Here is a 57,671-nt window from a genome sequence, read left to right as displayed (position 1 = left end):
GGCATGGCAAGAGGACCCCTTAAAGAAGTTACCGATCTTGTAACAAATGAGGGACATCCAGTTGGGCTGGCAAATTTGAATTGTCCTGGTCAGATTGTGATTTCAGGTACGGTGAAAGGTGTGGAGCTTGCTTCAGAGAAAGCGAAAGAAGCTGGAGCGAAGAGAGTCATCCCACTTCAAGTGAGTGGTCCGTTCCATTCTCAATTAATGAAACCTGCTGCAGACCAGTTTGTTTCAATCTTAGATTCAATCACGATTGAAGATGCGGCTATACCGGTCGTTGCGAATGTGACGGCAAAACCTGTGACTGATGGTGAAGAAATCAAGCGTTTATTGATTGAACAATTATACTCACCCGTTCAATGGGAAGATTCTGTTGAGAACCTGCTTGAATTAGGTGTGGACACGTTTATCGAAGTTGGACCCGGAAAAGTCCTTTCAGGTTTAGTGAAGAAAGTCAATAGACGGGTGAAAACGTATGCTGTTCAAGATGAAGCATCCTTAGAACAAACCATTCAAGCGTTAAAGGAGGAAGCTTAAATGAATTTAGAAGGAAAAGTTGCCCTGGTAACGGGTGCGTCCCGGGGAATAGGCAGGGAAATTGCTCTTGAGCTTGCCCGCGAAGGCTGTAATGTTGCCGTAAACTATTCAGGAAGTGAAGCGAAGGCTAACGAAGTCGTCGATGAAATTAAAGGTTTAGGCAGAGAAGCCATTGCCGTACAATGTAATGTATCGGATAGTGAGGCTGTTCAGGCCATGGTAAAGGAAACGATTGGTCAATTCGGTTCCGTGGATATTCTTGTTAACAATGCTGGAATTACGAAAGATAATTTATTGATGAGGATGAAAGAAGCAGAATGGGATGATGTCATTAACATCAATCTTAAGGGTGTATTCCTTTGCACAAAGGCCGTTACGCGCCAAATGATGAAGCAAAGAAGCGGCAGGATCATCAACATTTCTTCGATTGTGGGTGTGAGTGGAAACCCCGGACAGGCAAACTATGTGGCTGCTAAATCGGGTGTAATCGGATTAACGAAAACAACAGCAAAAGAGTTGGCACCCCGTGGAATCACAGTGAATGCGATCGCTCCGGGTTTCATTTCAACGGATATGACGGATCAGCTGCCGGAAGATGTGCGTAATGAAATGTTAAAGCAAATCCCTTTAAGCCGCTTTGGTGACCCCAAGGATATTGCGAAGGTTGTAACATTTGTTGCATCTGACTCAGCTGCTTATATGACAGGCCAAACCCTTCATATCGATGGCGGAATGGTCATGTAACGGCAAGGAAATAATAAATTATTGATCGTTTTCATGTATACTCTTTTCATTAGAGGCAAAATTCTCTATAATACTTGATGGGAGGTGACAAAAATGGCAGAAGTATTAGATCGTGTAACAAAAATTATCGTTGATCGTCTAGGTGTAGATGAATCTCAAGTAACTCTTGAAGCTTCTTTCAAAGAAGATCTAGGAGCTGACTCCCTTGATGTAGTTGAGCTGGTTATGGAACTTGAAGATGAATTCGACATGGAAATCTCTGACGATGATGCTGAAAAAATCGGCACAGTAGGTGATGCTGTGAACTACATAAAAGCAAACGCTTAATCGTTAGATTGAATAAAAAGATGGGCAAACGCCCATCTTTCATTCAAAACCATTTAAAACTTGGTAGAGGTCTCACCTCTACCAAGTTTATTTGTGTTCTAACATATGCAAGAAACTTTTGCGTAAATGATTTTTTTAGCATAAACTTGATTAGTATATAATGAGAACATATAGAGCAAGGTGGAGTGCCTTATGCGGAAGCAAAGCAGAAATAAAGGAATATCCAGATATAAAAATGATGGAAAGTTCAAAACGTTTCAAGATGAAATCGGGATTCATTTTAATGATGAAAAACTGTTAAAACAAGCTTTTACTCATTCATCCTATGTGAATGAGCATCGTCGGAAGCCTTATGAAGACAACGAACGCTTAGAATTTCTTGGAGATGCCGTCCTGGAATTAACGGTTTCTCAATTTCTTTTCAAGAAGTATCCAATGATGAGTGAAGGTGAACTTACGAAATTAAGGGCAGCCATAGTATGTGAGCCGTCCTTGGTGAAATTCTCGATCGAACTGAATTTCGGAGAGCTCATCTTACTTGGTAAAGGAGAAGAAATGACAGGTGGTCGAGAAAGACCAGCACTACTCGCAGATGTCTTTGAGGCGTTTATCGGAGCGGTATATTTGGATCAAGGGTTAGATACAGTCATTTCAATCCTTGAAAAAGTTGTCTATCCAAAGATCAATGTCGGTGCTTTTTCTCATGTGATGGATTATAAGAGCCAGCTGCAAGAACTAGTTCAGCGAGGCAGTGCAGGAATGATTGAATACAGCATTCTTGAAGAAAGCGGGCCTGCCCATAACCGTCAGTTCATTTCCCGTGTCAGCTTAAATGACGATGAATTAGGTATTGGAAAAGGCCGATCTAAGAAAGAAGCCGAACAACAAGCCGCACAGAAGGCTCTTGAGAAGCTAAAACAAAAGCTAGACGCTAAATAGGGGGAAAGAAGATGTTCCTCAAACAACTAGAAGTAATGGGGTTTAAATCTTTTGCAGAAAGAATATCCGTGGAATTTGTACCGGGTGTTACTGCTGTTGTTGGACCAAACGGCAGTGGGAAAAGCAATATTATCGACGCGATCCGCTGGGTGCTTGGCGAACAGTCTGCCAAAAGTCTTCGTGGATCGAAGATGGAAGATGTTATATTTGCCGGCAGTGATTCAAGAAAAGCCCTTAACATAGCAGAGGTTACACTCGTATTGGATAATCAAGACGGAGCACTTCCGATTGATTACAGTGAAATCAGTGTCACTAGACGAGTGTACCGTTCAGGGGATAGTGAGTATTTTCTCAATAAACAGCCTTGTCGACTGAAAGACATTATTGAATTATTTATGGATTCAGGCTTGGGGAAAGAAGCATTCTCCATCATCAGTCAGGGGAAAGTGGAAGAAATCCTTAATAGTAAGCCTGAAGAACGACGAACCATTTTCGAAGAGGCAGCTGGCGTATTGAAGTATAAATCTCGCAAAAAAAAGGCTGAAAATAAGTTATTCGAAACACAGGAAAACCTAAATCGAGTGAATGACATTCTTCATGAGCTGGAAGGGCAAGTAGAACCCCTTAAAATCCAAGCTTCGATGGCACGTGATTATTTAGAGAAAAAAGAAGAGCTGGAGAAGTTCGAGGTTGCCTTGACGGTCTATGATATTGAGGATTTACATAAGCAATGGGAAAAGCTCAGTGAAGAATTCGAAAAACATGGAAAAGAAGAACAGGCACTTTCCACGCGTATACAAAAGAAAGAAGCGATTCTAACCCAAACCCGGGATAAAATTGCAGCTCTTGATGAGTCGATTTCAAATCTTCAGGAAGTGCTCCTGGCAACAAGTGAAGAATTGGAGAAACTTGAGGGCAGGAAGCAAGTATTAGTGGAACGGAAGAAAAATTCGTCTTCCAACGAATCTCAATTAAAGCATTCGATAGAAGAAGCCAAGGAGCAAATTCAACAACTGATTTCTGAAAAAGAAAAAGCAGAAATGGAATTCAAGTCTATTGATTCAGGTGTTAAGGAACTAAAAGAACTGCTTTCAACGAAACAGAATCAATTTAAGCATTATAATGAGAATATTGAAGATGTAATAGAATCCTTCAAAAGCGATTACATTGAGAAGCTGAATCAGCAGGCGTCAGCTAAAAATGAAATTCAGTACCTTGAGCAACAACTGGAGCAGCAATCTAACCGAAGCGGCCGATTAGAAGCAGAGAATGAAAAATATGTCATCCAGCGCGATGAATTGCAATTGGGTCACAAAAAACTTTCGAAAGAGCTGCAAGCACAAAAAGAGGTAATCGATGAGCACATATTCTTCTATCGAGAGGAACAGAAAAAGCTTGAATCGGTTAAAGAAAAATATGAAAAGCAAGAAAAAACCCTTTATCAAGCTTTCCAATTTCTGCAACAAGCAAAATCACGTAAAGAAATGCTTGAGGAAATGGAAGAAGATTATACAGGTTTCTTCCAAGGCGTAAAAGAAGTCTTGAAAGAACGTGACGGTCTGTTAACAGGTGTTCAAGGAGCTGTTGCGGAACTGATTACTGTACCTAAATCATATGAAACTGCTATGGAAACTGCTCTGGCAGCCTCCATGCAGCATATCGTGGTCGACACTGAAGAAGATGGCCGAAAAGCCATTGCTTTCTTAAAGAAGAATCAATATGGCCGTGCTACTTTCTTACCGATGAACGTGATCAAAGGGAAATCGATACCTGATAGTCAAAAAAACATGCTGAAGGGTCATTCATCCTTTATTGGGGTTGGAACCGACCTCCTGAATTATGATCAGCGCTTCCAAATGGTGATCTCCAACCTGGTTGGAAATGTAATCATCACAAAAGATTTAAAGGGAGCTAATGAAATCGCGAAGCTTGTACAATATCGCTATCGTCTTGTAACACTGGATGGGGATGTTGTTAATCCCGGTGGATCCATGTCAGGTGGTGCGATGAAGCAGAAAAAAAATTCTCTTCTTTCCAGAAAAGGTGAGCTTGAAGAAATGAAAGCGAAGCTTTCTTCAATGGAAACTCAGACTGAACAGCTTCAATCTCAAGTCAAATCACTCAAAGAAGAGAGCAGTTTCAGAGAAAAGAAGCTGGAAGAAATGAGAGTGAAGGGAGAGCGTCTGAGACTCAAGGAGCAAGAACTGCTTTCCCAACTTCGTGAAAATGAATTATCCCAACAGAATCTGGATGAAAGGCTTTCCCTATACGACTTGGAGAAAAAAGACTTTACGTCGGTTAAAGAAAAGCATGATTCCAGGACGAAGGAATTAAGGGAGTCCCTCAATGAGATAGGGCAAGAGATTACAAAACTCGATCAAAAGATCAGCGAGCTTACTCTCCAGAAGAATAGTGAACGAACATCCAAGGACGCTTTATTGAACGAAATAAGTGATATTAAGGCGAATCTGGCCGCGCGAAATGAGCAACTGGTTAATAGTCGTAATCAGTTAAATCGTGTGCGGGAAACAATCGTCGAAACTAACAAGCGAAAAGATACTTTGCAGGATGATTTAGAATGGCTGCAGACAGAAATGAAGGATAACTTTTCAGGTGAGGAGCAGCTCGGGAAGAAGGCAGAAGAATGTGCCGTCCAAAAAGCTGAAACTTCTAACCTGATCTCTTTGCGTCGTGAAGAGCGTTTGAATCTTCAAAATAGGGTTGAAGATGAGGAACTTGAGTTAAAAGAATTAAAGCGTCAGCATAAAGGATTGGTTGGAGCTTTGAGGGACGAGGAAGTAAAGATCAATCGTCTTGATGTTGAACTTGAAAATAGACTTGATCATTTACGTGATGAGTATATGCTTTCATTTGAAGCGGCTAAGTCCGACTACCCATTGACGATCGAGGTTGAAGAAGCAAGAAAGAAAGTGAAACTTGTGAAATTGGCCTTAGAAGAGCTGGGGACCGTCAATCTCGGTGCCATAGATGAATATGAACGAGTAAAAGAACGGTACGAATTTTTAGTTGATCAAAAGAATGATTTAACTGAAGCGAAGGACACACTATATCTAGTCATTAATGAAATGGATACAGAAATGATCAAGCGTTTTGATCAAACCTTTACGGCCATTCAAGTGGAATTTGAAGGTGTATTTAAAGCCTTGTTTGGTGGTGGACGAGCTCAGTTAAAGCTGACAGATCCATCAGATCTTCTTCATACCGGGGTGGATATAGTGGCGCAACCACCTGGGAAGAAGCTGCAGAACCTGGGCCTCATGTCGGGCGGGGAGAGGGCCTTAACGGCCATTGCACTCCTATTTTCAATCCTGAAGATTCGGCCTGTGCCATTTTGTATATTGGATGAGGTTGAGGCAGCCCTTGATGAAGCAAATGTGCAGAGGTTCAGCCAATATTTAAAGAAATTCAGTGACGAAACGCAATTCATCGTCATCACTCATCGAAAGGGTACCATGGAGGAAGCCCACGTACTATACGGTGTAACGATGCAGGAATCCGGTGTGTCCAAATTGGTATCAGTCAGACTACAGGAAACAAAGGAACTACTTGAAACTTAAATAAGGGTGTGGAAAAGTGAGTTTTTTTAAGAAGCTTAAAGATAAATTTACACAGTCGAGTGATAATGTATCAGAAAAATTTAAAGATGGGTTAAGTAAAACAAGAAACAACTTCACATCAAAGGTGAATGACCTGGTGGCCAGATACCGCAAAGTCGATGAAGAGTTCTTTGAAGAGCTGGAAGAGATCCTGATCGGAGCGGATGTCGGCTTTGATACCGTCATGGAGCTGATTGACGAACTGAAGCTTGAAGTGAAGCGAAAGAATATTCAAGACACGGAAGGTGTCCAATCTGTCATCTCAGAGAAGCTCGTAGAAATCTACCAGGGGGATCGTGATGAAGACAGCAGTCTGAACATTCAAGACAATGAGTTAACGGTTTTATTATTCGTTGGAGTGAACGGTGTCGGAAAGACGACGACCATCGGAAAAATGGCTCATATGTTCAAGGAACAGGGTAAGAATGTCGTTCTTGCAGCAGGAGACACATTCCGTGCAGGAGCGATCGAACAGCTTGAAGTTTGGGGGGAACGTGTCGGGGTTCCGGTCATTAAACAAGCTGCGGGAAGCGATCCGGCGGCAGTTATGTTTGATGCAGTCCAATCGGCCAAAGCGAAAAAAGCAGACATATTAATATGTGACACTGCAGGAAGGTTGCAAAATAAAGTGAACCTTATGAAAGAGCTTGAAAAAGTGAAGCGAGTGATTGAAAGAGAAATTCCGGGTGCTCCTCACGAAGTATTGCTCGTTCTTGACGCAACCACAGGCCAAAATGCCATGGTACAGGCGAAGACCTTCAAAGAAGCGACAAACGTCTCAGGAATCGTCCTGACGAAGCTTGATGGTACAGCCAAAGGTGGAATCGTCCTGGCAATCAGAAACGAACTCGAAATCCCTGTTAAATTTGTAGGACTAGGCGAAAAAATGGACGACCTTCAGCCGTTTGACGCAGAAAAGTATGTATACGGCTTGTTCTCAAACCTTGTTGATAAAGAAGAAGAATAGATCTAAGGATCGATAGAGTAGCCTGATGATAGACTATAAGAAGTGGTCTTGCAGGTTACTCTTCTTTTGTTTAGGCAATCAGTTTGTTATTTTAGGTTTTCCCTATGAAAAATCCATAAGTATCCTTGACAAACACCTGTAAAGACTGTATTCTTCATATGTAAAGGTTTTTCACTTAACAAGGAGGGATATCCGTGCTGGAGAAAACAACCAGAATGAATTATCTCTACGATTTTTATCAATCTTTGTTAACTCCTAAGCAAAGAAGCTATATGTCCCTCTATTATCTGGATGATTTCTCTCTAGGGGAAATTGCTGAAGAGTATAATGTTAGTCGTCAAGCAGTGTATGATAACATTAAACGAACAGAGGCCATGATCGAGGAGTACGAAGAAAAGCTTTTATTATTTAAAAAATTTCAAGAACGCAACGAGATTCTTGATCAACTCAGACAAAAAATAGAAGAACCATCAATCGATTCTTCTCATTGTTTAAAACTCATTGATGATCTTGAAATATTGGATTAGGAGGCGGCATGAATGGCATTTGAAGGATTAGCCGACCGACTGCAAGGTACAATACAAAAAATCCGTGGTAAAGGAAAGATTTCAGAAGCGGATGTTAAAGAAATGATGCGTGAAGTTCGTCTTGCTCTTCTAGAAGCAGACGTTAATTTTAAAGTGGTGAAGCAATTCGTCAAGAAAGTGAGTGAACGGGCTGTCGGACAGGAAGTCATGAAAAGTCTTACACCTGGACAACAAGTCATTAAAGTTGTTCAAGAAGAGCTTACAAACTTGATGGGTGGCGAACAAAGTCAGATTGCCGTCGCTAAACGTCCCCCGACTGTCATTATGATGGTCGGTTTACAAGGTGCAGGTAAAACGACGACCACTGGTAAGCTTGCGAATCTGCTTCGAAAGAAACATAACCGCAAACCCCTATTAGTGGCTGCCGATATTTATCGTCCCGCTGCGATCAAGCAGTTAGAAACCATCGGGAAGCAATTAAGTCTTCCGGTCTTTTCAATGGGTGATCAGGTCAGTCCGGTGGAAATTGCGAAAAAAGCCATCGAAAAGGCAAAAGATGAACATCACGACTATGTTCTGATTGATACAGCAGGTCGACTTCACATTGATGAAACCCTGATGGGAGAGTTGAAAGAAATCAAAGAACTCTCAAATCCAGATGAAATTTTCCTCGTTGTGGATGCCATGACCGGTCAAGATGCGGTCAATGTCGCTCAAAGCTTCAATGATGCCCTTGGTATATCCGGTGTTGTTCTGACAAAACTTGATGGTGATACTCGAGGCGGGGCGGCATTATCCATCCGTTCAGTCACTGAAAAACCAATTAAATTTGTTGGGATGGGTGAAAAGATGGATGCTTTGGAAGCATTCCATCCTGAACGTATGGCGTCGAGGATTCTCGGTATGGGAGATGTATTATCCCTTATCGAAAAGGCTCAGGCCAATGTGGATGAAGAGAAGGCCAAAGAACTGGAACAAAAAATGCGCACCATGTCTTTCACATTTGATGATTTCCTTGAGCAATTAGGTCAAGTAAGGCAAATGGGTCCACTTGATGAGTTACTCAAAATGATGCCGGGGGCAAACAAAATGAAGGGTCTGGATAAGCTTCAAGTCGATGAGAAGCAGATCAGCCATGTAGAGGCGATCATTCAATCTATGACTGGTGATGAGAAAGTTCATCCGGAAACCATTAATGCTTCCCGTCGTAAACGGATTGCCAAAGGAAGTGGAACATCCATTCAAGAGGTGAACCGGCTTCTGAAACAATTCGAGGATATGAAGAAAATGATGAAACAGATGAGCGGCATGCAAGGAAAAGGCAAGAAAAAAGGAATGAAATTCCCATTTATGTAAGCAATTCGTTCTAATTTTCATAAGAAAAATAGAACTGTTAAGAAAAAACACTTTACAAACAAAATACACATTTGATATTATACTAACTTGTGTGAAACTATTCGGAGGTGCTTTAATTATGGCAGTAAAAATCAGATTAAAACGTATGGGAGCAAAAAAGTCTCCTTTCTATCGTATCGTAGTTGCAGATTCTCGTTCACCACGTGATGGACGTCAAATCGAAACAGTTGGAACGTACAACCCGGTTGCTAAACCAGCTGAAGTGAAAATCGATGAAGAGTTAGCTCTTAAATGGTTATCTAATGGTGCTAAACCATCTGACACAGTTCGTAACCTATTCTCAAAACAAGGCATTATGGAAAAATTCCACAATGCTAAAAACAGCAAGTAATCGATTAGATGGATGAAAGATCTTATTCTAACGATTGTGAAACCCTTAGTTGACCATCCTGACGCGGTCCACATCGATTTGGATGAAGGAACGAACGGCATAACGTATAAGTTATCTGTTCATCCCGAGGACATGGGGAAGGTTATTGGGAAACAAGGGAGAGTAGCTAAATCGATTCGAACTGTGGTATACGCTGCAGCAGGATCTTCACAACAGAAGAAAATCTTTTTAGAGATAGTGGAGTAAGGTAGCTTTCATCAGCTGCCTTCTCATGAGGCATTAGACCTTCAACACTTGCTCTTTTAGAACCAGGGGACTGACCCACAAGGTTACTATATAGCCTTAAGACGTCAGTCCCCTTTTTCATAGGGGTAGACTGTTTTATCTGAAGAAAGACCTGCACAATCCAACACTCCCCCAAGAGGACACCCTGAGGATTCAATACGACAGAGTGGGGTGAATAGAAGGAGGAGGAAGAGCTTTGAATGTGATACATACGATTACGATTAAACAGGTGCTGACAGAAAATAGTAAGGATTTGTTGATGAAACGGTATGAAAATCAAAAGTTTCATTTAGCCAAGGAATGTGACCAGTTACAGTTTGAAATGAAAAAGATTGAACGAGGGAAGAAATACCCGTCACATAAATTAAGTCAGCATTTTGAAAGAGAATTGAATGAACGGGCTGAAAAGATCAAGCTCTTGGAATTCCAAATCGAACAGTTAAATATCTTGCCTATCGGGAGCGAACTCAAGGAAAGGGAAGTCCAAGGTATGATGGACATTCAAGTTGGTGACAATTGGGAAGAGGAAACACTTTCGAAGACGATTGTAATAGAAGATGGTATTGTGAAAGAAATTCGTTAATGCAAGAGGTGAAAGCTATGGAAAAGTGGTTTAAAGTAGGGAAGATCGTCAACACCCACGGAGTTAAAGGAGAGGTAAAGATCGTTTCGACTACCGATTTCCCGGAAGAACGCTATCAAAAGGGGAACACACTTTATCTGTTTCAAGGTCAAAGTAGTGAACCGATCAGTCTCGTGATCAAATCTCATAGAAATCATAAGAGCTTCGATTTACTGACCTTTGAGGGATATGAAAATATTAATGAAGTTGAGAAATTTAAAGAAGGCATCCTGAAGGTTCAAGAAGACCAATTACAGGACCTTGAAGAAGGAGAATACTATTTCCATGAAATCGTCGGCTGTAAAGTCGTTACGACTGATGGGGAAGAACTGGGTACGATTAAAGAGATTCTGAGCCCCGGAGCGAATGACGTTTGGGTAGTGAAGGGTCAACGGGGAAAAGAACACCTAATCCCTTACATTGAGGATATTGTGAAAACCGTCGATATTGATAAGCAGCTCATCACGATTGAACCGATGGAAGGCTTATTATCATGATGAGAATCGATGTCCTATCTCTTTTCCCATCCATGTTTGAAGGAATCTTTGGTGAATCGATACTCAAGAAAGCCCATGAAAAAGAAGCTGTAAGCTATAATGTGATTAACTTCAGGGAATACGCAGACAATAAGCATAATCAAGTCGATGATTATCCGTATGGTGGAGGGGCAGGAATGGTTTTGAAGCCCCAGCCTATCTTCGATGCCGTCGACGCATTGAAGAGTGAACATCAATCAAAGCCGAGGGTCATCCTCATGTGTCCCCAAGGAGAACCTTATACTCAACAAAAGGCTGAGGAACTGGCGAAGGAAGATCATCTCGTATTTATATGTGGGCACTATGAGGGCTACGATGAGCGAATCAGGGAGCATGTTGTTACCGATGAAATCTCGATAGGAGACTATGTTTTAACTGGTGGAGAGCTTGGTGCCATGGTGGTCATAGATAGCGTAGTACGCCTGCTTCCTGGCGTGCTTGGGAATGTGGATTCTCCCATTCTGGATTCCTTCTCGTCAGGACTCCTTGAACATCCCCATTATACCCGTCCGTCCGACTTTAGGGGGATGAAGGTACCAGAGGAGCTCATCTCAGGGAATCATCGTCTGATAGATGAATGGAGAGAGAAAGAGAGTCTGAGAAGAACCTTTGAAAGAAGACCCGATCTATTAGAAAGCTATACGCTCACAGATCGACAAAAAGCATGGATAGAGGAATGGAGAAAGTCTAAATAGGCTATTGCATCCTGCCGGTCTGTGTGATATTATATTCTTTGTGGCTTGAGGGGTTATCTCCTGTTGCCATTGATCCCGATGTTCCGCTGCAATCTATCGCTTTTGTAAGAGCATCTGTTGGAAGGAGTTGAAAAAGATGCACAAATTAATCGAAGATATTACGAAAGAACAACTTCGCTCTGATCTACCATCTTTCCGTCCTGGTGATACAGTACGTGTACACGTTAACATCGTTGAGGGTACTCGTGAACGTATTCAGGTATACGAAGGAGTAGTAATCAAACGCCGCGGTGGCGGTATCAGCGAAACATTTACAGTTCGTAAAATTTCTTACGGTGTAGGTGTTGAACGTACTTTCCCAGTACACACACCAAAAATCGCTAAATTAGAAGTTATTCGTCGCGGTAAAGTCCGTCGTGCGAAACTTTATTACCTGCGTAACCTGCGTGGTAAAGCGGCACGTATTAAAGAAATTCGATAAGAACGTAAGAAAAGGAGCTTGGAGACAAGCTCCTTTTCCTTATTCTTTCAACTGCTTTTAGTGGACAATAAAAGTAAACGTCCGGCAGAATGCCTGAATTTTTAATGAACCCACCTTTTTTTAATGAGAAATACAAGAATTTCTAGTAGAATAGAAAAAGATAGAAAAATACATTGGGTGGTGGAGACGTGGTTAAAGAGAAAAATGAGTGGTGGGAGTGGATGAAGGCCCTGTTGATCGCAGTAGGTTTAGCTGCAATTATCAGATTCTTTTTATTTGCACCCATTGTTGTCGATGGATTATCAATGATGCCTACTTTACATAATGGAGATCGAATGATTGTAAGTAAATTAGGGGAGCCGGAGCGATTTGATATCGTCGTTTTCCATGCACCTGAACAAAAGGATTATATCAAACGCGTCATCGGGCTTCCAGGGGATAAAGTTGAGTATAAAAATGATACTTTATATATAAATGGAAAAGCGTATACTGAACCATATTTACAGGAATATAAAGATCAATTAAATGAAGGTGTATTAACAGAGGATTTCACTCTAAATGACATCATTGAAAAAGGGACAGTTCCTGAAGGGGAAATCTTTGTGATGGGTGACAATCGCCGTTTCAGCAAGGATAGCCGTCACATCGGTACAGTTCCATTAGAAGAAGTGATTGGCGACACAAAAGTGATCTATTGGCCTGTTAAAGATATAGGTTTCGTGAAATAATAGAAAAAAGTTGTTTGGAGGTGGTCATATGACAATACAATGGTTTCCAGGGCATATGGCTAAAGCTCGTAGACAAGTTACTGAGAAGTTAAAACTTGTAGACATTGTGATTGAATTAGTAGATGCGAGAATCCCGTTATCGTCAAGAAATCCAATGATTGAAGAAATTATTGGACAGAAGCCGCGTCTTGTTTTGTTAAACAAAGCAGATATGGCTGATACCAATAGAACGAACCAGTGGATTTCTTATTTTGAAGAGCAAGGAATAACAGCCCTTGCCGTAAATGCACAGGCTGGCAAAGGACTTCAAGTCATTGTTCAAGCGGCTAAAGAAATATTAAAAGAAAAGTTCGACCGTATGAAATCAAGGGGAATGAGACCTCGTGCCATAAGAGCCATGATTGTCGGTATTCCTAACGTAGGAAAATCTACTTTAATCAACCGGCTCGCTAAAAAAAATATAGCGAAAACAGGAAATACACCTGGAGTCACAAAAGCCCAGCAATGGATCAAAGTAGGGAAAGAGCTTGAACTACTCGACACCCCGGGTATTTTATGGCCTAAGTTTGAAGATCCTAAAGTGGGATATAAGCTTGCGTTGACCGGTGCCATTAAAGATACCATCCTGAATCTGCAGGATATCGCCGTTTATGGTTTGCGCTTTCTTGAAGAGCACTATCCAGAGCGATTAGAAGAACGCTACGGCCTTGAAGAAATACCTGAAGAAGTAGTGGATAGCTTCGATAAAATTGGAGCTAAAAGAGGTTGTCTGATGGCAGGTGGAGAAGTGAATTATGACAAGACTTCTGAAATTATCGTCCGTGACATCCGAAATGTACAATTAGGCCCCATGACGTTTGATATCATTGGAGAGACTGAGGACGAAAGCGAATAAAAGAAGAGGCTGTAAAAAGAGGGAAACTCTTTTACGCAGCCTCTTTATTTATGTAAGGTACGTCCGATATATAGGAGGGACAATGTGACAACAGTACATATGACCATAAAAGAAATAAAAGAAATCATCAAATCCGTTCCGGCTCAAGATCCAATCCTTGAAGATTTGAAGAAGGACGAAAGAATAGGTGTTCAAATACTATTACAACAGATTGAACGTGAGCGCATGAAACAAGAAATGGAAAAAAAAGAATTTGAAGTACTTACTCAATACGAAAGAGAACTTCGCCAAGAAGGATTCACACTTATTGCAGGGATCGACGAAGTAGGGAGAGGTCCTTTAGCAGGTCCTGTGGTAGCGGCTGCTGTCATTCTGCCTCATGACTTCTATTTGGCGGGATTAAATGATAGCAAGAAGATAACAGAAGCAAGAAGAGAAGATTTCTATGAATACATCAAGGAACACGCAACTTCTATTGGAGTAGGGATGGTGCATGCGGATGAAATCGATTCAATAAATATTTATGAGGCTACGAAGAAGGCAATGAATGAAGCGATTGTCAGCCTGCATGTACAGCCTGAGTATTTACTGATCGATGCGATGAAAATTCAATCACCATTTCCCAGTCAGTCGATCATTAAAGGGGACGCCAAAAGTATATCCATTGCAGCAGCGTCCATTATTGCCAAGGTAACACGTGACCGACTGATGAAGGACTATGCCCGTAGCTATCCTGGGTACGCGTTTGAGAAGAATGCAGGATATGGAACAAAGGATCATTTACTTGGATTAGAGAAATTTGGCGTTACGCCCATACATCGAAAGAGCTTTGCACCGGTGAAGGAGAAGCTATAGCCTGGAATCCGGGTGAACTGCACTTACTAATGGTATAACAACCTAAAAAGGGTATGATTCACATTGAACGAATTCGTTATGGAGCTGATGAAAAAGAGCATTCCCATAAAAAAAGAACTGTTGTTATTCGCTGAAAAGCATCTGAATGGGAAAGATTCACCCGAAAATGTGAAGGCTCTGATAGAAATGGCTAAGAGGAACATGCCCCTTTCTGGCAGGTCTCATTGAGACGGAAGCTTCAACAGGAAGTTTTGTATCTTTGTTAAACCAGCTTGCTTCAAAGTTAAGCGGAACGGGAAGGGATAATTCCTTTGCCAATCTAATATACTTCAAAGTCACCAAACGGCATGAGCACGCATTAGAATCGTAAATTATATTTTTTAAGAATAATAATTTTAGGGATAATCCCTTTAAAAACAATGGAACATATGGAGTAATACTACTATTCTAAGTTCAGAATTTTAAAATTAATATAATATTTTTAGCATAATGGTAGACAGATATACTGTCATTTTATACAATGAAAGCGCAGTCTATTTTTTGAAGAGTTTGATAGGAGGATGAAAAATGAATATCCATGAATATCAAGGTAAAGAAATCCTCAGAAATTACGGGGTATCCGTACCAAATGGTAAAGTGGCATTTACAGCTGAAGAGGCAGTAGAAGCGGCGAAGACATTAGATTCCAGCGTGTATGTAGTGAAAGCCCAAATCCATGCAGGTGGTCGAGGTAAAGCTGGCGGAGTTAAAATCGCTAAAAGCCTGGACGAAGTGCGTACATATGCAGATGAGTTAATCGGTAAAACTTTAGTAACTCACCAAACAGGTCCTGAAGGTAAGGAAGTAAAGCGCTTACTTATTGAAGAAGGCTGTGATATTAAGAAAGAATACTACGTAGGTCTGGTACTCGACCGCGCGACTTCCCAAGTTGTCCTGATGGCTTCTGAAGAAGGCGGAACAGAAATCGAAGAAGTAGCAGAAAAAACACCGGAAAAAATCTTTAAAGAGTATATTGATCCAGTTGTTGGATTAACAGGTTTCCAAGCGAGACGTATTGCATTCAATATCAATATTCCTCAAAACCTTGTTGGAAAAGCAGCTAAGTTCATGATGGGTCTATACAACGTGTACGTTCAAAAGGATGCTTCTATTGTTGAAATCAATCCTTTAGTTGTAACAGGTGATGGTGACGTAATGGCATTGGATGCGAAGTTCAACTTTGATTCAAATGCATTATATCGTCAAAAAGATGTGGTTGAATTACGCGATCTTGAAGAAGAAGATGCAAAAGAAATCGAAGCTTCTAAATATGACTTAAGCTATATTTCCCTGGACGGAAATATCGGTTGCATGGTAAATGGCGCTGGTCTTGCCATGGCAACGATGGACATCGTGAAGCATTACGGCGGAGATCCCGCTAACTTCCTTGATGTTGGGGGCGGTGCCACAGCGGAAAAGGTAACAGAAGCATTTAAAATCATTCTTTCTGATGAAAACGTTAAAGGTATTTTCGTCAATATCTTCGGTGGAATCATGAAATGTGATGTTATTGCAACAGGTGTTGTAGAAGCAGCTAAGCAAATCGGTCTTCAAGTTCCACTTGTGGTTCGTCTTGAAGGTACAAATGTTGACTTAGGGAAAGAAATCCTTAATAAATCTGGATTGAATATCATTGCAGCTGAATCTATGGCGGACGGCGCACAAAAAATCGTTGAGCAAGTAGGCTGAGAAAGGCGGGGGACTAATGAGCGTATTTATTAATAAAGATACCAAGGTTGTTGTACAAGGGATTACAGGATCAACAGCTCTTTTCCATACGAAGCAAATGCTTGAATACGGTACACAAATCGTGGCAGGTGTAACACCTGGAAAAGGCGGAACTGAGGTTGAAGGCGTACCAGTTTTCAATACAGTTGAAGAAGCAAAGAAAGCGACTGGCGTAAATGCATCCGTCATTTATGTTCCTGCTCCGTTTGCAGCAGATGCAATCATGGAAGCGGTAGATGCCGAGCTTGATTTGGCAATCTGTATTACTGAACATATCCCGGTATTGGATATGGTGAAGGTCAAGCGTTATATGGAAGGCAAGAAAACTCGCCTTGTAGGACCGAACTGTCCAGGAGTCATCACTCCTGAAGAGTGTAAAATCGGGATCATGCCTGGTTACATCCATACGAAAGGTCATGTAGGGGTTGTTTCACGTTCTGGTACACTTACGTATGAAGCGGTTCACCAGCTTTCACAAGCGGGAATCGGTCAATCAACGGCAGTCGGTATCGGGGGAGACCCTGTGAACGGAACAGACTTTATCGATGTATTGAAAGCATTCAATGAAGATGAAGACACGTATGCCGTCATCATGATTGGTGAAATCGGCGGTACTGCAGAAGAAGAAGCTGCTGAATGGGTCAAAGCCAACATGACGAAGCCTGTAGTAGGATTCATTGGAGGGCGTACAGCACCTCCAGGGAAGCGTATGGGCCATGCCGGTGCGATTATTTCAGGTGGTAAAGGTACAGCTGATGAGAAGATTCGCGTTATGAATGAATGCGGAATTCAAGTTGCCCCTACACCTTCAGACATGGGTGAAACATTAATTAAGGTTCTGAAAGAAGAAGGAATCTTGGATAAATGTAAAACTCATTAATCATTTATTGAGACTGATGGCATTCAAGCTATCAGTCTCAGTTTTATCTTCTCTATTAACAATATTCAGGAGGTAATAAATGAAAGAACGTCGTCATATTCTATTTCATATTCATCATTGTCGGGGAATTGGACTGAAAGGAACAAAAAGATTACTAGAATCGCTCGAGAAATTACACACTATCTTTGATTTATCCCCTTCCGTGCTTCAACGGTTAACCTTTTCTACCACAACCAATTCAGAACTCTTCTATAAAGATCTTCATTCATTTGATTCAGAACGATATAAAAAGCTTTATGCAGAAAACGAGATTGATTGGATCACAATTGAGGACGAAGATTATCCTTCTTTACTGCGAAACGTATATGATCCCCCATTTCTTCTATTTTTAAAAGGAAACAGGAATCTCCTTCATGCCCCAAGGAAACTGGCCATTATTGGCTCGAGGAAGTCCACCCCTTATACTGAAAGAGTTCTTCATGATTTGATTCCACAGCTGGTTAAGAAAGAGATACTCATTGTAAGTGGATTGGCACAAGGTGCAGATACGGTCGCACATAAAGAAACGATCCAATCTGGCGGGAATACGATAGGTGTCCTTGGTGGAGGGTTCAATCATATTTATCCAAAGCAAAATGAAGGCTTGGCCCATCGTATGATGAACCATCATCTTTTACTTTCTGAATATCCCCCTTATATTAAACCTGAAAAATGGCAATTCCCGTTCAGAAATAGAATTATCAGTGGTCTTTCCCAGGCAGTACTTGTAACCGAGGCCATGAAGAAGAGCGGTACATTCATTACAGCTGATTATGCCTTAAGTGAAGGAAGAGAAGTCTTCTGTATACCAGGCTCCATCTATGAGCCATTAGCTGAAGGGACAAACAGCTTAATTCAAGAGGGAGCAAAAATGGTCTTATCAATAGAAGATATATTTTCAGAACTGGGAGTATAAAGTCAGAACATATGATATAGAATCTTTTAATAAAGTAGGATTTCCCCTGTGAATGTTGAATAATTACAAGTAATTTATACAAAATGGTTGCAATTATTGTGAAACTGTTATACATTTTGCAACAGGTATCTAAAACTATATATAAGAGTAAGAAATCGTTAAAAGTAGTAATTCTCTACACTGAAATGAATTCTATACCTATGTGAATGTTAGTGTAAACGTTTCCGTTTCGCTGGTTTATTTATCATTCCAAGGTGCTATAAACAGTGATTATTTTCCTCTTTAAGGAGGCTTATTGGATGGCAGATTATTTAGTAATAGTGGAATCGCCGGCTAAGGCGAAAACAATTGAACGTTATTTAGGAAAGAAATATAAGGTCAGGGCATCAATGGGACACGTCAGAGACTTACCGAAAAGTCAAATGGGCGTGGATGTTGAAAATGAATTTGAACCGAAATATATAACGATACGTGGTAAAGGCCCTGTATTAAAAGAACTGAAAACCGCAGCAAAAAAAGTGAAGAAAATCTTCCTTGCGGCTGACCCCGACAGAGAAGGGGAAGCCATTGCATGGCATCTGGCTCACAGCCTTGATATGGACACGACTTCCGAGTGCCGGGTTGTATTCAATGAAATCACGAAGGATGCAATTAAAGAATCATTTAAGCATCCACGAGCAATTAATATGGATTTAGTCGATGCACAGCAGGCACGAAGAATTTTAGATCGATTAGTGGGGTATAACATCAGCCCTCTCCTTTGGAAAAAGGTTAAAAAAGGTCTAAGTGCAGGAAGAGTACAATCCGTCGCTGTACGATTGATCATTGACCGTGAAAATGAAATCAAGAGCTTCACCCCAGAAGAGTACTGGTCGATAGAAGCTGAATTCACCAAAGGAAACGATACATTCCAGGCATCCTTTTACGGTATGGACGGTAAGAAGGTTGAACTGAAGACAGAAGAAGATGTGAAAGAAGTACTTGGTAAAGTAAAAGGGAAGTCCTTTGAAATTAACAAAGTAACAAAAAAGGAAAGAAAACGGAATCCTGCTCCTCCATTTACAACTTCTTCTCTGCAGCAGGAAGCAGCAAGGAAATTAAACTTCCGTGCAAAGAAAACGATGATGCTCGCCCAGCAATTATATGAAGGAATTGAGATGGGTAAAGAAGGTACCGTTGGTTTTATTACTTATATGAGAACAGACTCCACACGTATTTCTGAAGTGGCTCAAAAAGAAGCGAACGAATACATCGTTAATAAATATGGAAATGATTTTGTTAAGCAGACTGAGCGTAAAGAGAAAAAACAACAAAAGTCTCAAGATGCCCATGAAGCCATTCGTCCAACCAGTACTTTGAGGGACCCGGCTTCTGTGAAAGAATATCTTTCAAGAGATCAATACCGACTTTATAAATTGATCTGGGAACGATTCGTGGCAAGCGAAATGTCCCCGGCAATCATGGATACGATGAGCGTTGATATTGTAAATGGTTCAGTAATGTTTAGAGCAACCGGCTCTAAAGTGAAGTTCCCGGGCTTTATGAAAGTCTACGTTGAAGGATCCGATGATCAGAAAGAAGAAAAAGACAATCTCCTTCCAGCTTTGGAAGAAAACGATAAAGTTAAAAGTGAAAGCATTGATCCCAATCAGCATTTCACTCAACCACCACCAAGGTATACAGAAGCAAGGCTGGTTAAAACGCTGGAAGAACTGGGTATTGGCCGTCCTTCCACCTATGCCCCCACCCTGGATACGATTCAACGAAGAGGCTATGTAACACTTGATAATAAGCGTTTCATTCCAACTGAGCTGGGTGAAATCGTCTTGGAATTAGTGAGAGAGTTCTTCCCGGAGATCATTGATGTCGAGTTTACGGCAAACATGGAACGCAGTCTTGATGATATTGAAGACGGCAATGTAAAATGGGAAAGTATCATCGATCGTTTTTATAAGGATTTTGAAAAGCATTTGGAAAAAGCGGAAAATGAGATGGAAAAAATCGAAATCCGCGATGAACCTGCCGGTGAAGATTGTGAAGAATGTGGACATCAAATGGTATTCAAAATGGGGCGATACGGTAAATTCATGGCATGTAGTAACTTTCCTGATTGTAGAAATACAAAGCCGATCGTCAAGGAAATCGGTGTGAAATGTCCTAAATGTGAAAAAGGGAATATCATCGAACGAAAAAGCAAGAAAAAGCGTATTTTCTACGGTTGTGATCAGTATCCTGAATGTGACTTCTTGTCTTGGGATAAACCGATTGAAAGAAAGTGTCCGAAGTGTTCAGAATTACTAGTAGAGAAAAAGCTTAAAAAAGGTAATCAAATTCAATGTACGAATTGTGATTACAAAGAAGAACCGCAAAAGTAGTATAAGTATTCTGTTCATCTGGGATTGAAAGCCTGCGTTATCAGTAAATGTTAACAAAGCCAATAAAAAAACGATTGATTGTTGAACAATGAACTTATACAATGTAACGAGGGACTGTCCCAACAGGTGATTTCTCTATTACCTAATGGGTCAGCCCTTTTCTGTTTGCATTAATCATTTGTAATGAACTATACCAATTCTTAATATGCTTTTCTCTTTTTTCTCATTGTCCTTTGGTGTACAATGCAGAATGGATAAGTTAAAGGGACGATTCACAGGGGGTCTATATAGATGCTAGTAAATGTCATCGGAGCAGGGTTAGCGGGAAGTGAAGCTGCTTGGCAGATTGCCAAGAGGGGAATAAAGGTAAACCTTTATGAAATGAGACCGGTCCGCCAGACACCTGCCCATCATACAGATAAATTTGCAGAGCTTGTGTGCAGCAACTCACTTAGAGCAAATACATTAACCAATGCCGTTGGGGTATTGAAAGAAGAAATGCGTCAATTAGATTCGGTCATTATGTCAGCAGCTGATGCTTGTTCAGTTCCGGCGGGAGGAGCTTTAGCAGTCGATCGCCATGAATTTGCGGGTCATGTTACTGAGAAAGTGAAAAATCACCCGAATGTCACAGTATTCAATGAAGAAGTCACGGATCTTCCTGAAGGAATTACGATTGTAGCCACAGGACCGCTTACAAGTGAGAATCTTTCTGAAAAAATAAGAAAAGTAACGGGTGAAGAGCATTTATATTTCTATGATGCAGCTGCTCCCATCATTGAGAAGGACTCCATTGATATGGACAAAGTGTATTTGAAATCCCGATATGACAAAGGGGAAGCGGCATATTTAAATTGTCCAATGACAGAGAGTGAGTTCAATCGTTTTTATGAAGCTCTTATTTCAGCTGAAACAGTGCCTTTGAAAGAGTTTGAAAAAGAAATTTTCTTTGAAGGCTGCATGCCGATAGAAGTAATGGCTTCCCGGGGTAAGAAAACCATGTTATTCGGTCCTCTAAAGCCAGTGGGATTAGAAGACCCTAAAACAGGTAAACGACCCTATGCTGTTGTTCAGTTAAGACAAGATGATGCAGCAGGAACACTCTATAATATCGTAGGTTTCCAAACACATTTAAAGTGGGGACCGCAAAAAGAAGTACTCCAATTAATTCCGGGGCTTGAGAATGCAGATATTGTCCGTTATGGGGTCATGCACAGAAATACCTTCATCAACTCTCCCAATGTTCTAAAAGATACCTATCAACTAAAAGATCATGAGAACCTGTTTTTTGCTGGTCAAATGACAGGGGTGGAAGGTTATGTGGAATCCGCTGCCAGCGGGTTGATTGCCGGAATCAATGCTGCGAAAATGGCCATGGGTGAATCACCCCTGGTATTTCCGCATGAAACGGCGATTGGAAGCATGGCAAGGTATATAACCACTGCCAACAAGAACAACTTCCAGCCGATGAATGCTAATTTCGGTCTATTCCCTGACTTACCCAAAAAGGTAAAAGGCAAGAAAGAGCGAAATGAACAACACGCAAATCGGGCCTTGGAAACAATTCAGAACTTTGTGAAAAAAGTGTAAAATTCATTGCAAGGGCTGCTCGGTTGTGTTACTATTTAGTAGCCCTTGTGAGGTGTTAAAAATGAAAAATCAATTATATGAACAATTACAATCCTTTACTGAATATATACAAATGGAAAAGCATTATTCTGCTCACACTTTTGAACAATATCGTCATGATATTGAAGAGTTCTACGTATTTATGAAAGAACAAGGTTTAAGTTCATTAAAAGATGTCGAGTATTCTGATGCGAGACTTTTTTTAACCAAGCTGCATGAACATGGTTTAATGAGGTCCTCCATTTCAAGGAAGGTCTCCAGTTTAAGAAGTTTTTACCGCTATTTAAATCGGGAAAAACAGCTGACCGTTAACCCATTTTCTTTCGTGAATCTTCCTAAAAAAGAACAACGGTTGCCTAAATTTTTTTATGAAGAAGAAATACAAGCATTGTTGGAAGCTTGCGGTGGAGACACACTTTTAGACATCCGCAACCGAGCCATCTTCGAACTTTTATATGCAACAGGTATTCGCGTAAGTGAATGCACAAATATGCAACTGAAGGACGTAGATTTTGGGCTTTCTACAATCCTTGTGAAAGGTAAGGGTAACAAAGAAAGATATGTACCATTTGGCAGCTTTGCTCATGATGCTTTAGAACAATACATAACACAATCCCGACCCATGTTAATGAAGAATCAGACGCATACACATTTATTGGTCAATCATCGTGGCGGAGCATTAACCCAAAGAGGGATACGCCTTATCTTGAATAAGATTATCGAGAGGGCTTCCTTGACCGGAAAGATACACCCCCATATGCTAAGGCACACATTTGCAACTCATTTACTTAATAATGGTGCCGATCTAAGAACGGTTCAGGAACTTCTTGGACACTCTCAGTTATCATCGACTCAAGTATATACTCATGTTTCAAAGGACCAGTTGAGAAAAACGTATTTAGCACATCATCCACGTGCTTAGAAGAGTTGGAGGTCAGGATATGGAACAATTCCACGCAACCACTATTTTTGCAGTGCAACATAGAGGCAAATGTGCGATGTCTGGTGACGGACAGGTTACATTTGGCAATACAGTTGTGATGAAGCACACAGCAAAAAAAGTACGAAAGCTTTTTAATGGTAAAGTATTGGCAGGTTTTGCCGGATCTGTTGCCGATGCATTCACACTATCAGAAATGTTCGAAGGCAAACTCCAGGAATTTAACGGGAATCTTCCGAGAGCCGCAGTTGAGCTGGCTAAAGAGTGGAGAAGCGACAAGGTGTTAAGAAAGCTTGAAGCGATGTTGATTGTAATGGATGAAAATCACTTGCTTTTAATCTCTGGAACAGGTGAAGTGATTGAGCCGGATGATGGCATTTTAGCCATTGGATCAGGTGGGAATTATGCATTATCTGCTGGAAGAGCGTTAAAGCAATACGCAGGAGACCATTTATCTGCAAGGGAAATCGCTCAGTCTTCCTTACAGATCGCTGCAGATATATGTGTATATACAAATAACCAAATTATTGTTGAAGAGCTTTAAACATGGGGCATTAGTTTTTAATTTAATATTCTTTCACACTATATGGAAAGTAAGGAGTGTGCCATTTAATGAAGAGTACTGATCACTTAACTCCAAGGCAAATTGTTGAACGTCTGGATCAATATATTGTAGGACAAAAAGATGCAAAGAGAGCGGTCGCTGTTGCCTTACGAAACCGTTATCGTCGCAGCCTTCTTTCGGATGTATTAAAGGATGAAGTGATTCCAAAGAACATTTTAATGATGGGACCAACAGGTGTCGGAAAGACAGAGATTGCCAGAAGAATCGCGAAGCTTGTAAGAGCGCCTTTTGTAAAAGTGGAGGCTACAAAGTTTACTGAAGTAGGCTATGTTGGACGTGATGTGGAATCAATGGTAAGAGATTTAGTCGAAACGTCTGTCCGTCTTGTGAAAGAGGAGAAGATGGTAGGAGTTCGTGAAAGAGCTGCTGAAAACGCCAATCGACGCTTAGTCGAAATGGTTGTGCCATCAAAGAAAAAGTCATCTTCTTACAAAAACCCATTCGAAATGATTTTTGGTGGCAGTCAGACTCAGGGCACTTCGGAAGAAGAGGAAGAAAAGCAAGAAGAGAGTTCCCTTCAAGAGCAAAGACGAAGAATGGAAAAGAGGCTTCAAAATGGTGAGCTTGAAGAAGAGTACATCACCATTGAAGTGGAAGAGCAGCAGCCTTCCATGTTCGATATGCTCCAAGGCTCCGGTATGGAACAAATGGGTATGAACATGCAGGATGCCATGAGTAACTTCATGCCGAAGAAAAAGAAAAAACGAAAATTAAAGGTGAAAGAAGCGAGAGTCGTTCTTACAAATGAGGAAGCTCAAAAGCTCATTGATATGGACGAAGTGACCCAGGAAGCAATCGTGCGTGCAGAGCAATCAGGAATCATTTTTATCGATGAGATTGATAAAATTGCAAGCAAGGGCTCCGGTCAATCTTCGGCCGATGTTTCAAGAGAAGGGGTGCAGCGTGACATCCTTCCTGTTGTAGAAGGATCTACGGTGGTCACGAAGCATGGTTCCGTGAAAACAGATCACGTGCTTTTCATTGCCGCAGGTGCCTTTCACATGAGTAAACCATCGGATCTAATTCCGGAATTACAAGGCCGTTTTCCAATCAGAGTGGAACTACAGAAGCTTTCTACAGAAGACTTTGTACGTATACTTGTTGAACCTGATAACGCAATTATCAAACAATACATTGCTTTAATGGAAACAGAAGGTATACAAATTGAATTTTCTGACGATGCTATTCGTAGATTAGCTGAAATTGCATATGACGTAAATCAGAACACCGATAATATTGGAGCGAGAAGACTTCATACGATTATGGAAAAACTTCTCGAGGACTTGTCTTTTGAAGCTCCGGACATTACATTGGAAACGGTTAAAATCACACCTCAGTATGTAGACGATAAGTTAGGCGCAATATCCAAGGATAAGGATCTGAGTCAGTTTATTCTATAAGTTTTCACCTTCACTCTATTGGGTAAAGATAGATGAATTATTCACAATACTAAAATTAAATAATAGATACACTTAAGTTGTAGTAGGAGGAAATGAAATGAATTTATTAGGTAAAACAAGAACCATCAATGCTATGCTGCAAAAAGCAGCTGGTAAACCAGTTAACTTCAAAGAAATGTCAGAAACACTCAGCAAGGTCATTGAAGCAAATGTATTCGTTGTAAGTCGTCGAGGGAAATTACTTGGATACGCTATTAATCAGCAAATTGAAAACGAGCGCATGAAACAAATGCTTGCTGACCGTCAATTCCCTGAGGAGTATACTCAGAACCTGTTTAATGTTCAGGAAACATCTCCAAACCTGGATGTAAACAGTGAATATACTGCATTTCCTGTTGAAAACAGAGAATTCTTCAAAAATGGTTTAACAACTATCGTTCCCATTATCGGTGGGGGAGAAAGACTGGGTACATTAATTCTTGCTCGCCTGGAAGCAAGTTTCGAAGATGATGATCTCATCCTGGCTGAATATGGTGCAACAGTAGTCGGTATGGAAATTCTTCGCGAAAAAGCTGAAGAAATTGAAGTCGAAGCTAGAAGTAAAGCTGTCGTGCAAATGGCGATCAGTTCATTATCATACAGTGAGCTTGAAGCGATCGAGCATATCTTTGAAGAGTTAAATGGTAATGAAGGTCTTCTGGTTGCTTCCAAAATTGCAGATAGAGTGGGAATTACTCGTTCAGTAATCGTTAATGCCCTTCGTAAATTAGAAAGTGCCGGTGTCATTGAGTCTCGTTCCCTGGGAATGAAAGGTACCTACATTAAAGTCTTAAACAATAAGTTCTTAGTTGAGTTAGATAAGCTTCGTACAAATTAATCAATACAATGACAATGAATAAGCTGTTCCCTGATAATTGGGGAACAGCTTTTTTATTTGTCTTCCCTTATGCTTGTCGCCTCTGGGCGAAGCCCCTCCGCTTTTGTTTCATCCAGCTCCGGGGCTTAGAGGCTCGAGGTCATAAGCAAAGGAAACCAAAAAGGATAGAGCGCCTTTCCGGTTCCCTTTGCTTATGCTTGTCACCTCTAGGCGAAGCCCCTCCGCTTTTGTGGTACGAATGGACGGAAATATCAGATTGTTTAGTGAAAATAAGTCGAATGGACTATCGGTAATTATCCATTAGGTATTGTCATAAATGACATGAATAGTACAATAAAGTTACAGCAATGTTACGACTATTTTCGACAAAAGTACTTATAGAATAGTAAGAATGGATAATATGATTACTTTCACCTCTCTTTGCAGGTGTTATTTTCATGTACATTGAAAATGAACCAAACGGGTATGTAACATATATGTAATGAAACTAGAAAAAAAGCCTTTTAATTGTAAAAATATCCTTGGGAATTTAAGGGTTAAATATAGATTGAAAGTCACAAATTCTTTGAATATCGACCTCATTCATGAAAATTTACGGAATATTCATAGACACTAATCTTGCTAAACATTACAATAAATACTGTTGCATGCTAAATTTGTAAAAAATAGTAGTATCTTGTCAAAAAAACGGATAGAGGTGCCTAAAGTGAAAATATTTTCCAACACTTTCACAACTCTAGAAAGAGGACTTAATTACGCCTCATTAAATCAAAAAGTAATCTCTCAAAATATCGCAAATGTCGATACGCCAAATTATAAAGCAAAAAAAGTAGAATTTAAAACAATGTTAGATCAATCAATTCAACAACTGGATGCGAAAAGAACCGATCACCGGCATTTTTTATTTCATTCAAGCAGTCAACATCCAGCAGTTAAAACCAAGACAGCTTATCAATATAATCACAATGGAAATGGTGTGGATTTAGACCAGGAAATGTCAGAAATGGCTTCGAATCAAATCTATTTTAACGCCTTGACAGATCGGATAAATGGTAAGTTCAACAGTCTTCAGACGGTTGTAAGGGGAGGTAAATGATAATGGCGATATTTACTAGTATGAATACAACCGCTTCTGCCCTGACGGCTCAACGTTTAAGAATGGATGTCATTTCATCGAATATGGCGAATGTGGACACAACAAGAGGGAAAATGGTCAATGGGGAATGGCAGCCTTATAAGAGAAAATCTGTTGTAATGGCATCTAAGGAAAATCAATTTTCATCATTTTTAAACAATGCAATGAACACAAGAGACAAAAACAGTGTTGGCATCGGGGTAAAGGTTTCCAGAATCGAAGAAGATGATGAGACACCATTTAAAATGGTGTTCGATCCTGAACATCCGGATGCGAATGACGAGGGGTATGTGCAACTCCCCAACGTAGATCCATTAAGAGAAATGGTTGACCTTATATCGGCTACCCGTTCATATGAAGCAAACGTAACCGTATTTAATGCGAATAAAGCGATGTTAATGAAATCATTGGAAATCGGTAAATAGGGAAGAAGGTTCAGTTCTATGGCAATACATAATATTAATTCGATTAATTCTGGAGTTATAAGTCCGTCAATTGAAAAAAAATATATAACACCTTCAGAAGGTGCAGAGAATTTCAGTCAATTACTGAAAAATTCCATTGAAGAAGTGAATTCCATGCAAGTTCAATCAGATCAAATGACAGAGAAGCTTGTACGGGGTGAAAATGTTGATCTTCATCAAATGATGATCGCTTCACAAAAGGCCAGTATTACGCTCCAAACGACCATGGAAGTGCGAAACAAAGTAGTAGAAGCGTACCAAGAAATAATGAGGATGCCAATGTAGTAGGCTCATGGAGTCATGTACCGGAGGATTGTAATGAATGAATCGTTAAAGAAATATACAGAACAAATAACGTCTTTTTGGGCAAGGAAAACAAAAAAACAGAAGATAAGTATGAGTGTGATCTTCCTGATTATGGTCATTCTGATCAGTGTTGTAAGCTTCTTTGCAACAAGAACTTCGCTTGTGCCCCTTTACAGTAATCTATCACCATCAGAAACCGGGAACATTAAAGAAAATCTTGACGGTAGAGGGATACCATCGCAAATTTCCGATGGTGGATCAACCATCATGGTCCCTAAAGAACAAGTAGATACATTAAAGGTTGAGTTAGCGGCAGAAGGTATCCCTAACTCGGGCAGTATTGATTACTCCTTCTTCAGTCAAAATGCTGGATTTGGGATGACGGATAATGAATTTAATGTGTTAAAGCTGGATGCAATGCAAACAGAACTGGCTCAGCTCATGAAAGGGATCGAAGGAGTACAAGATGCAAAAGTCATGATTAACCTTCCTGAGAAGCAGGTTTTCTTGAATGATGATGTTCAGCAAGCTTCAGCGTCCATTGTATTAAATACAAATCCAGGTTTTACATTTGATCAAAAGCAGATTAAGTCCCTTTACCATCTGGTTTCGAAAAGTGTTCCTGATCTTCCTACTGAGAATATCGTCATCATGAATCAATTTTTTGAGTATTTCGATTTGGAATCCCAAAATAATTCCATGGGCGGAGGGAACTTTGCTCAACAGATGGATATTAAGAAAGAAATTGAACGTGACATACAACGTCAAGTTCAGAATATGCTCGGCACATTGATTGGATTTAACAAGGTGGTTGTATCCGTTACAACTGATATAGACTTTACCCAGGAAAATCGGGAAGAAAACCTTGTAATACCAGTGGATGAAGAAAATATGGAAGGAATTGCCGTGAGTGCACAGCGTATAACTGAAACTTTTTCTGGAGAGGGAGCAGGTCCTGAAGGGGTACCTTCAGCAGAAGATACAGATGATACACTAGATTCGAGTTCCTACCAAGAAGGAACTGAATCAAATGGTGATTATGAGCGAATGGAAGAAACGATCAACAATGAAGTCAATCGTATCCGTAAAGAAGTGGTAGAAAGCCCATACAAAATACGGGACCTTGGGATTCAGGTTATGGTGGAACCTCCAAATCCTGAAGAGGTAAATTCCCTTCCTCAAGATAGGGTGGATGATATCCGCCAAGTATTATCGACCATTGTACGAACGTCTATTGACAAGGAAGCTACCCCTGAATTAACAGACGAAGCAATAAAAGACAAAGTGATCGTCTCGGTTCAACCGTTTAATGGAAAAGTCAACTTGGTCTCTGAAGAGAAACCTGTTCTTCCTTGGTGGACTTATGCAGTCGGAGGGATACTTCTTGTTGTCATTCTACTATTAGTATTTTTCTTAATTCGTTCCAGAAAGAAAGAAATGATAGAAGAAAGGGCTTACGAAGAAAAAAGGGAGCCTGTCCATATCCCTGATATTGAGCCTAAAGAAGAAACAGAAGGATCCATTCGCCGGAAACAGCTTGAAAAGATGGCTAGAGAAAAGCCTGAAGAATTCGCAAAATTATTACGTACCTGGTTAGCAGAGGATTAGGAGGGGTGAACATGGTTAGAAGAGAGAAAGAATTAACGGGAAAACAAAAAGCAGCCATCCTCCTGATCTCTCTTGGTCCTGATGTATCCGCGTCAGTGTACAAGCATTTGTCAGAAGAAGATATCGAAAAATTAACGTTAGAGATTTCCGGAGTTAAAAAGGTAGAGAATGAAGCGAAAGAGGATATTCTAGAGGAGTTTCACAATATTGCCATTGCTCAAGATTATATCTCTCAAGGCGGGATTGGCTATGCCAAGACAGTACTAGAAAAAGCACTCGGACCGGAACAAGCATTAGCCATCATAAATCGATTAACGTCATCTTTACAGGTAAAGCCTTTTGACTTTGCAAGGAGGGCAGATGCTGCTCAAATTCTCAACTTTATTCAAAATGAACACCCACAAACCATTGCATTGATTCTATCTTATCTTGAACCCCAGCAAGCAGGCCAAATTCTGTCAGAACTTCCTCAAGACGTTCAAGCGGATATTGCAAGGAGAATCGCTATTATGGATGGTACATCACCAGAAGTGATAAGTGAGGTGGAAGCCATCCTTGAAAGAAAGCTTTCAGCAACTGTTACCCAGGATTATACGCAAACGGGTGGAGTGGAAGCAGTGGTGGAAGTGCTGAATGGGGTAGACCGTTCTACAGAGAAAACCATCCTGGATGCATTAGAAATTCAAGATCCGGAATTAGCAGAAGAAATCAAGAAGAGAATGTTTGTGTTCGAAGATATTGTTACCCTTGATGGACGTTCCATTCAACGTGTCATTCGTGATTGTGATAACGAGGACCTTCTCCTTGCCCTTAAAGTATCCAGCGACGAAGTCAAGGAAGTCGTATATAGAAACATGTCTAATCGAATGGTGGAGACCCTTAAAGAAGAAATGGAATTCATGGGGCCGGTTCGTTTGCGCGATGTAGAAGAAGCACAGTCTCGGATTGTAGCTGTGATAAGGCGATTAGAGGACTCAGGTGAGATCATCATAGCCCGCGGTGGAGGAGACGATATCATTGTCTAGAATCATCAAATCTTCCATTGCTCAAACCATTCATGAGAGTGAAAAAGTGATATCCCTTAAAAGAGTTAAGCCGCCAGGGGAGTTCAAGCAGCATGATCCGAATGACTTTGAACTGAACACAGCGATCCGGGCAGACCACCTTTTAAAGGAAGCGAAAGAAAAAGCGGCCCGAATAATCGAAGAAGCGAAACAGATGACTCTTCAAGCTCAGAGTCAAATTGAACGTGAGAGAGAAAAGTGGGTTATCGAGCGCGAGCAACTTATGCAAGAAGCCTATAATGCCGGATTTCTTCTAGGTGAAGAAGAGGGAAGAAACAAAGGATATCAAGAATATCAGCAGCGTTTAATGGAAGCAAACGAAATGACCGAGCGAAATAAACAACAATATCTTGACTATATTCACAATGCAGAAAAGGTCATTGTTAGTCTGGGGATAACATGTGCTGAGAAGATTATGAATCGCAAGCTTAAGGATGAACCCGATCATTTCCTTTCGATCGTCAAACAGGGCTTAAAGGAAGTAAGAGATTTACCCCACATTCAAATTCATGTTCATCCGTCTAAGCATAGACTTTTGGCTGAAAACAAGAACGATCTTGAAGTCATGTTCCCCATGAATGTTCAGTGTTTCATTTATGCAAATGATGACCTTAAAACAGAGGAATGTTATATAGAAACCAATCAGGGACGTGTCATTGTGAGTGTGGATTCCCAATTAAAAGAATTAAAACAGAAGCTTCTTCATCTTCTGGAAGGTGATGTTGAATGAAAGCCGCAGATCTGATTGACCATATCCCCCGGATACCAACTTTCAAAAAGTTTGGAAAGGTGAAACGTGTTGTAGGGTTAATGATAGAATCTCAAGGACCTGAAAGTTCTGTCGGTGAAGTATGCCATATTCATATTTTTTCCCGAGGCAAGCAGAAAGTGATTTTAGCAGAAGTGGTAGGGTTTAATGATGATTTGGTGATCCTCATGCCATATACCAATATGCAGGATATCTCTCCCGGCAGTTTGGTTGAAGGATCGTCAAAGCCGTTGGAAATCAAAATTGGACCATCTTTAATAGGAAAGGTGATTGATTCCCTTGGACATCCACTCGATGGAAGTGACCTGCCCAGTGGATTGTGCAAAACGTTTACAGAACAAGACCCTCCCAACCCTCTGTCGAGACCGCCCATTGACGAGAAAATGGAGGTTGGTGTAAAAGCCATCGACAGTATGCTGACTGTAGGTAAAGGTCAAAGGGTAGGTATATTCGCTGGGAGTGGGGTAGGTAAAAGTACCTTGCTTGGAATGATAGCCCGAAACACAAAAGCGGACTTGAATGTGATTGCTTTAATCGGTGAACGGGGAAGAGAGGTCAGGGAGTTTATTGAAAGGGATTTAGGAGAAGAAGGGTTAAAGCGAACCATTGTTGTGGCAGCCACTTCAGACCAACCCGCCCTAATGAGGATCAAAGGAGCCTTTACGGCAACAGCCATTGCGGAATATTTCCGTGATAAAGGATTAAACGTCATGCTCATGATGGATTCGGCCACGCGAGTAGCAATGGCACAGAGGGAAATCGGTTTGGCGGTAGGGGAACCTCCGACCACAAAAGGGTACACCCCTTCTGTTTTCGCGATTTTACCGAAACTCTTAGAGAGAACAGGAACCAATGTGTTTGGAAGCATTACGGCATTCTACACCGTATTGGTAGATGGCGATGACTTAAATGAACCTATATCGGACACGGTCAGGGGAATTCTTGATGGCCATATCGTGCTTGACCGCCAAATTGCAAATAGAGGCCAATATCCTGCCATCAATATTTTAAAAAGTGTTAGCCGGTTAATGAATCATCTATCATCTAATGAACATTTACACGCGGCCACTAGAATAAGAGAGTTATTGAGTACTTATATGAATTCCGAGGACTTAATCCAAATTGGTGCTTATAAAAAGGGTACTTCCCGTGAGGTTGATGAAGCCATCCAATACTATCCGGGCATCATTTCCTTCTTGAAGCAGGGCGTATACGAAAAGGTTTCCCTTCCTGCAAGTGTTGATGAGCTTGTAAAGCTATCGGAAAAAGGTGGATGAATTTGAATTATCAATATAGGTTCGAGCGGATTTTAACATTAAAGGAAAAAGAAAAAGATGAAGTACAAGAAATGTACAGGGGCTCCATTGAAAAATTTGAAAAAGTTGCCGGGAAGCTTTATGAATTTCTGAAAAAGAAAGAGGAGCTTGAACAGCTACAAGAAACCAAATTGCAAAATGGCTTATCTGTACAGGATATCCGTCATCATCAACAGTTCATTACCAATCTAGAGAAGACCATTTCGTATCACCAGGACCTGGTGATACAAGCTAGAAACCGAATGAACTGGTACGAAGAGAAACTTGTGGACATGAATGTAGAAGTAAAGAAATACGAAAAGATGAAAGAAAAAGATCTCCATCGCTTCTTACAAAGCATTCAACAAGTGGAAAATAAACAATTAGACGAAGTGTCAGTCGTTCAATATATGAAACGGGGAGTGAGGTGATTTCATGGCAAAGGTAATCGAAGAGGAAAATAAAGAGAAGTCAGGACGATTTCAAAGGGTAGTGTTTATCATCTTCATTCCTCTCTTATTTGCTATAACCTTCGCTCTTGTAATCATGACAGTAGCAGGAATAAATGTATTTGAAAAAGCACAATCTTTAAGTTCGGATATTCCATTTTTAGCTAAAGTCCTTCCGGTAAACGAAACACAGGATGCAGACCACATACAAGAGCGAATGATCTCACTTCAAGCTTTAACAGAAGATCAAGAGGCGAAAATTGTCCAGCTTCAAAGTGAAGCGGATAAAAAAGACAGTGAAAACGAACAACTACAAGCAACCATTCAGCAGCAAAAAGAAGAGCTTGAAGAGTTACGGCAGATAGGTGAAGAAAACAAGCGTGCCTTTAAAGAGGTGGTCAGTACATATGAATCCATGTCTGCAAAGAGTGCAGCTCCTGTTCTGATGAACATGAATGATGATGAGGCGATGAAGATTCTATCAAGTATCAAACCGGATACTCTAGCCGATATTTTAGAAAAAATGCCTCCGGAAGATGCTGCAAGATACACGGAGCTGCTCTCTACGGAGGAAAGTTAGCTAAAGCATGAGAGGAGGTGAAAAAGTGGAAATCGGAATAGGAACACAAGCTCCTCCCTCACCCACGGGGATGAGAAAGGAATCAACTCTTTCAAAGAAAGAAATCGACGGGTTTTCAAAACTTTTAGGATTTGTCTCGACTCATAGGGTTGAAAGGGTAGAAGTCAAACAGCCGGATTCCCTATCTCTTCTTCTCAGCTTACAAGGCATCTTACGTGCTACAGGACTGGATGAAATTGGGCTATCAAGCGGACAGTTGGAAGGATTATCCCGATTAAAGGAGCTTGACTATAACCAAATCGCGGAAATAGTAGGTGTGGATATAGAAACAATCAAAACACTATTTTCTGAACAATTCTCATTTCCAGAGGCAAACCCATCCTTGCATCCATCCGATGATACTGAAGAGGATCTTCATGAAATCTTGCTCTCAACGATGCAGATGCTCCATTCCGCATTGAAAAATAAGGTGAGCGGTTTAAATGGAAACGGGACATTAGAAAAAGTCACCAGACTTGTCAAGGTGATTGAACTTCTGGCGGCAAACCGCGACTTACTTGTGGTGGAAGCATCAAAAGCGTCGGAGCTTAAAGACATGATGAAGATGGTTCAAACGGGAGTAGAAGGATCAATAGCCAAAGAGTTTAAATACGAGAAGGATTGGTCCAGGCTGATAAAAAAAGCTTCTCAACGCCAAGAACCTGTGGAAACACTAAATAAACCGTCATCCACAGAAGGTCCCGCAGTAGAAAAGAAAAGCATTCAACCGATTCAGGGAAACCATCTACACTTTGTCCATCCGAAAACAGAATCATTTTCCATGAAACATGCATTTACATCACAAAACCTTCAAGTGGAGAACATTGAAACCTTACAGGCGTTAACGGATGCTGAGGGGCAAAAATCGCAAATATTGTCTGAACTTAAAGACATGATTAAGTTCGTTCAAACGGGAGTAGATGAATCGATAGCCAGAGAGTTTAATTACGTGAAGGATTGGTCCCGGCTGATGAAGGAAGCCTTTAAACGCCAAGAACCTGTGGAAACACTCGAAAAGCACTCATCTACAGAAGGTATCACAGGAGAAAAGAAAGGTATTCAACCGATTCAGGGAAACCATCTACACTTTGTACTTCCGAAAACAGAATTCGTTTCCATGAGTCTCTCATCAGGAAATCGCTCCGTTCAATATGAACAATTTGTAAAAGAATTCCATAATATCCTAAGTAAATCTAAAATGCTGTCACAGCCGAACATGAGTAAGCTGTTAATCAAGCTGTATCCAGAGCAATTGGGCTCATTAAGGATTGAACTTTTACAACAAAACGGAGTGATGACTGCGAAAATATTAGCTTCAACGGCAACCGCGAAAGAAATGCTGGATTCTCAAATTCAAGGATTGAAGCATGCTTTCACATCACAGAACCTTCAAGTGGAGAAGATTGAAATCTCGCAGGCGTTAGCAGATGCTGAGCGACAATCCAAAGGGCAGTCACAACATCATTCCTCGCAACAGCAAAAACAACATCAACCCGACCAGGGAGGAAGCGGGGAAGAAGAAAGAACTCAATCCTTTAAGGATTATCTCGTAAATACCGAAATATAGGTGATCATATGACGAAAATCGATCCGAGCTTATTATACTCCACCGTTCAAACGAAACAGCGTGAAGGTGGAAAGGATATTCTGGGAAAAGATGACTTCCTGAAAATCCTGATGACTCAATTACAAAATCAAGACCCGTTAAATCCGATGCAGGATAAAGATTTTATCGCACAAATGGCTACTTTTTCATCTTTAGAGCAAATGACGAACTTGACGCAAACAATGGAGAAATTTGTGGATAACCAAAGCCAAACACAATTGATCTCTTACAATCAGTTTGTTGGTAAACAAGTGACATGGCATAAAATCATAGAGTCCGAAGAGGGTGATGCACCTGATATACAAGAAGGACAGGGATTTGTAAAAGGAGTCCGCTATAAAGGTGACTCTGTTGAATTCATCATGGAGGACGGCACGATCCTGACTCCCGGAAATATTTCGCAAGTGAATACGACGGATACCACTGAAGCTTCTCTCGTAAATGCATCATTACTGATTGGAAAGAACGTAACATGGAACAGCGAAGATGGAGAGATGAGCGGAATCGTTCAATCCGTTTCAACGAAAGATTCAAAAATATGGTTTCATACAGGAGCAGGGGACAAAATTTCAAGTGATAAATTAATAAAAATTGAATCTTAGGGAGTGGTTGTATGGAGAAGACATTCGTTCATCGTTCACTGCAACCAATTACACCAAATTTTAAAACGAAACCTATTACTAAACCTTCCATCGCATCATCTTTTGCTGCCCAATTAGATAAAGCCATTCAAGACGTACCCCCAATACACATCAGTAAGCATGCAAAGGTAAGGATGGAACAACGGGGAATCTCTATTACTCCACATACATGGGAGAAGATAGGGGAGAAAGTGGATGAAGCGAAAACTAAAGGTGTTCAAGATTCACTGGTGATTTTAAAAGATGCAGCACTCATTGTAAGCGCAAAAAATAAAACAGTGATAACAGCATTAGACCGTGAGGAAGCAAGTTCTCAAATTTTTACAAATATTAATGGAACCATACTAATAGACTCATAGGCTGGACCAAATAGGAAGCCTGTAGCTGTGGAATGATCGAAGCAGCTAACACGAAAGGGGAAAAAACAATGCTACGTTCAATGTATTCAGGTATCAGTGGAATGAAAAACTTTCAAACAAAGCTGGATGTAATCGGAAATAATATTGCGAATGTTAATACGTATGGATATAAGAAAGGTAGAGTTACATTTCAAGATATTGTTAGTCAACAGATTTCTGGCGCTAGTGCGGCAACTGCAAATAAAGGAGGAATTAATCCTAAACAAGTTGGATTAGGAGCACAATTGTCATCTATTGATACAATTCATACACAAGGAAGCTTACAAACAACTGGTAGACCATTAGATTTATCACTGTCTGGTGATGGATTTTTTATGGTTCAAGAAGGAACAACCAACCTTTTCACACGTGCAGGAAATATGTACCTAGATAATGAAGGTACACTAGTAAATTCAAACGGACTTAAATTACAAGGGAAACAGGCAGATGCTGATAACAATGCACTTACAGCTGATATCGGAGAAATGAAAATCCCAACAGATGCTCAAAGTTTTAGTATTGGTAGCGATGGAAGAGTTTCATATATAAATAATGAGGGAGATTTAAAACTTGCAGGACAAATTATGATTGCAAAATTTCCTAATCCTGGTGGCCTCCAAAAAGTGGGAGATAACTTATTTCAAGAAACGAATAATTCTGGCTATATAGATCCTAATAATGATGGTACTTTTGCGCCACCTCAACTTAATGAGCCTGGAGAATCTGGATCTGGTTCAATTGTTTCGGGTACCCTCGAAATGTCCAACGTCGACCTATCCGAAGAATTCACCGAAATGATCACGGCTCAGCGTGGTTTCCAGGCAAATACACGGATCATTACAACGTCGGATGAAATTCTGCAGGAGCTTGTAAACTTGAAACGTTAATTCGTTAAAAAGGGAGGAAGGTACTGACGAATCAGGGGGACGCTGGTGAATCCCTGATTCGTCAGTACCGAAAGCTGATGATCACGTTAACCAGACTAAATGGAAAGGCATTTATGTTGAATGCTTTATACATAGAAACAGTAGAAGCGTTTCCGGACACTACGATTCTATTAACAAATGGCAGACGATATGTTGTGAAGGAAACGGTGGACGAGGTTCGCTGCCTGGCACTTTCTTTCTTTCAAGAAGCAAATCTACTCAGTGTGCCGCATGGGGGAGGGAGTACGAATGAAGAGTAAAGCCCTGACAATCATGATGATCTTGTTGGTTACGATTACGCTTGTAGGGGTGATTGCGTTAGTTGTCATTATGAAGTTTTCAGGAGATGAAGAAACGAAGGAAGCATCGATTGAAGAGGTGATTGAAAACTCTGTGGATATCCCTGAGACGACAACCAACTTGATGAGCAATGATTTTATTCGTATTTCCTTTAAAATTCAAACGGATAGTAAAAAAGCGAAAAGTGAGTTGGAAAAGAGAGACTTTCAAGTGAATAACATCATCATAGAAGAGCTTTCAGAATTGAAGGCGGAAGAACTGCAGGGAAAAAAAGGGAAAGAATTGATCGAAACAAAGGTTAAAGACAAAGTGAACTCCCTTATGCAAGAAGGTATGGTAGAAAGAGTCTATATCACCTCTATGATGATTCAATAAGTTAGCTTATATCGAGTGTTCGGAGGTGAAGGCATGGCTAGTGAAATTTTATCACAAAGTGAAATCGATGCTCTGTTGTCTGCTCTCAATACGGGAGAGATGAGCGCAGATGATTTCAAAAAAGAAGAAGAAGAGAAAAAAGTGAAAGTGTACGATTTTAAGAGAGCTTTACGGTTTTCGAAGGATCAAATCCGAAGTTTAACTAGAATTCACGAAAACTTCGCCCGTATCTTAACTACCTATTTCTCTGCCCAACTAAGAACGTACGTTCAAATAAACGTGGCTTCTGCCGATCAAATCCCATATGAGGAATTTATCCGTTCCGTTCCGAAAATGACAATTTTAAATGTCTATGAATTACCTCCATTGGATGGAAGGATCCTCATGGAAATCAACCCTAATATCGCTTATTCGATGATGGATCGGGTGATGGGTGGAAGAGGAGTCAGCGTTAACAAAGTAGAGAATTTAACGGAAATTGAAACAAGGATCATGAGTCAGCTTTTTGAAAAAGCGTTTGAAAACTTAAGGGAAGCCTGGAGCACTGTGGCAGATGTAGATCCGCTTTTTGCTGAATTTGAAGTGAACCCGCAATTCCTTCAGATGGTTTCACCAAATGAAACGGTTGTGGTCATTTCTTTAAACACAACGATTGGTGAAACAAGTGGCATGATTAACATCTGCATTCCGCACGTTGTCCTGGAACCGATCCTTCCGAAATTATCAGGAAGCTATTGGATGGAAAGCAAACGGAAAGAGAGTAAGCCGGAAGAAACGGCACATCTTGAAAGAAGAATCAAGAAAGCCCAAGTCCCAATTGTAGCTGAATTAGGACGTTCAGATATTTCAATTGAAGAGTTCCTTATGCTGGATATTGGTGACGTAATCGAAATGAACACCCGAATTGATGATCCTTTAACGATCAGAGTGGGTGAAATTCCTAAATTCACTGCTCAGCCAGGGCAGTCCAAAAAGAAACTGGCGGTACAAATTTTAGATTCCTTGAAGGGGGGAGACGACGATGATGAGTGATGATATGTTATCACAAGATGAAATTGATGCTCTTCTTCGTGGTTCTGCAGAACCCGAAGAGGACACAGAAGAGCGCATGAAGATAAATAGTAATGATTACATTAGTCCAATTGAAGAGGATGCCTTAGGTGAAATCGGGAACATCTCCTTTGGGAGTTCTGCAACGGCTTTGTCTACTTTGCTTAACCAAAAGGTTGAAATAACGACCCCTAAAGTAACCATCATAAATAAAAATTATTTAGAAGAGGAATTCCCTCATCCGTATGTCGCCATTCAAGTTCAATATACTGAAGGGTTTTCAGGAGTGAACTTGCTGGTGATCAAACAATCAGATGCATCGATCATCGCTGATTTAATGCTTGGTGGGGATGGAAGGAATCCATCTGGTGAATTGGGGGAAATTCAGCTTAGCGCCGTGCAAGAGGCAATGAATCAAATGATGGGCTCTGCTGCAACCTCCATGTCCACGGTGTTTAGTAAGAAAGTGGATATTTCCCCTCCTTCCATCGATTTGATGTACATACCACAAGGGGAAGGGGAAGAAAACCTTCCTGATCAAGATCTGTTAGTGAGGGTATCATTCTCATTGAAAATTGGGGACCTCATTGATTCGAGCATTATGCAGCTGTTACCCTTAACTTTTGCCAAGAGTCTGGTTGATGAATTAATGAATGGCGGAGCTACTGAAGAAGTTGCAGCCGCGGTTGCTCCAAGCTTGGACCCACCCAAAGGTACTTCACAACAGCAGAAAGTAAATAGCGGTATGGATGAGGAACTTGTTCGTGCGTCCCATCAGCAGAACTCTCCACAGCACCTGGGTGTACAAGGAGTACATGGGGAAACCATAAATGTACAACCGGCTACTTTTAGTCATTTTGAACCGACGACGTTGGGACAGCAGGAAACAAAAAATTTACATATGCTGTTGGATATTCCCCTGCAGGTAACGGTAGAGCTTGGAAGGACGAACCGGTCTGTCAGGGACATCCTTGAACTATCCTCCGGTTCCATTATAGAGCTTGATAAATTAGCGGGAGAGCCGGTTGATATTCTTGTGAACAGCCAATTAATGGCTAAGGGGGAAGTTGTCGTGATAGATGAGAACTTTGGTGTCAGAATTACGGACATCGTAAGTCAAAGTGATCGTATTAAAAAACTTAAATAACTTAGACAATGGAGGATGACGATAATGGCGAATAAAATTCTGATTGTTGATGACGCGGCTTTTATGAGAATGATGATTAAAGATATTTTAACGAAAAATGGGTTCGATGTAGTTGGAGAAGCAGCAGAAGGAAGTCAAGCTGTTGATAAATATAAAGAACTGAAACCTGACCTGGTCACAATGGATATTACGATGCCGGAAAAAGATGGTATTGCAGCTTTGAAGGAAATCAAAGCAATCGACTCGGGTGCGAAAATCATTATGTGTTCTGCAATGGGTCAACAAGCAATGGTGATCGATGCCATTCAAGCGGGTGCAAAGGATTTTATCGTTAAACCATTCCAGGCAGATCGTGTAATCGAAGCCATTCAGAAAGCTCTAAGCTAACAGACTAGTAAGAAGGTGCATGTGTTGAAGAAGATTCAAATTCTAGTGGGTCTGATTGTTTTAATCATGACTGCAAATGCTGTAAATTTAACAGCATTTGCAGAAGTGAATAATGTCAAGGAATGCATAGAGCATCCTGAGAAATGCAATGAACAACAAAGTAATGAGGAGGACAGTTCCGGATCAGGGGCCTCTACTTCGGTTACTTTTTTGGATTATCTTAAAATGATCGTTGCTCTTATCTTTGTAGTTGCACTCATATATTTTTTATTGAAATTTATCAATCAAAAAGGAAGATCCTTTCAACAGACGAAAATAATCAATCATTTAGGTGGAACGCCTCTCGGGGGCAATCGTTCCGTACAAATTGTTAAGGTAGGCAAGCAAGTACTTGTACTGGGTGTGGGAGAAGATATTCAGCTTTTGAAAGAGATTCAGGATGAGAAAGAAAAAGAAGAGATACTATCCTATTATCAGGAAGCACAATTTCCTGATGCCAAAACAGCCTTTTCCAGTTGGTTGACAAAGGTAAGTGGACCTTCTCCGTCGTCTTCTCCAAGTTCATTTCAATCGCAGTTGAAATCACAGCTTGAGGAGATGAGCAAGGGGAGAAAGAAGATGTTCAAGGACTTAAAGAATAAGGAGAATCATTCAGATGAATGAATTCATGGAGTTTTTTAATAGTAGTTCTGCTGATAATGTATCGACAAGCGTAAAGCTGCTATTATTATTTACCGTCCTTTCACTGGCACCCAGTATCCTGATTTTAATGACATCTTTCACGCGCATCATGATTGTCCTTTCCTTTGTCAGAACTTCTCTCGCTACACAGCAAATGCCACCGAACCAGGTATTAATTGGTATTTCACTATTTCTAACATTCTTTATCATGGCTCCAACTTTTCAAGAGGTAAACGATGAAGCGTTGACCCCTCTTTTTAATGAAGAGATTAACCTTGAAGAAGCTTACGACAAGGCTTCCATTCCATTTAAAGAATTTATGAGTAAGCATACAAGACAAAAGGATTTAGAGTTGTTTTTACAATATTCCGGTGCAGAGCGGCCGGAGTCTGTGGAAGACATACCTCTTACATCCTTAGTACCGGCATTTGCATTAAGTGAAATTAAAACGGCTTTTCAAATAGGATTTATGATCTTTATTCCTTTCTTAGTCATCGACATGGTGGTAGCGAGTGTCTTGATGTCCATGGGAATGATGATGCTCCCTCCTGTTATGATTTCTTTGCCTTTCAAAATTTTACTTTTTGTATTAGTGGATGGCTGGTATTTAGTAATAAAATCTCTTTTACAAAGTTTTTAAGTAGGTGAGTTCAATGAACGCTGAATCTGTTATCGCAATAGCGGAGCGTGGAATATATGTAACCCTCATCGTTTCCGGTCCATTACTGTTGTTAGCCCTCGTAGTAGGGTTGATCGTCAGTATTTTTCAAGCAACAACACAAATACAAGAACAAACCCTTGCGTTTATACCAAAGATAGTAGCGGTCTTGATCGGAATTGTTTTCTTTGGACCTTGGATGTTAACGAAGCTTGTGACGTATACCTCACAGATCTTCTCAGATTTAACAAGGTTCGTAGGGTAAGAGAATGGAAGAACTTGTACCTATTTTATCGGTATACTTACTTGTGTTTGTAAGGGTTTCGGCTTTTTTTGTTACGATGCCCCTGTTTTCATATCGTAATATACCTGCTCAGCATCGTATCGCTTTCTCGGTCGTACTCTCATGGGTGATGTATTACACGATTGATTCTGCGGCATTTGAAATCGACGGACAATACTTTTTATTGATCATGAAAGAAGCCCTGATCGGTCTACTGATCGGGTTTATGGCCTATATGATTGTAACGGCCATCCAGATAGCCGGGGGGTTCATAGATTTTCAGATGGGGTTTGCCATTGCCAATGTGATCGATCCTCAAACAGGAACCCAAAGCCCCTTAATGGGTCAATATTTATACACCTTTGCCCTTCTTTTGTTGCTTGCCCTGGACGGCCATCATTTACTACTGGACGGAATTTTCTATAGTTATCAATTGATCCCCATCGATAGCCCTTGGATTCCATTTGGGGATGAGAGATTAATTGATTATGTTATTTCGTCCTTTAATTCAATGTTTGTCATTGCGTTTCAAATGTCGATTCCGGTGGTTGCAACTTTATTTCTGGTAGATGTGGCTTTGGGCATTGTCGCCCGGACGGTACCACAATTGAACTTCTTTGTCGTTGGATTTCCTATTAAGATTGCTGTTGCCTTTATCGTGCTATTCATTGTAATGGGTGTGATGTTTGCAGTCATGCAGCAGCTATTTGAGATGATGTTCGTGACCATGAGAGATTTAATGAAAATAATTGGAGGCACATAAATTGCAGTGGCTATCATTAGATCTACAGTTTTTTAGTGGGGAGAAAACGGAGAAAGCAACTCCGAAAAAAAGGGATGACGCACGAAAAAAAGGACAAACATCAAAGAGCCAGGATGTGAATACAGCAATCATTCTTCTTGCCGTATTTTTATTTCTTACGTTCAGTGCTTCATATATTGGGGATATTGTGTTCGATCTCTTTAATCAAACCTTTCAGGAATACATGCTGATGGAGCTGACAGAGAATACAGTTCAAATTTTAACCATGGATATTATGAAGGAGATTGCATTGCTTCTCGGTCCGATTATGTTAGTGGCCTTACTTGCCGGATTGTTTTCGAATTATATACAGGTAGGAGTCATGTTTACGACTAAACCGCTTGAGCCGAAGCTTGAAAAGATTGATCCGATTAAAGGGTTTAAGCGCATCTTCTCTTTAAGAGCAATCGTTGAACTATTAAAATCCATTCTGAAAATTTCTTTCGTAGGGGCGATCACGTTCGTCATTCTCTGGAAGAACATTGATCAAGTGTTAAGCTTATCGTTTAAATCAGTGGGGGATTCATTAGCGACGATGGCAAGCCTTACAGTTCAGATGGGGATCGCTGCTTCACTAGCGCTACTATTCTTATCTTTATTCGATTTTCTTTATCAGAAATATGATTTTGAGAAAAATATCCGAATGTCTAAGCAGGATCTCAAAGATGAACATAAAAACATCGAAGGCGATCCTCTTATCAAATCCAAAATTAAGCAGAGACAGCGTGAAATGGCCATGAGACGCATGATGCAGGAGGTTCCCGATGCGGATGTAGTTATTACGAATCCTACTCATTTTGCCATTGCGCTTAAATACGATGAGAAGAAGATGGATGCGCCCTATGTAGTGGCAAAAGGCGTTGACTACTTAGCCCAAAAGATTAAATACATTGCCAATGAAAACGATGTGGTACTGGTGGAAAACCGTCCTTTAGCCAGGTCGCTTTATGACTCAGCTGAAATCGGCGATGCCGTTCCTGAAGAATTTTTCAAGGCAATAGCAGAAATTTTAGCTTATGTTTATCGAATAAAAAATCAAATGTAAGCAGTTAGGGGAGAAACAATGTCAGCAAGAGATTTATCCGTACTAGCCAGTGTCATATTAATCGTTGCCATGCTTATCATCCCATTCCCATCATGGTTACTAAGCTTTTTGATCATCGTTAATATTTCACTAGCACTCCTTGTACTCCTAACCTCAATGAATATGAATGAACCTTTGCAATTTTCGATATTTCCCTCCCTGCTATTGCTTTTAACACTTTTTCGATTAGGTCTAAATGTTTCCACAACGAGATCAATCCTTAGTAAGGGTGAAGCAGGGGACGTTGTGGAAACCTTTGGAACATTCGTAGTGGGAGGAAACATACTTGTCGGTCTCGTAGTATTCATCATTCTTATAGTGATTCAATTTATTGTCATAACAAAAGGATCAGAACGTGTGTCAGAAGTTGCAGCAAGATTTACCCTTGATGCGATGCCTGGTAAGCAGATGAGTATTGATGCCGATTTAAATGCCGGAATGATTTCAGAACATGATGCAAGAGATCGTCGTGAAAAAGTTGGGCGGGAAGCTGATTTCTATGGTGCCATGGACGGTGCATCAAAGTTCGTCAAAGGGGATGCCATAGCGGGAATCGTCATTGTAATGATTAATTTAATTTTCGGGATTATCATCGGAATGACACAAGAAGGCCTGCCTATTGCAGAAGCGGCAACCCGTTATTCATTACTGACCGTCGGAGATGGAATCGTCAGCCAGATACCGGCACTATTAATTTCAACTGCCACGGGTATTGTGGTAACAAGGGCCGCATCTGATGGCAACCTGGGACAGGATATTATGAATCAGCTTCTGGCGTATCCCGCGATGTTATACGTTGCTGCCTTCACCATTTTCATGTTGGGTATAGCTACTCCTATTAACGACATCGTTACAATCCCTGTCGCCGCTCTATTGGGAATAGGAGCCTACATGCTTTCCAAGTCTACAAATGAGAGCGAGAGAGACGTGATGGATATGGAAGAAGAAGTAGAGCAAGATGAAATGAAAAGTCCGGAGAGTGTCGTGAGCTTGCTGAATGTGGATCCGATAGAATTTGAGTTCGGCTATGGACTGATTCCCCTAGCTGATACGAATCAGGGAGGCGATCTCCTTGACCGGATTGTGATGATACGACGTCAATTAGCGATAGAGCTGGGGCTGGTCATACCTGTAGTGAGGATCCGGGACAATATACAACTTCAGCCGAATGAATACCGCTTGAAAATTAAAGGCAATGAATTGGCCCGTGGAGAGCTTTTGCTTGATCACTATTTAGCCATGAGTCCAGGTGTGGAGGATGATTCCATTGAGGGAATTGATACAATCGAGCCATCATTCGGACTGCCTGCTAAATGGATATCAGAAGAAATGAAGGAGCAGGCAGAAATATTCGGATATACGGTTGTAGATCCACCATCAGTCGTGTCTACACACATAACTGAAATGATTAAAACAAATGCTCACGAGCTTCTGGGCAGGCAGGAGACGAAACAGCTCATTGATCATTTGCAGGAATCCTACCCTATATTAGTGGAAGAAGTGACTCCGAATCCATTGACAGTGGGTGAAGTACAGAAGGTATTAGCCAAGTTGTTAAAGGAAAACGTGTCAATCAGGAACCTGCCAATTATTTTTGAAACACTTGCTGATTATGCCAAAATGAGTTCAGATACAGATCTTTTAGCTGAGTATGTAAGGCAATCATTGGCTAGACAAATTACCGGTCAATATCTTCAAGGGGACACATCCTTAAAAGTTGTGACCATGTCTGGAAAAGTCGAAAAAATGATTGCAGATGCCATTCAACAAACGGAGCATGGAAATTACTTATCTATGGATCCAAACGACTCTCAAGGAATACTTGAAGCAGTCGCTTCTCAAGTGGAACAGCTGTCTCTTATGGAGGAGTCACCGATCATTCTGTGTTCTCCCGCAGTGAGAATGTACGTCAGACAATTAACAGAAAGGTATTTCCCGCAGGTGCCTATCATTTCATATAACGAATTAGAAGCAAATGTAGAAGTACAAAGTTTAGGGGTGGTGAATGTCGGATGAAAGTAAAGAAATATGCAGCACCTTCCATGAATGAAGCGATGAAAAAGGTCAGAGCTGAATTAGGGGATGATGCTGTCATCCTAAACTCTAAAGTAGCGTATTCGGGCGGATTTATGGGGCTATTCAAGAAGAAATTAATTGAAGTCATTGCAGCCATCGATCCAGAAATCGAGAGTGAAAAGATGGAAATGAACAGAATGAAAGAGTCAAATGCACAATTCGTTCATCCTGCTCCATCCAAACAAAAATACGATGCCGATAGATCGGTAGAGTCAGAATTAAAAGAGCTAAAACATATGATTTCTACCATTCAATCAAAAAATCAATTTCAGAAATACCCTGAAGATGTTCAAGAAATCCTGTTTTATCTTAAAGAACATGATGTGAGTGACACAACACTCTTCCAACTGGGTGACTATCTTGAAGAAAGAATCAAGAGAGGTTTCATTCCAGGGGACAATCGGAATGAATGGGCTAAACAGGAAGTCCAACACTTTCTGAATGCATTTCTTAAGGATATCACTTCAGGAGGTATGAGTTACAAGAAGAAATATATTAACGTGATAGGTCCGACAGGTGTCGGTAAAACGACTACTTTAGCAAAAATGGCGGCTGAAGCAGTCATCGAGAAACGGATGAAAATTGCTTTTATCACGACGGATACGTATCGTATTGCAGCGATCGAGCAATTAAAAACGTATGCCGGTCTGTTGAATGTACCAGTTGAAGTAGTCTATAAAATGGAAGACTTTAAAAAAGCAATCGATAAATTCCGGGACTACGACCATGTGTTCATCGATACTGCTGGCCGGAATTTTAGAGAAAATAAATATGTAGAGGATTTGCGGGGAATTATCGACTTCAAGCATCACATGGAAACGTTCTTGGTCCTTTCCCTTACCAGCAAGGAGCGGGATATGAAGGAAATCATTTCACAATTTTCTTCTATTGACATTGATCGGTTCATTTTCACGAAATTGGATGAAACATCCAGTTATGGCTCTATGATCAACATGATGTCTGAGGTGAAGATCGGTGCAGCCTATGTAACAATCGGTCAGGATGTTCCCGAGGATATCACCGAGATGAATATTGAAGAATTAGGTCATTTATTAATGAAAGGATTTCGCTATGAGAGATCAAGCATATAACCTAAGGAGGAAAATGCTCGTAGGCGACGCTCCTCCTGCAAAAACGATTGCAGTTGTAAGTGGAAAGGGTGGGGTTGGAAAATCGAATATCTCAACTAATCTCTCCATTTTGCTTGGTAAAGAAAATAAGAAAGTATTATTATTTGACCTTGATATCGGTATGGGAAACATTCATATTTTACTGGGAAGTCATCATTCCTATTCAATCATGGATTATATCGAGGAAAAAGAATTGGATATCAACACGATTATCTGTGAAAATGTTCATGGTATTTCTTACATAAGCGGTGGGAATGGCCTGAAAAATATAGTGGAGTGGAAAGAGAAACAGATAGAACGCTTCTTTGAAGTGATGGAGTATGCAGTTCATAAGTATGATTATATTCTTTTCGATATGGGGGCGGGTGCTTCGAAAGAGACGGTAGAATTCCTTCTGGCCATGGATGAAATCATTGTAGTCACGACACCTGAACCTACTTCAATCACAGATGCCTACTCGATGATGAAATATATTTACTTGAGAGATCAAGAGAAAAAGTTCTATCTGACATGTAATCGGGCAGAATCCAAGAAGGAAGGCCTTGAAACGATTACCAGATTACAAGAAACGGTGAGGAAATTTCTCCATAAGGAGATTGTTTCTTTAGGGGTCTTACCTGAAGATCCAGCTCTAAGGAAGGCTGTCATTCATCAAACCCCCATAGTTGTTGCGTACCCTGCTTCAGCCATGACCTTAAGTCTCAGAGCGATGTTGCATCAGCTTTCAGGTGGAGCGAATCCACCAGTGAGTAAACAAACAGGCTTTATAAAGAGTATGAGAAATTTATTTTTTGGGAGGTAAAAGTCCTGAATGAAAAAGGTTCTAGTTGTAGATGATTCAGCATTTATGAGAAAACTTATTAGTGACTTTCTGACAGCCTCTAAGCAGCTAGAAGTGATAGGAATAGCAAGGAATGGTGAAGACGCAATCTCGAAAATTAAAAAACTCCGTCCTGACGTCGTAACCCTTGATGTTGAAATGCCAATGATGAATGGAATAGAAGCCTTAAGGCGAATTATGTGTGAATGTCCGGTACCTGTCGTGATGCTCTCTTCCACAACGATAGAAGGGGCAGAAGAGACTTTTAAAGCCATGGAACTTGGAGCCGTTGATTTTATTGCTAAACCATCAGGCACCATTTCATTGGACCTTCATAAAGTTCAAGATGAAATCGTTGAAAAAGTAGCCGCGGCAAGCAAGGTGAATATGACGAGAATATCCAAAGCTTATGGCAAGAAATCAGAATGTAAAGAATCGACGGGACCTGCTGATGGGGCAGGCCTGGCGTTAGCTTCTGTAAACAAATGGAGCGTGCACTCTCCGAAGATAATTCTTATTGGAACATCAACAGGAGGTCCCCGCGCTTTACAACGGGTGCTGACAGAGTTACCACCTCATCTGGATGCACCAGTTGTAGTGGTGCAGCATATGCCCCCCGGTTTTACCAGATCACTCGCCAATCGGTTAAATGGTCAAGCAGCCATTAAAGTGAAGGAAGCGGAGCAAGAAGAAATCCTCCAAAAAGGAACTGCATATATAGCACCAGGAGGTTTACATACAAAGGTGGTCGAGTTTGGATCACAATTATCCTTTCAACTTTCAAAGGAAGAATCACCAAGGAATGGTCATAGACCTTCCGTTGACATATTATTCGAATCCGTAAGCTTGATTCGAAACTATGGGAAAATTGCTGTCATTATGACGGGTATGGGTTCTGATGGCTCAGAGGGATTGATCAAGCTTAAAGAACGAGGCGATGTGAAAGCCATTGCAGAATCAAAAGAGACTTGTACTGTGTTTGGAATGCCGAAATCGGCTATCGCTACAAATTTGGTGGACAGCGTGGAAAACATCGGGGATATTTCTCAATCAATTATGAAGTACATGTTGTAGAGAGGTGTGGAGCACATGGAATTGAGCCAATATTTAGAGGTTTTTATAGAAGAAAGTAAGGAAAATTTACAAACTTGCAATGTGCAATTACTGGAGTTGGAAAGAAATCCTGAAGATTTGGCGATCGTAAATGAAATATTTCGTTCAGCCCATACATTAAAAGGAATGTCAGCAACGATGGGATACGAAGATTTAGCGAACCTTACTCATAAAATGGAAAACGTACTGGATGCCATTCGAAACGAAAAAATAAAAGTGACGCCAGAAATTTTGGATGTTGTGTTTAAATCCGTTGACGACTTAGAAGCAATGGTGTTTTCTATCGCAGAAGGCGGAGATGGGAAACGGGATGTGACAGAAGTAGTTACTCTCCTCCAGGCGATTGAAAAGGGTGAAGTTCTACAATCAGCTAGCAATGAAGCTGCCGCAGCTACCGAAATACATACATTGTCCATGAAGTACGAAGCATTTGAACAAACTGTTATTCAGCAATCCTTCGAGCAGGGATTCTGCTGCTTTGAAATCACCGTTTCCTTGCGGGGGGATTGTCTGTTAAAGGCAGCAAGAGTGTATATGGTTTTCGAAGTGCTGGAAAAACTCGGAGAAGTCATTAAGTCTTTCCCAACTGTAGAGCAACTGGAAGAAGAACAGTTTGATCATTCCTTTGTTGTAGCTGTTGTCTCACAAGAGGATGCAAGTCACATAGAAAAAAGTATACGTAAGGTATCTGAAGTCGAAGAAGTCACTGTAATGGAACTCACCTCCCATCATCTTCATAATAATGAAAATAATGCATATGAGGAACAACAGAGGGAAGTGGTTGAAAAAGAACGGGAAGAAATGATGCCTAAAACAACCAATAGTACGGGAAGACAATCGAACCCTTCCAGCAAAACGATCCGTGTGAATATTGAACGCTTAGATGTACTTATGAATCTTTTTGAGGAGCTTGTCATCGATAGGGGCAGACTTGAACAGATCTCTAAAGATTTGAATAACCCTGAATTAAATGAAACGGTTGAAAGAATGACTCGGATCTCCGCAGACTTACAAAACATCATTCTCAATATGCGTATGGTTCCTGTAGAGACGGTATTTAACCGTTTTCCACGCATGGTAAGACAACTTGCAAGAGATTTAAATAAGAAAATAGAATTAGAGATCATAGGGGCTGAAACCGAACTTGATCGTACGGTCATTGATGAAATTGGAGACCCTCTCGTCCACTTAATTCGAAACGCTTTGGATCATGGCATCGAAATGCCTGAGGTCCGTATAAAAAACGGTAAGCCGGAGCAAGGAACAGTGAAGCTGAGAGCCTACCATAGTGGAAATCATGTATTTATCGAACTTGAAGATGATGGTGCAGGAATAAATAAAAAGCGGGTCCTGGAGAAAGCGATTCAAAAAGGAGTTGTATCAGAAGAAGTTGGAAGAACCTTAACCGATCGACAAATCTATGAACTCATCCTGTCATCAGGCTTTTCTACCGCTGAGCAAATCTCTGATATCTCTGGAAGAGGAGTTGGACTTGATGTCGTTAAAGCAACGATTGAGTCATTGGGCGGTTCAATTACAATCGACTCGACTGTCGGACAAGGCTCACTGTTTTCTATTCAATTACCATTAACCTTATCGATTATTTCCGTCATGCTTGTTGAAATTGAAGCTGAGAAATACGCGATTCCACTTTCTTCGATTATAGAAACGGCCATTGTGAAAAAAGAAGAGATCATGAATGCACATAATCAAAGAGTGATAGATTTCAGAGGCAAGGTGGTTCCGTTGTTATTCCTGGAGGATGTATTCGATATTCCTAAAGATTCAACAGATGAAGAGTTTTATTCTGTCGTGGTTGTAAGGAAAGGAGAAAAAATGGCAGGGTTAGTAGTGGATTCATTTATTGGTCAACAGGAAATTGTCCTAAAATCTTTAGGGAATTACCTTAATGATGTATTCGCCATTTCAGGTGCAACAATATTGGGTGATGGGCAGGTAGCTCTGATTGTTGATTGTAATGCGTTGATAAAATAGGAGGTAAGGGAAATGAGTGTAGTGACAGAGACAATGGAAGACCTAAAGCTTATCGTATTTCAATTGGTGGATAAGGAGTATGCCATTCCCGTCAATCAGGTTCGGTCAATTGAGAAGCTGCCATATATTACGAGAGTGCCTGGAACAGCTTCCTATGTCACGGGTGTAATCAATTTACGAGGTGTCGTAACTCCTATAATCGATTTAAGAAGCCGATTTGATTTACCTTCTTCAGACTCAACGGAAAGCACCCGTGTGATTATCGTTGGTTTAGAGGATAAAGAAGTAGGATTGATCGTTGATTCAGCGAATGATGTGTTGGATGTAGCCAGAGAAATGATTGAACCGCCACCGGAAGTTGTCGGAATAGTGGAGGCAGAGTACATTGGTGGAGTAGTCAGGCAAAGCAAACGATTGATGATCCTGCTCCATCTGGACAAAATTCTGCAATCCATTTAAGGGGTCGGATACGAATGGCATATGAAAAGAAAATATCATCAATGCACTTAGATATTTTGAAAGAAATCGGTAATATTGGAGCGGGGCATGCTGCGACTGCCCTCTCCACACTACTGGGTAAGAAGATTGATATGAAGGTGCCCTGTGTGCAAATTGTTACATTCGATGAAATGATGGATATGGCAGGAGGACCGGATAATGTAGTCGTAAGTGTTTTCTTAAGGATTGAAGGGGAAGCACCTGGAAGCATGTTTTTCTTGTTGCCTCTTGAACAGGCTTCTATGTATATTCGGACGATGTTGCAGGACGGGTCGTTTTCCTTTAGTGACCCGCCTTATTCAGAATTAGGTTTATCAGCTATGCAAGAGTTAGGTAATATTCTTTCAGGTTCTTATCTTACGTCCCTATCTGACTTTACCAATCTTAAGCTTTTACCTTCAGTCCCTGCTTTATCGGTAGATATGGCTGGTGCCATCATCGGTTTCGGATTACTTGAAATTTCTCAGGAGAGTGATTATGCGATCGTCATTGATACTGCCTTGAAGGAAGAAGAATTCGAGGAATCGGAAAGTGTGAAAGGTCATTTCTTCCTCTTACCCGATCCGGATTCATTTGAGATCATCTTTCAATCGCTTGGTGTGAAGGTATGATCACTTTAAACACAAACACCGTGGTGAAGGTGGGAATTGCAGATATGAATATCGTTGGTGAGGGAAGTTCAATCCGAACATCGGGCTTAGGTTCCTGCATTGGAGTGGTAATATACGATGAGATTATTAAATTGGCAGGTATGGTCCACGTTATGCTCCCACATTCTACGATAGGGAAAGAGCCTTCAATCAACTTAGCCAAGTACGCAGACACTGGAATAGATGAACTCATTCGACAACTGGATGTACGGGGAGCGGATGTTAGGAGACTTAAGTGCAAAATGGCGGGCGGTGCACAAATGTTTCAATTTAAGACAAAAAGTGATGTGATGAGAATCGGTCCGAGGAATGCGGATGCGGTGAAAGAGGCCCTCTTGAAGCACCGAGTGCCGATTATAGCAGAGGACATTGGTGGTAACAAAGGGAGAACCATTGAATTTTTTCCATCGACTGGAATTCTTCATGTTCGCAAAGTTAATGAAGGAACTAAGGAATTGTGAGTTTATGTTCAGTTTCAAATAGTTCAGTTGCTCATACTCAAGATGTTTTTAACTTTAAAATAGGTTTCAAGAAAGAAAATAGTAAGCTAGGAGGATACTTATGTCTCAGCAACCCCCTCGAACAGATGAAAAACTATATTGGGAGAGATGGATCAACAGCCGTGATACCGAGGCAGGTGACATGTTAGTGAAGAAGTACATGCCCCTTGTGTCGTATCATGTTCAGAGGATTTCCATTGGGCTGCCAAGAAACGTCTCGAGAGAAGATATAAAGAGTCTTGGGTTGATGGGATTACTGGATGCACTTCAGAAGTTTGATCCTACAAGAGATCTAAAGTTCGATACATATGCTTCCTTCAGAGTACGGGGAGCCATTCTGGACGGACTAAGAAAAGAAGATTGGCTTCCGCGATCAACAAGGGACCGTGCGAAAAAAATTGAAGCCAAAACGTTGGAACTCGAACAGATTTTATTACGACACGTGACGACTGAGGAGGTAGCTGCTTCGTTAGAAATGACTCCGGAAGAAGTTTACCAAACGACCAATGAACACTTCTTTGCCAATGTCCTTTCAATGGATGAACAACTAACCGATGACGATCATGAATCTCAGAGCTATTCTATAAAAGATAATAAAACGATCTCACCTGAGGATGAAGTGTTGAAGGGTGAAAAAGTATCGGAGTTAGAGAAAACGATTCTGACCCTCTCCGATAAAGAACAGCTTGTGTTAAGCTTATTCTACAAAGAAGAACTAACGTTAACGGAAATCGGGGAAGTCATGAAGCTATCAACATCAAGAATTTCACAAATCCACTCCAAGGCCATCTTCAAACTGCGCAACTTATTAGGCTCTCGAACCTCTTAGTGACAGGACGGTAAATGAGCCCGAACAATAGATATTGATGGACTGTTCCGCTGAAATACGGTTTAAGGGAGCAGTCCTTTTACATGCTTGGGAAAAACTAAAATCAAACTGAACTAAGGTGATGACATGGTAACATTCCTGCTTTTTATATCTTTTCTTCTTAATATTGTTTCCTTACTGGCAATCGTCATTTTATACTCCAGGCAAAATCGTTTTCTTAACATGGAAAAAGACCATAAGAAAATGATCAGTGAATTGGAAGCAGTCATTTCTACTTATCTGATGGAAATGAAAGAAGAGAACGAAGAGTTCCTGCGTACTTTTACTAATCATGCTAATAGTCAAACACAAATCAGTGACAAACCGTCCGATGAGAATATAAACAGTTCCCCGCTTCAAACCAATCCCAAGTGGACAGGAGCGGGGTATAAGCAAGCTTCAAAGGCCTATCAGCAAAAAACAACACCAAGGGGAACCGACGAAAAAAAGTTGGAAATGAAACCTACAGTGAGAACCAACGAAGATCCCTTTACTCAACAGGTTCTCTCACTAAAGAGAGAAGGATTGACCATCGAAGAAATAGCTCAGACTGTCGGAAAAGGTAAGACTGAAATTGAGCTCCTTCTAAAATTTCGTCAAATTATGTAGGAAGTTCTTGATTGGCCAGTATAGGTATGCTATAGTATTCATGGTGTGATTACACACGTTTCTCGATTGAGGTGGATGGTGCTATTCAAACGAATAGTTTCTACTACAAGATGACGGAAACGGAGGAGAAAACAAAAACCATTTAGGAGGAAACACACATGTCAGTAATTTCTATGAAACAATTGCTAGAAGCTGGTGTACATTTCGGACACCAAACCCGTCGTTGGAACCCAAAAATGAAGAGATACATCTTCACTGAGCGTAACGGCATCTACATCATCGACCTTCAAAAAACAGTTAAAAAGGTTGAAGAAGCTTATAACTTCGTTAAAGAATTAGCTGGTAACGGCGGTAAAGTTCTTTTCGTCGGTACGAAAAAGCAAGCACAAGAGTCTGTTAAAGAAGAAGCAGAACGTGCTGGTATGTACTACATCAACCAACGTTGGTTAGGTGGAACACTTACTAACTTCGAAACAATCCAAAAGCGTATTTCACGTCTTAAAGAAATTGAAAAAATGGAAGAAGACGGAACGTTTGAAGTACTACCTAAGAAAGAAGTAGTACAACTTAAAAAAGAACATGAGCGCTTAGTTAAATTCCTAGGCGGAATCAAAGATATGAACACGCTACCTGATGCATTATTCATCATCGATCCTCGTAAAGAGCGTATCGCAGTAGCTGAAGCTCGTAAACTTCATATCCCTATCGTGGGTATTGTTGATACGAACTGTGATCCGGACGAAATCGATGTTGTTATTCCTGCGAATGACGATGCGATCCGTGCAGTTAAGCTTCTTACAGGTAAAATGGCAGATGCTATTTTAGAAGCTAAGCAAGGTGAAGAAGCAGCTGTAGCAGCTGAGTAATGAATGAAAGGTGATAAGAGGGTTTACCCTTATCACCTTTTTTTAAAGAGTATTCACATTTACTGTACTCAATTATTGAGACAGTACATTTTTGACTCTCACCTACTGGTGACATAGTCTACATAGTTAATCTAAGGAGGAAACCCACTATGGCAATTACTGCACAAATGGTTAAAGAACTTCGTGAAAAAACTGGCGCTGGAATGATGGACTGTAAAAAAGCGTTAACAGAAACTGACGGAGATATGGACAAAGCAATTGACTTTTTACGAGAAAAAGGGATTGCGAAAGCAGCTAAGAAAGCTGACCGTATCGCAGCTGAAGGTACTACTTACATTGCAAGCGAAGGAAACACTGCAATTATTCTTGAAGTAAATGCAGAAACAGATTTCGTTGCTAAAAACGAAAACTTCCAAAACCTTGTAAAAGAATTATCTGACCACCTGCTTGCAAACAAACCAGCTTCTGTTGAAGAAGCACTTGATCAAAAAATGACAAATGGTTCAACTGTAAGTGAATTCATCAATGCCGCTATCGCTAAAATCGGAGAAAAAATCACGCTTCGTCGTTTTGAAATCCGTACGAAAGCTGATAACGCTGCGTTCGGTGAATATCTGCACATGGGTGGCCGTATTGCTGTTCTTACAGTTGTTGAAGGTACAACTGATGCAAATGTAGCGAAAGATGTTGCGATGCATGCTGCAGCATTAAATCCTAAATATGTATCCCGCGACCAGGTTTCTGCTGAAGAAGTAGAGCGTGAGCGTGAAGTACTAAAGCAACAGGCATTAAATGAAGGAAAACCTGAAAACATCGTTGAAAAAATGGTTGAAGGTCGCCTAGGGAAATATTTCGAGGATATCTGTATCTTAGATCAAACATTCGTAAAGAATCCAGATCAAAAAGTACGTCAATACCTTGCAGCAAATAACGCTACTTTAACTGACTTCACACGTTACGAAGTAGGAGAAGGTCTTGAGAAGCGTCAAGAAAACTTCGCAGAAGAAGTAATGAACCAAGTAAACAAATAAGAGCAGCTAAAGTTAAACATCTATAAGTAGGGAACACCTAGCGTGTTCCCTATTTTTCAAGAAAAATTCTATTTTATGGAGGTTCCCATGAGCGTTCCAAAATACAAACGTGTCGTTCTGAAACTTAGTGGAGAAGCATTAGCAGGTGATGATGGCTTCGGAATCAATCCTTCTGTCATTAAAAATGTTGCAGAAGAAGTAAAAGAAATTGCCGAACTTGATGTTGAAGTGGCAGTTGTTGTTGGCGGAGGTAATATCTGGCGTGGTAAGATAGGTAGTGAAATGGGCATGGATCGTGCATCTGCAGATTATATGGGGATGCTTGCTACTGTTATGAACTCTTTGGCTCTTCAAGACAGCCTTGAACAGCTGGGTATAGAAACAAGAGTTCAAACATCGATTGACATGCGTCAGGTGGCAGAGCCTTATATTAGACGTAGAGCGATCCGTCACTTAGAGAAGAAACGTGTTGTGATTTTTGCAGCAGGTACTGGAAATCCTTACTTCTCTACAGATACAACTGCCGCACTTAGAGCAGCTGAAATCGAAGCAGAAGTGATCCTTATGGCTAAGAACAACGTAGATGGGGTATATTCAGCAGATCCTAAGAAGGACGAAACGGCTGTTAAATATGAAGAACTTTCCTACTTAGATGTTCTGAAAGAAGGTTTAGCTGTAATGGATTCAACAGCTTCTTCCCTTTGTATGGACAATGATATTCCACTTATTGTATTCTCTATTATGGAGGATGGGAATATTAAGAGGGCCATCACTGGTGAGAATATAGGTACAATCGTTAGGGGGAAATCATAATGCCAAATACGATCATTGCAAATGCGAAAGAAAGAATGACAAAAGCTATTCAAACATTTTCTCGTGAGTTAGCAAGCATCCGAGCTGGTAGGGCTAACGCATCACTACTTGATAAGATCACAGTTGATTACTATGGTGCACCGACACCTGTAAATCAATTAGCGGGTATTTCTATTCCAGAGGCCCGTATGCTTGTGATCCAGCCTTATGACAAATCTGCTTTAGGTGATATTGAGAAAGCGATTTTGAAATCAGACCTGGGAATTACACCTACGAGCGATGGGAATATAATACGGATCGTTGTTCCAGCCTTAACGGAAGAGCGTCGTAAAGAGCTTGTGAAGCTTGTGAAAAAAGAAGCTGAAGATGCAAAAGTGGCGATCCGTAACATCCGTCGTGATGCAAATGACGATCTTAAAAAGAAAGAGAAGAGCGGAGATATAACAGAAGATGATCTTCGTGGATACTCTGATGACGTTCAAAAAGCAACAGACGAGAGCATCGTCAAGATCGATAGCATTGCAAAAGATAAAGAACAAGAAATGTTAGAAGTTTAATGATCATATTCTAATCCTAAGGGGCTGTCCTATAAGTGAACTCATATTCCTTATGGGACAGTCCCTTTGTTTATGCTTGTTTAGAGTATGCGTGTTGATAGCAAACTTCCCATGTTCTCTGATAGAACGTTTATATGAGTTGTGA

At 40.7% G+C, this 57,671-nt stretch carries 63 protein-coding genes (1 of these 63 only partly in view); all 63 read left to right on the top strand.

Annotated elements, in window-relative coordinates; all coding sequences use genetic code 11:
* Window positions 1-540, top strand: partial view of an ACP S-malonyltransferase gene (gene fabD / locus TV75_RS04355; protein WP_044337427.1) — the 3' portion only. 405 nt of this gene lie to the left of the window's left edge; only the last 540 of its 945 coding nucleotides appear in the window; its start codon lies beyond the left edge, outside the window; it ends in the stop codon at window positions 538-540.
* Window positions 541-1,284: a 3-oxoacyl-[acyl-carrier-protein] reductase gene (gene fabG / locus TV75_RS04350; RefSeq protein ID WP_044337426.1), complete on the top strand. Its 744-nt coding sequence runs from the start codon at window positions 541-543 to the stop codon at window positions 1,282-1,284.
* Between the two features lie 93 nt (window positions 1,285-1,377).
* Window positions 1,378-1,611 carry an acyl carrier protein gene (acpP, locus tag TV75_RS04345; protein ID WP_032088865.1) on the top strand — a complete coding sequence of 78 codons (234 nt, stop codon included), beginning with the start codon at window positions 1,378-1,380 and terminating at the stop codon, window positions 1,609-1,611.
* A gap of 192 nt (window positions 1,612-1,803) precedes the next feature.
* The gene (gene rnc, locus TV75_RS04340; RefSeq protein WP_044337425.1) at window positions 1,804-2,550 is read left to right on the top strand and encodes a ribonuclease III; all 747 of its coding nucleotides are present in this window, start codon (window positions 1,804-1,806) and stop codon (window positions 2,548-2,550) included.
* An 11-nt stretch (window positions 2,551-2,561) separates the two neighbouring features.
* On the top strand, window positions 2,562-6,128 hold the full coding sequence (gene smc, locus TV75_RS04335; RefSeq protein WP_044337424.1) for a chromosome segregation protein SMC: 3,567 nt from the start codon (window positions 2,562-2,564) through the stop codon (window positions 6,126-6,128).
* Window positions 6,129-6,144: 16 nt separating this feature from the next.
* Window positions 6,145-7,134 (top strand): signal recognition particle-docking protein FtsY, encoded by a 990-nt coding sequence (gene ftsY / locus TV75_RS04330; protein ID WP_044337423.1) that lies wholly within the window; start codon window positions 6,145-6,147, stop codon window positions 7,132-7,134.
* A 215-nt stretch (window positions 7,135-7,349) separates the two neighbouring features.
* Window positions 7,350-7,661, top strand: coding sequence for a putative DNA-binding protein (locus TV75_RS04325; protein WP_371928757.1), 312 nt, complete (start codon window positions 7,350-7,352; stop codon window positions 7,659-7,661).
* A 12-nt stretch (window positions 7,662-7,673) separates the two neighbouring features.
* Window positions 7,674-9,017, top strand: a complete 1,344-nt coding sequence (ffh, locus tag TV75_RS04320) for a signal recognition particle protein (RefSeq protein WP_044337422.1) — start codon at window positions 7,674-7,676, stop codon at window positions 9,015-9,017.
* A gap of 118 nt (window positions 9,018-9,135) precedes the next feature.
* The gene (gene rpsP, locus TV75_RS04315) at window positions 9,136-9,408 is read left to right on the top strand and encodes a 30S ribosomal protein S16 (RefSeq protein WP_032088859.1); all 273 of its coding nucleotides are present in this window, start codon (window positions 9,136-9,138) and stop codon (window positions 9,406-9,408) included.
* Window positions 9,409-9,420: 12 nt separating this feature from the next.
* Window positions 9,421-9,654 (top strand): KH domain-containing protein, encoded by a 234-nt coding sequence (locus tag TV75_RS04310; RefSeq protein WP_044337421.1) that lies wholly within the window; start codon window positions 9,421-9,423, stop codon window positions 9,652-9,654.
* 235 nt (window positions 9,655-9,889) lie between these two features.
* Complete coding sequence (locus TV75_RS04305) at window positions 9,890-10,276, top strand: YlqD family protein (RefSeq protein ID WP_044337420.1); 387 nt, start codon at window positions 9,890-9,892, stop codon at window positions 10,274-10,276.
* Between the two features lie 17 nt (window positions 10,277-10,293).
* Window positions 10,294-10,812 (top strand): ribosome maturation factor RimM, encoded by a 519-nt coding sequence (gene rimM / locus TV75_RS04300; protein ID WP_044337419.1) that lies wholly within the window; start codon window positions 10,294-10,296, stop codon window positions 10,810-10,812.
* Window positions 10,812-11,546, top strand: coding sequence for a tRNA (guanosine(37)-N1)-methyltransferase TrmD (gene trmD, locus TV75_RS04295; protein WP_172655660.1), 735 nt, complete (start codon window positions 10,812-10,814; stop codon window positions 11,544-11,546). Before rimM ends, trmD begins: the two co-directional genes overlap by 1 nt.
* 136 nt (window positions 11,547-11,682) lie before the next feature.
* Window positions 11,683-12,027: a 50S ribosomal protein L19 gene (gene rplS, locus TV75_RS04290; protein WP_032088854.1), complete on the top strand. Its 345-nt coding sequence runs from the start codon at window positions 11,683-11,685 to the stop codon at window positions 12,025-12,027.
* Between the two features lie 188 nt (window positions 12,028-12,215).
* Window positions 12,216-12,755, top strand: coding sequence for a signal peptidase I (lepB, locus tag TV75_RS04285; RefSeq protein WP_044337417.1), 540 nt, complete (start codon window positions 12,216-12,218; stop codon window positions 12,753-12,755).
* Between the two features lie 28 nt (window positions 12,756-12,783).
* Window positions 12,784-13,650 carry a ribosome biogenesis GTPase YlqF gene (ylqF, locus tag TV75_RS04280; protein ID WP_044337416.1) on the top strand — a complete coding sequence of 289 codons (867 nt, stop codon included), beginning with the start codon at window positions 12,784-12,786 and terminating at the stop codon, window positions 13,648-13,650.
* Window positions 13,651-13,749: 99 nt separating this feature from the next.
* On the top strand, window positions 13,750-14,505 hold the full coding sequence (locus TV75_RS04275) for a ribonuclease HII (protein ID WP_044338008.1): 756 nt from the start codon (window positions 13,750-13,752) through the stop codon (window positions 14,503-14,505).
* A gap of 567 nt (window positions 14,506-15,072) precedes the next feature.
* A complete protein-coding gene (gene sucC, locus TV75_RS04270) occupies window positions 15,073-16,233 on the top strand; it encodes an ADP-forming succinate--CoA ligase subunit beta (RefSeq protein WP_044337415.1) in 1,161 nt (386 codons plus the stop codon).
* 16 nt (window positions 16,234-16,249) lie between these two features.
* A complete protein-coding gene (sucD, locus tag TV75_RS04265; protein ID WP_044337414.1) occupies window positions 16,250-17,152 on the top strand; it encodes a succinate--CoA ligase subunit alpha in 903 nt (300 codons plus the stop codon).
* A gap of 79 nt (window positions 17,153-17,231) precedes the next feature.
* The gene (gene dprA, locus TV75_RS04260) at window positions 17,232-18,107 is read left to right on the top strand and encodes a DNA-processing protein DprA (protein ID WP_044337413.1); all 876 of its coding nucleotides are present in this window, start codon (window positions 17,232-17,234) and stop codon (window positions 18,105-18,107) included.
* 299 nt (window positions 18,108-18,406) lie between these two features.
* Window positions 18,407-20,482, top strand: a complete 2,076-nt coding sequence (topA, locus tag TV75_RS04255; RefSeq protein WP_044337412.1) for a type I DNA topoisomerase — start codon at window positions 18,407-18,409, stop codon at window positions 20,480-20,482.
* A 291-nt stretch (window positions 20,483-20,773) separates the two neighbouring features.
* Entirely contained in the window at window positions 20,774-22,072 is a 1,299-nt protein-coding gene (gene trmFO / locus TV75_RS04250) for an FADH(2)-oxidizing methylenetetrahydrofolate--tRNA-(uracil(54)-C(5))-methyltransferase TrmFO (protein ID WP_044337410.1), read from the top strand.
* 61 nt (window positions 22,073-22,133) lie between these two features.
* Window positions 22,134-23,033: a tyrosine recombinase XerC gene (gene xerC, locus TV75_RS04245; RefSeq protein WP_044337409.1), complete on the top strand. Its 900-nt coding sequence runs from the start codon at window positions 22,134-22,136 to the stop codon at window positions 23,031-23,033.
* A 19-nt stretch (window positions 23,034-23,052) separates the two neighbouring features.
* On the top strand, window positions 23,053-23,595 hold the full coding sequence (gene hslV / locus TV75_RS04240; RefSeq protein ID WP_044337408.1) for an ATP-dependent protease subunit HslV: 543 nt from the start codon (window positions 23,053-23,055) through the stop codon (window positions 23,593-23,595).
* A 68-nt stretch (window positions 23,596-23,663) separates the two neighbouring features.
* The gene (gene hslU, locus TV75_RS04235) at window positions 23,664-25,076 is read left to right on the top strand and encodes an HslU--HslV peptidase ATPase subunit (protein WP_044337407.1); all 1,413 of its coding nucleotides are present in this window, start codon (window positions 23,664-23,666) and stop codon (window positions 25,074-25,076) included.
* A 97-nt stretch (window positions 25,077-25,173) separates the two neighbouring features.
* The gene (gene codY / locus TV75_RS04230) at window positions 25,174-25,953 is read left to right on the top strand and encodes a GTP-sensing pleiotropic transcriptional regulator CodY (protein WP_044337406.1); all 780 of its coding nucleotides are present in this window, start codon (window positions 25,174-25,176) and stop codon (window positions 25,951-25,953) included.
* 706 nt (window positions 25,954-26,659) lie between these two features.
* Window positions 26,660-27,049, top strand: a complete 390-nt coding sequence (gene flgB / locus TV75_RS04225; protein WP_044337405.1) for a flagellar basal body rod protein FlgB — start codon at window positions 26,660-26,662, stop codon at window positions 27,047-27,049.
* A 2-nt stretch (window positions 27,050-27,051) separates the two neighbouring features.
* The gene (gene flgC, locus TV75_RS04220; RefSeq protein ID WP_044337404.1) at window positions 27,052-27,513 is read left to right on the top strand and encodes a flagellar basal body rod protein FlgC; all 462 of its coding nucleotides are present in this window, start codon (window positions 27,052-27,054) and stop codon (window positions 27,511-27,513) included.
* 18 nt (window positions 27,514-27,531) lie between these two features.
* Entirely contained in the window at window positions 27,532-27,837 is a 306-nt protein-coding gene (gene fliE, locus TV75_RS04215) for a flagellar hook-basal body complex protein FliE (RefSeq protein WP_082051136.1), read from the top strand.
* 33 nt (window positions 27,838-27,870) lie between these two features.
* Window positions 27,871-29,466: a flagellar basal-body MS-ring/collar protein FliF gene (fliF, locus tag TV75_RS04210; protein ID WP_044337403.1), complete on the top strand. Its 1,596-nt coding sequence runs from the start codon at window positions 27,871-27,873 to the stop codon at window positions 29,464-29,466.
* A gap of 11 nt (window positions 29,467-29,477) precedes the next feature.
* The gene (gene fliG / locus TV75_RS04205) at window positions 29,478-30,491 is read left to right on the top strand and encodes a flagellar motor switch protein FliG (protein ID WP_044337402.1); all 1,014 of its coding nucleotides are present in this window, start codon (window positions 29,478-29,480) and stop codon (window positions 30,489-30,491) included.
* Entirely contained in the window at window positions 30,484-31,260 is a 777-nt protein-coding gene (gene fliH, locus TV75_RS04200) for a flagellar assembly protein FliH (protein WP_044337401.1), read from the top strand. The genes fliG and fliH overlap by 8 nt, the downstream gene beginning before the upstream one ends.
* Entirely contained in the window at window positions 31,257-32,576 is a 1,320-nt protein-coding gene (fliI, locus tag TV75_RS04195; protein ID WP_044337400.1) for a flagellar protein export ATPase FliI, read from the top strand. The genes fliH and fliI overlap by 4 nt, the downstream gene beginning before the upstream one ends.
* A gap of 2 nt (window positions 32,577-32,578) precedes the next feature.
* A complete protein-coding gene (fliJ, locus tag TV75_RS04190) occupies window positions 32,579-33,025 on the top strand; it encodes a flagellar export protein FliJ (protein ID WP_044337399.1) in 447 nt (148 codons plus the stop codon).
* Between the two features lie 4 nt (window positions 33,026-33,029).
* Window positions 33,030-33,623 (top strand): MotE family protein, encoded by a 594-nt coding sequence (locus TV75_RS04185; protein ID WP_044337398.1) that lies wholly within the window; start codon window positions 33,030-33,032, stop codon window positions 33,621-33,623.
* A 25-nt stretch (window positions 33,624-33,648) separates the two neighbouring features.
* Window positions 33,649-35,229, top strand: a complete 1,581-nt coding sequence (locus tag TV75_RS21080; RefSeq protein WP_052504418.1) for a flagellar hook-length control protein FliK — start codon at window positions 33,649-33,651, stop codon at window positions 35,227-35,229.
* An 8-nt stretch (window positions 35,230-35,237) separates the two neighbouring features.
* The gene (gene flgD, locus TV75_RS04175) at window positions 35,238-35,870 is read left to right on the top strand and encodes a flagellar hook assembly protein FlgD (RefSeq protein ID WP_044337397.1); all 633 of its coding nucleotides are present in this window, start codon (window positions 35,238-35,240) and stop codon (window positions 35,868-35,870) included.
* Window positions 35,871-35,881: 11 nt separating this feature from the next.
* Entirely contained in the window at window positions 35,882-36,268 is a 387-nt protein-coding gene (locus TV75_RS04170; protein WP_044337396.1) for a TIGR02530 family flagellar biosynthesis protein, read from the top strand.
* A gap of 68 nt (window positions 36,269-36,336) precedes the next feature.
* The gene (flgG, locus tag TV75_RS04165; RefSeq protein ID WP_044338005.1) at window positions 36,337-37,194 is read left to right on the top strand and encodes a flagellar basal body rod protein FlgG; all 858 of its coding nucleotides are present in this window, start codon (window positions 36,337-36,339) and stop codon (window positions 37,192-37,194) included.
* Between the two features lie 77 nt (window positions 37,195-37,271).
* Window positions 37,272-37,493 carry a flagellar FlbD family protein gene (locus TV75_RS04160; RefSeq protein WP_044337395.1) on the top strand — a complete coding sequence of 74 codons (222 nt, stop codon included), beginning with the start codon at window positions 37,272-37,274 and terminating at the stop codon, window positions 37,491-37,493.
* Window positions 37,483-37,908 (top strand): flagellar basal body-associated protein FliL, encoded by a 426-nt coding sequence (gene fliL, locus TV75_RS04155; RefSeq protein WP_044337394.1) that lies wholly within the window; start codon window positions 37,483-37,485, stop codon window positions 37,906-37,908. Before TV75_RS04160 ends, fliL begins: the two co-directional genes overlap by 11 nt.
* Window positions 37,909-37,941: 33 nt before the next feature.
* Window positions 37,942-38,940 (top strand): flagellar motor switch protein FliM, encoded by a 999-nt coding sequence (fliM, locus tag TV75_RS04150; RefSeq protein ID WP_044337393.1) that lies wholly within the window; start codon window positions 37,942-37,944, stop codon window positions 38,938-38,940.
* The gene (gene fliY / locus TV75_RS04145; protein WP_044337392.1) at window positions 38,930-40,105 is read left to right on the top strand and encodes a flagellar motor switch phosphatase FliY; all 1,176 of its coding nucleotides are present in this window, start codon (window positions 38,930-38,932) and stop codon (window positions 40,103-40,105) included. Before fliM ends, fliY begins: the two co-directional genes overlap by 11 nt.
* Before the next feature lie 24 nt (window positions 40,106-40,129).
* The gene (locus TV75_RS04140; protein WP_044337391.1) at window positions 40,130-40,492 is read left to right on the top strand and encodes a response regulator; all 363 of its coding nucleotides are present in this window, start codon (window positions 40,130-40,132) and stop codon (window positions 40,490-40,492) included.
* A 24-nt stretch (window positions 40,493-40,516) separates the two neighbouring features.
* Window positions 40,517-41,155 (top strand): flagellar biosynthetic protein FliO, encoded by a 639-nt coding sequence (locus tag TV75_RS04135; RefSeq protein WP_052504417.1) that lies wholly within the window; start codon window positions 40,517-40,519, stop codon window positions 41,153-41,155.
* Complete coding sequence (gene fliP / locus TV75_RS04130; RefSeq protein WP_044337390.1) at window positions 41,148-41,813, top strand: flagellar type III secretion system pore protein FliP; 666 nt, start codon at window positions 41,148-41,150, stop codon at window positions 41,811-41,813. The genes TV75_RS04135 and fliP overlap by 8 nt, the downstream gene beginning before the upstream one ends.
* Window positions 41,814-41,826: 13 nt before the next feature.
* The gene (fliQ, locus tag TV75_RS04125) at window positions 41,827-42,096 is read left to right on the top strand and encodes a flagellar biosynthesis protein FliQ (RefSeq protein ID WP_044337389.1); all 270 of its coding nucleotides are present in this window, start codon (window positions 41,827-41,829) and stop codon (window positions 42,094-42,096) included.
* A gap of 4 nt (window positions 42,097-42,100) precedes the next feature.
* The gene (fliR, locus tag TV75_RS04120) at window positions 42,101-42,877 is read left to right on the top strand and encodes a flagellar biosynthetic protein FliR (protein WP_044337388.1); all 777 of its coding nucleotides are present in this window, start codon (window positions 42,101-42,103) and stop codon (window positions 42,875-42,877) included.
* Window position 42,878: 1 nt separating this feature from the next.
* Window positions 42,879-43,961 (top strand): flagellar biosynthesis protein FlhB, encoded by a 1,083-nt coding sequence (gene flhB, locus TV75_RS04115; protein ID WP_044337387.1) that lies wholly within the window; start codon window positions 42,879-42,881, stop codon window positions 43,959-43,961.
* An 18-nt stretch (window positions 43,962-43,979) separates the two neighbouring features.
* Window positions 43,980-46,016: a flagellar biosynthesis protein FlhA gene (gene flhA / locus TV75_RS04110; RefSeq protein WP_044337386.1), complete on the top strand. Its 2,037-nt coding sequence runs from the start codon at window positions 43,980-43,982 to the stop codon at window positions 46,014-46,016.
* Complete coding sequence (gene flhF, locus TV75_RS04105) at window positions 46,013-47,167, top strand: flagellar biosynthesis protein FlhF (protein ID WP_044337385.1); 1,155 nt, start codon at window positions 46,013-46,015, stop codon at window positions 47,165-47,167. The genes flhA and flhF overlap by 4 nt, the downstream gene beginning before the upstream one ends.
* A complete protein-coding gene (locus TV75_RS04100; protein WP_044337384.1) occupies window positions 47,148-48,008 on the top strand; it encodes a MinD/ParA family protein in 861 nt (286 codons plus the stop codon). The genes flhF and TV75_RS04100 overlap by 20 nt, the downstream gene beginning before the upstream one ends.
* 9 nt (window positions 48,009-48,017) lie before the next feature.
* Window positions 48,018-49,100: a protein-glutamate methylesterase/protein-glutamine glutaminase gene (locus TV75_RS04095; RefSeq protein ID WP_044337383.1), complete on the top strand. Its 1,083-nt coding sequence runs from the start codon at window positions 48,018-48,020 to the stop codon at window positions 49,098-49,100.
* Between the two features lie 15 nt (window positions 49,101-49,115).
* Window positions 49,116-51,134 carry a chemotaxis protein CheA gene (locus tag TV75_RS04090; RefSeq protein WP_044337382.1) on the top strand — a complete coding sequence of 673 codons (2,019 nt, stop codon included), beginning with the start codon at window positions 49,116-49,118 and terminating at the stop codon, window positions 51,132-51,134.
* Between the two features lie 33 nt (window positions 51,135-51,167).
* Window positions 51,168-51,593 (top strand): chemotaxis protein CheW, encoded by a 426-nt coding sequence (locus TV75_RS04085; protein ID WP_082051176.1) that lies wholly within the window; start codon window positions 51,168-51,170, stop codon window positions 51,591-51,593.
* Between the two features lie 14 nt (window positions 51,594-51,607).
* The gene (locus tag TV75_RS04080) at window positions 51,608-52,243 is read left to right on the top strand and encodes a chemotaxis protein CheC (protein WP_044337380.1); all 636 of its coding nucleotides are present in this window, start codon (window positions 51,608-51,610) and stop codon (window positions 52,241-52,243) included.
* A complete protein-coding gene (locus TV75_RS04075) occupies window positions 52,240-52,743 on the top strand; it encodes a chemotaxis protein CheD (RefSeq protein WP_044337379.1) in 504 nt (167 codons plus the stop codon). Before TV75_RS04080 ends, TV75_RS04075 begins: the two co-directional genes overlap by 4 nt.
* Before the next feature lie 100 nt (window positions 52,744-52,843).
* Window positions 52,844-53,611, top strand: coding sequence for a FliA/WhiG family RNA polymerase sigma factor (locus TV75_RS04070; RefSeq protein ID WP_044337378.1), 768 nt, complete (start codon window positions 52,844-52,846; stop codon window positions 53,609-53,611).
* 126 nt (window positions 53,612-53,737) lie between these two features.
* On the top strand, window positions 53,738-54,259 hold the full coding sequence (locus TV75_RS04065; protein ID WP_044337377.1) for a DUF6115 domain-containing protein: 522 nt from the start codon (window positions 53,738-53,740) through the stop codon (window positions 54,257-54,259).
* Between the two features lie 158 nt (window positions 54,260-54,417).
* Window positions 54,418-55,125 (top strand): 30S ribosomal protein S2, encoded by a 708-nt coding sequence (rpsB, locus tag TV75_RS04060; RefSeq protein ID WP_044337376.1) that lies wholly within the window; start codon window positions 54,418-54,420, stop codon window positions 55,123-55,125.
* Window positions 55,126-55,274: 149 nt separating this feature from the next.
* Entirely contained in the window at window positions 55,275-56,156 is an 882-nt protein-coding gene (gene tsf / locus TV75_RS04055; protein ID WP_044337375.1) for a translation elongation factor Ts, read from the top strand.
* 87 nt (window positions 56,157-56,243) lie between these two features.
* Window positions 56,244-56,969 (top strand): UMP kinase, encoded by a 726-nt coding sequence (pyrH, locus tag TV75_RS04050; RefSeq protein WP_044337374.1) that lies wholly within the window; start codon window positions 56,244-56,246, stop codon window positions 56,967-56,969.
* A complete protein-coding gene (frr, locus tag TV75_RS04045) occupies window positions 56,969-57,526 on the top strand; it encodes a ribosome recycling factor (RefSeq protein WP_044337373.1) in 558 nt (185 codons plus the stop codon). The genes pyrH and frr overlap by 1 nt, the downstream gene beginning before the upstream one ends.
* Window positions 57,527-57,671 lie beyond the last annotated feature (145 nt).

Origin of the sequence: Rossellomorea aquimaris (genome assembly GCF_000935355.1) — a bacterium.
Classification (GTDB): domain Bacteria; phylum Bacillota; class Bacilli; order Bacillales; family Bacillaceae_B; genus Rossellomorea; species Rossellomorea aquimaris_B.
This window is presented reverse-complemented; position numbering and strand designations above follow the sequence as displayed.

Excerpts from the sequence above, each read along its gene's own strand:
- flhF (WP_044337385.1), top strand. The coding sequence starts at position 46,013 with ATGAAAGTAAAGAAATATGCAGCACCTTCCATGAATGAAGCGATGAAA.
- dprA (WP_044337413.1), top strand. The coding sequence starts at position 17,232 with ATGAAAGAACGTCGTCATATTCTATTTCATATTCATCATTGTCGGGGA.
- flhA (WP_044337386.1), top strand. The coding sequence starts at position 43,980 with ATGTCAGCAAGAGATTTATCCGTACTAGCCAGTGTCATATTAATCGTT.
- flgD (WP_044337397.1), top strand. The coding sequence starts at position 35,238 with ATGACGAAAATCGATCCGAGCTTATTATACTCCACCGTTCAAACGAAA.
- hslV (WP_044337408.1), top strand. The coding sequence starts at position 23,053 with ATGGAACAATTCCACGCAACCACTATTTTTGCAGTGCAACATAGAGGC.
- hslU (WP_044337407.1), top strand. The coding sequence starts at position 23,664 with ATGAAGAGTACTGATCACTTAACTCCAAGGCAAATTGTTGAACGTCTG.
- topA (WP_044337412.1), top strand. The coding sequence starts at position 18,407 with ATGGCAGATTATTTAGTAATAGTGGAATCGCCGGCTAAGGCGAAAACA.
- fliQ (WP_044337389.1), top strand. The coding sequence starts at position 41,827 with ATGAACGCTGAATCTGTTATCGCAATAGCGGAGCGTGGAATATATGTA.
- TV75_RS04170 (WP_044337396.1), top strand. The coding sequence starts at position 35,882 with ATGGAGAAGACATTCGTTCATCGTTCACTGCAACCAATTACACCAAAT.
- smc (WP_044337424.1), top strand. The coding sequence starts at position 2,562 with ATGTTCCTCAAACAACTAGAAGTAATGGGGTTTAAATCTTTTGCAGAA.
- fliY (WP_044337392.1), top strand. The coding sequence starts at position 38,930 with ATGATGAGTGATGATATGTTATCACAAGATGAAATTGATGCTCTTCTT.
- TV75_RS04090 (WP_044337382.1), top strand. The coding sequence starts at position 49,116 with ATGGAATTGAGCCAATATTTAGAGGTTTTTATAGAAGAAAGTAAGGAA.
- TV75_RS04160 (WP_044337395.1), top strand. The coding sequence starts at position 37,272 with ATGATCACGTTAACCAGACTAAATGGAAAGGCATTTATGTTGAATGCT.
- fliM (WP_044337393.1), top strand. The coding sequence starts at position 37,942 with ATGGCTAGTGAAATTTTATCACAAAGTGAAATCGATGCTCTGTTGTCT.
- fliG (WP_044337402.1), top strand. The coding sequence starts at position 29,478 with ATGGTTAGAAGAGAGAAAGAATTAACGGGAAAACAAAAAGCAGCCATC.
- pyrH (WP_044337374.1), top strand. The coding sequence starts at position 56,244 with ATGAGCGTTCCAAAATACAAACGTGTCGTTCTGAAACTTAGTGGAGAA.
- ylqF (WP_044337416.1), top strand. The coding sequence starts at position 12,784 with ATGACAATACAATGGTTTCCAGGGCATATGGCTAAAGCTCGTAGACAA.
- TV75_RS04325 (WP_371928757.1), top strand. The coding sequence starts at position 7,350 with ATGAATTATCTCTACGATTTTTATCAATCTTTGTTAACTCCTAAGCAA.
- sucD (WP_044337414.1), top strand. The coding sequence starts at position 16,250 with ATGAGCGTATTTATTAATAAAGATACCAAGGTTGTTGTACAAGGGATT.
- fliP (WP_044337390.1), top strand. The coding sequence starts at position 41,148 with ATGAATGAATTCATGGAGTTTTTTAATAGTAGTTCTGCTGATAATGTA.
- frr (WP_044337373.1), top strand. The coding sequence starts at position 56,969 with ATGCCAAATACGATCATTGCAAATGCGAAAGAAAGAATGACAAAAGCT.
- trmD (WP_172655660.1), top strand. The coding sequence starts at position 10,812 with ATGAGAATCGATGTCCTATCTCTTTTCCCATCCATGTTTGAAGGAATC.
- TV75_RS04275 (WP_044338008.1), top strand. The coding sequence starts at position 13,750 with ATGACCATAAAAGAAATAAAAGAAATCATCAAATCCGTTCCGGCTCAA.
- fliL (WP_044337394.1), top strand. The coding sequence starts at position 37,483 with ATGAAGAGTAAAGCCCTGACAATCATGATGATCTTGTTGGTTACGATT.
- TV75_RS04095 (WP_044337383.1), top strand. The coding sequence starts at position 48,018 with ATGAAAAAGGTTCTAGTTGTAGATGATTCAGCATTTATGAGAAAACTT.
- TV75_RS04080 (WP_044337380.1), top strand. The coding sequence starts at position 51,608 with ATGGCATATGAAAAGAAAATATCATCAATGCACTTAGATATTTTGAAA.
- tsf (WP_044337375.1), top strand. The coding sequence starts at position 55,275 with ATGGCAATTACTGCACAAATGGTTAAAGAACTTCGTGAAAAAACTGGC.
- ffh (WP_044337422.1), top strand. The coding sequence starts at position 7,674 with ATGGCATTTGAAGGATTAGCCGACCGACTGCAAGGTACAATACAAAAA.
- flgG (WP_044338005.1), top strand. The coding sequence starts at position 36,337 with ATGCTACGTTCAATGTATTCAGGTATCAGTGGAATGAAAAACTTTCAA.
- codY (WP_044337406.1), top strand. The coding sequence starts at position 25,174 with ATGAATTTATTAGGTAAAACAAGAACCATCAATGCTATGCTGCAAAAA.
- flgC (WP_044337404.1), top strand. The coding sequence starts at position 27,052 with ATGGCGATATTTACTAGTATGAATACAACCGCTTCTGCCCTGACGGCT.
- TV75_RS04185 (WP_044337398.1), top strand. The coding sequence starts at position 33,030 with ATGGCAAAGGTAATCGAAGAGGAAAATAAAGAGAAGTCAGGACGATTT.
- trmFO (WP_044337410.1), top strand. The coding sequence starts at position 20,774 with ATGCTAGTAAATGTCATCGGAGCAGGGTTAGCGGGAAGTGAAGCTGCT.
- fliF (WP_044337403.1), top strand. The coding sequence starts at position 27,871 with ATGAATGAATCGTTAAAGAAATATACAGAACAAATAACGTCTTTTTGG.
- fliI (WP_044337400.1), top strand. The coding sequence starts at position 31,257 with ATGAAAGCCGCAGATCTGATTGACCATATCCCCCGGATACCAACTTTC.
- TV75_RS04100 (WP_044337384.1), top strand. The coding sequence starts at position 47,148 with ATGAGAGATCAAGCATATAACCTAAGGAGGAAAATGCTCGTAGGCGAC.
- fliR (WP_044337388.1), top strand. The coding sequence starts at position 42,101 with ATGGAAGAACTTGTACCTATTTTATCGGTATACTTACTTGTGTTTGTA.
- acpP (WP_032088865.1), top strand. The coding sequence starts at position 1,378 with ATGGCAGAAGTATTAGATCGTGTAACAAAAATTATCGTTGATCGTCTA.
- TV75_RS04070 (WP_044337378.1), top strand. The coding sequence starts at position 52,844 with ATGTCTCAGCAACCCCCTCGAACAGATGAAAAACTATATTGGGAGAGA.
- rpsP (WP_032088859.1), top strand. The coding sequence starts at position 9,136 with ATGGCAGTAAAAATCAGATTAAAACGTATGGGAGCAAAAAAGTCTCCT.
- TV75_RS04310 (WP_044337421.1), top strand. The coding sequence starts at position 9,421 with ATGAAAGATCTTATTCTAACGATTGTGAAACCCTTAGTTGACCATCCT.
- rplS (WP_032088854.1), top strand. The coding sequence starts at position 11,683 with ATGCACAAATTAATCGAAGATATTACGAAAGAACAACTTCGCTCTGAT.
- rnc (WP_044337425.1), top strand. The coding sequence starts at position 1,804 with ATGCGGAAGCAAAGCAGAAATAAAGGAATATCCAGATATAAAAATGAT.
- rimM (WP_044337419.1), top strand. The coding sequence starts at position 10,294 with ATGGAAAAGTGGTTTAAAGTAGGGAAGATCGTCAACACCCACGGAGTT.
- TV75_RS04085 (WP_082051176.1), top strand. The coding sequence starts at position 51,168 with ATGGAAGACCTAAAGCTTATCGTATTTCAATTGGTGGATAAGGAGTAT.
- TV75_RS04075 (WP_044337379.1), top strand. The coding sequence starts at position 52,240 with ATGATCACTTTAAACACAAACACCGTGGTGAAGGTGGGAATTGCAGAT.
- fliE (WP_082051136.1), top strand. The coding sequence starts at position 27,532 with ATGGCAATACATAATATTAATTCGATTAATTCTGGAGTTATAAGTCCG.
- rpsB (WP_044337376.1), top strand. The coding sequence starts at position 54,418 with ATGTCAGTAATTTCTATGAAACAATTGCTAGAAGCTGGTGTACATTTC.
- sucC (WP_044337415.1), top strand. The coding sequence starts at position 15,073 with ATGAATATCCATGAATATCAAGGTAAAGAAATCCTCAGAAATTACGGG.
- xerC (WP_044337409.1), top strand. The coding sequence starts at position 22,134 with ATGAAAAATCAATTATATGAACAATTACAATCCTTTACTGAATATATA.
- TV75_RS04140 (WP_044337391.1), top strand. The coding sequence starts at position 40,130 with ATGGCGAATAAAATTCTGATTGTTGATGACGCGGCTTTTATGAGAATG.
- fabG (WP_044337426.1), top strand. The coding sequence starts at position 541 with ATGAATTTAGAAGGAAAAGTTGCCCTGGTAACGGGTGCGTCCCGGGGA.
- TV75_RS04065 (WP_044337377.1), top strand. The coding sequence starts at position 53,738 with ATGGTAACATTCCTGCTTTTTATATCTTTTCTTCTTAATATTGTTTCC.